Source organism: Cohnella fermenti (assembly GCF_004801405.1).
Classification (GTDB): domain Bacteria; phylum Bacillota; class Bacilli; order Paenibacillales; family Paenibacillaceae; genus Cohnella; species Cohnella fermenti.
On sequence record NZ_SSOB01000065.1, the window covers coordinates 1 to 42810 of the forward strand.

The window sequence follows — 42810 nt, forward strand, 5'->3', positions numbered from 1 at the left end:
TCCCAAGCCCGAGATGCCCCAGGCTTGCGTATCCGGTCTTAGCATTCGTTTCCGAATGTTATCCCGGTCTTGAGGGCAGGTTGCCTACGTGTTACTCACCCGTCCGCCGCTAAGCCATCCCCGAAGGGACAACTCCGCTCGACTTGCATGTATTAGGCACGCCGCCAGCGTTCGTCCTGAGCCAGGATCAAACTCTCCATAAAGGTCAAACCTTTAGAAGAACCTTGAAGGCTCGTTCTGTACTGCTGGTTTGTCTCGCAGAACCGAAGTTCCGCTCGACGATTTCATTACGCTCGATGTTCAGTTTTCAAGGAACAAGTCATTGCTTTGGATCTTGTTGTTTCGTCAATCTTTGCCATCCGCTTTTCAGCGGCGACCTTTATAAGATACCACAGTTCGTTAGGCGTTTGCAACAGGTAATTTCTTCCTTGTCGCTTCGCCATATTGGCGAACTGTTTCTCGTTTGCCATCCGCGCCCTGCTCTTGCGGCGGCGAGAATTAATTTAACACAGATACAATAGCCCCGTCAACGCTGTCCGCTAAAGAAGTAATTTTCAGTTTTCTTCCTTTTAGTTTTCAGTTTTTTTCCTTTTGGTTTTCAGCTTTCTCCGTTTCAGCTTTCTCCGATCTCCCGCCCCAATTCGATCGTCTGGACTCCTTCGCTTAAGGTAGCCGCGTATAAGTTGGGACCTTGCACCGCGACATCCGTGACCGGCGAGCCGAGACTGACCGAGACGACAAGCCACTGGCGGCGAAGCTCGTTTAACCGATACAATCCCCGATCCGTGCACAAATATACGCTCTTCTGCGCTTGAATGATTTTGAAAATAAACATGCCGTCGAACCGGATCTTCTCAAATCCGCCTCTGCCGTTCCCTGCGATCAGTTCGCCGTTCTCCGTCACCCCAAGCAAACGCCCATTGGCAGAACCCAGACTGACGATCCGGGAACGAAGGGCGAACTGCTCCCACGAGCACGTCAGCCGATCATACATCGCGATTCCCCAATCCATGGCCAGATAAACGTAGCTCGGCGTATAGAGGAAGTCGTAGATCGCATTCCCGGAGAACGCCGTGTTCTTCCACCCCCGGGACGTTCGGCACCACAGGCCGTGCTCGGTAGCGGCGAACGCAAGACCTCCCGTCTCTTTATATTGATAGCAGTTGATCGGCATCTCCTCCAGAATCCAACCTTGGTCGTCCGATAAGCGGTAGAGCCCGCGATCCGTGCAGGCGAACAAGAAGTCGGAATACCGTTGCAGCCGATTGACATGCACATTCTTGGGAAGCCCCTCCGCGCAGTTGTCCCATCCGCCGTTCCCGTTAGCCCTCCATACGTTGCGCCCTGCCGGAGCCGTAATAATCGTATCGTCGTTCAGAACCGCGATGGAAGAATAGTGGAAGAGCACCCGTCCCCCTTGCGGCATCGGTCCTTTGGCCATGCTTGTCGTCATCTCCTCGAAAATATCGTGAATCCCTCGCGCAACAAACGTGATAATGAGAATCGTTATCATGATTATACGTTCTTCCTGTTCATCTTTCAATCCTTCGCCGCAAAGACAAAGAACCCGCGAGCCGTATGCTCGCAGGTTGTCTTCCTGGCTTTATGGTTGCAGCTTGGCTCGACGCCGCGCCGATGTCTTCGACTTCGTCCTTTATTCTCCGTGCGCGGGAGCGTAGCGGATCTCCATGGCGCCAAGCCCGGCTTCCCGCTGCGATCTCGTCGATTCGCGAAGAAGCCCCTTCATGACGAGCTTCTGGAGCACAAGCGACAGATCGACCTGGAGGCCGTCCAGCTCCGGATGGCGCTGAAGCTCCGGCACGCTCCACGGCTCCGGCCTGCTGGAGACGATCCGCAGAAGCAGCGCGCAGCACGATCTGAGCTTCGTCAGCACCGAGAATTCGCAAGCGAGCAGAACGAGCTGAATTCGTTGCTCGAGCGTCTCGGAGCTCGTCGTCAGCTCCTCGTACAGCTTATAGATCCCCGGATTGACCCGCCTCATCTGAACCCAGACGGTCAGCTCCGGATGCATCCCTTCTTCGATCAACGAGATGTCGGCCCAATGATGAAGAGCGGACAGAATGTTGCTGTAGGCGTCCAGAAGCTGCCCGTTCTTCAAATCTTCCTTGGCCTGCAGATAAGTTCTCGTCAGCTTCGTGAATTCGCACAGAATCTTGCGTTCCTTCAATTCAGCCGGCCACTCGGCAAGCCTTCGGCGAAGATCCGACAGATAGCCGTTGCGATCCAGAAGGACGTCGCCTTCCAGAATCCACTGCACGACTCCCTTATGCTCGCCGCTGGTGATCCACTTCTCGACCCCGTCCATCGTGATCCGGTTCACCTGGATTCGCGTCTCTCCCCACATCCAATGCTCCACGTCGCGCAGGGGCGGCTTGTTGAATACGGCGACGACAAGACGGTCCATCCCGTCGTTTAATCCGCCGTACGAATAGGGATCGATGACGAGAAGAAGGCTCTCCAGTCCGTCCTCCCGACCAAACAGATCCATATAGAACAATCCGCTGGTATCCAACCTGCTCACGAGTGTCGCCTCCCCGCCCGCTTGTTTCCTTTTCCCCGCGATATCCCGCGATATAGAGGAGAAAGTGGTCTGTTCGTCCTTTGTAGGATATAATGGAGTTTGCTAAATGAGTTATTCTACAGAGCGACTCCGGTTTCCTGCCGGATGCCCAATTATGAAGACGGGAGCCATCACGATATGAAGTTCAAAGCGAGCAAAATATCAACAATGCGGACATGGGGACTGTTGCTCGTGTTCGGCGGCATGGGGCTTATGGTGTTCGGCACAAGCGGAATCCTGCTGTTCGGCGAGATCGGCAAGATCATCGCAGGAATCTTTATGGTGTTCGGCTTGATCTCCTGCGCGGCGAGCATGGTCATCTATTTCTGGGTAGGCATGCTCTCCACAAGCGCTCCGGTCATCGATTGTCCGGAATGCGGCAAGCGGACGAAGATGCTCGGCAAGACGGACCGGTGCATGTATTGCCACACGATTCTGACCTGGGACCCGGCCGCAGCGACGACCGGAGCTCCTTCCGAAGAACAGACGCTGTCGCATTCCTGAGTGCACGTCCAACTCGTGAAAGGGGGTCGGTAGGGGATGGCAAATCACTTTGCCGGGACTGGCAACGACTCGTGCGAAGCCTGATAAGGGCGATTCGACGCACGGGGCGGACGATCCTGAAGCAATAGAACGAATCGCCCGAGCATTAGGCTTTGCACCTTATTTGTCCGCTTCAGTCCAATACAAATAAGAGAGGTAAAGCCATGAACCAGCCTTTTATTCTTAATCACCAATATAACCTGATCCGGAAGCAGATTCGCCAGTTGAAGACAGCCTGCCAGACGGCCTCCGATCCCAAAGTGGTCAAGTCGGTCCGCGAAGGAACCCAGCTCGCGATCGCCGAGGCGTTCCCGGACGCTTCGCCCGAGCAGTCGGCCCTTCTGGAGAGCTTCCTCCCTTGCGAATCGGAGGAGCAGTTCAGCCGTTATCTTCTCGCGCTTGAGCCTTATCGCGCCGCGTTCCCCGGGACGACGGACGGGCAGCTCAGGAAGCTGTTCCCGAAGATCAAGAAGCTGAAGCTGCCCGAGCTGAGCGGCGTCGACCTCCGCAGCGTCACGTATCTGGGCTGGCTCGACATCGCGGCGAACAAGCAGTTTCTCGTTTATCCGCTTCGCGGCAAGCTCATCGGCGTAGAAGGGCGATTCAATCCCGCTCCGAAGAAGGGCATCTGCTTCGTCTGCAAGAAGCAGGGAGACGTCTCGCTGTTCACCGCAATCGCGAAGTCGAAGCCGGCGAATGCGTCGCCCGACTATTACAAGGCGATCGGCAACTACCTGTGTGCAGACAGCGATGCCTGCAACCGCAATCTGACCGAGCTCGACGCGCTGGAGACGTTCCTCTCCGGCATTATCGGCTAGAACAAAAAGGCGACGCCGGGGAGAAGCCCCCTGCGTCGCCTTTTTCCTCATCCGGGCATATGCCCTACGGCCGAGACTGCAGCGCCTGGTCGAGCGCCGCCCATATATCCGTGCTCTCGAAGCCTCTCCGCCAAGTGGCCGCCCCCGCCAGATCGTACTTCTTGACAAGCTCCGCCCTCTTCGCAATGGACGTGGCGTCTTCGATCCAGATTTTCTTCGTGGCGCCGTCTTCCTTGAATTCCACATAGTTCTGTCCGGTATCCGACAACTGCGGAACAAGCTTCTTCGAGGCAAGCAACTCCTGGACCGAATTCATGCTCATGGTCTTCGAGGTTACCTTCGTCGCCCCGTTCTCCGTCGTCTCCGTCCACATTCTCGTGTAGAGCGGCATGCCGAGAATGAGCTTGCTCGCCGGAACGCCGTCCTCCTTCAGCAAGCGAACGATCGACTGCTCCGTCCACGAGAGGGAGGCGACGGAACCCGCGACGGGACTGGACGCCCAATGCTCGTCATAAGCCATGAGAATCAAGTAATCCGCCGCTTCCGCCAGCCGCGGCCGATCGAGGAAGAGCGACCAGTATTCGCTGCTTGACTTCGGCGTCACATCGACGGACAACGCCAGGTTCTGCTCGTGCGCAAGCGGCGCCAGCTCCCGAACAAACTGGACGAAGTTGTCCTTGTCCGACGTCTCGACGTTCTCGAAGTCCAGGTTGATGCCGTTCAGCTTGAACGTCTTCGCGTAGGCGAGAAGCTGCTGAATCATGTTGATGCGCCGCTCGTAGGTGGCGAGCGCTTCCGTCGTCGGCTCCGGCTCGAAGTTGTTGCTGAAGAGCCCCCATACCTGGATTCCCTTCTTCCTGGCCCATTCCGAATAGCCGGCGTCCGCCTTGCTGATAATCTGGCCCGAGCCGTCCTTGAGTGCGAACCAGGTCGGGCTGACGACGTTGACGCCGGTCAGCTCCCCGATCTTGCTCGTGTCGGGATTCGCCGAGTAGACCGGCTCCCAGGTCAGATTGATCCGCTCTCCCGTCACCTTCCACGCCACGAACGGCTCCTCGCCCTCGGCACCCGCGGCCGGCGTTCGCTCGATCTCTCCGAGCACGACGTCGGACTTGGCCGCATAGCCCAGATAGCCTTCCGCGGATTGAAGCTTGTACCAGCCTTCTTCTTCTCCCCATATCGTCACGTCCGTGCCGGGCGCAAGATCCTCGACGATCGGGAAGCTCTTGTTCGGCCCGCTGCGCAGCTTGACGGCCTTCTTCGCGCTTGCCGGAACCTTGGCCGTCTGGATCGATTGGTCCGGCAGGCGAAGGGATACGATTCCGGAGGAGGCCCCCGTCACCGCTTGAATGCCGAACAACTGCTCCAGCGGGGCGAAGGGCAGGTACAGCTTCCCGTCCTGCTCCTTCGCCGCGAAGCTGAGCGTGAACGGCTTGCGGTTCATCGTTGCGTCGAGTTCTCCCGTCTTGAAGTGAAGCACGGCCTTCTCGGTCGTCAGAATAATCGACTGCGAATCTTCCTCGTACCTCACTCCGTCGCCGAGCAGCGTCTTCGCGATCTCCAGCGGGACGAGAAGCCCTTCCCCTTCGCCAAGCGCCCCTTCCCCGCTCCATTCGCCGTCCACCATGACGGGATGGGCAAGAACTCGATACTCCGGCGTCTCGCGGGCGGTGTTCGGAAGCTCCGTGAGACGCCAGTATAGAACGGCCGCCGCAACAGCGGCAAGTACAACAAGAATTGTCAGAATCGGGCCGAGCCGTCTGCGCGGACGGCGTCTGCCGGTCATCGCCATCGTGTTCAACCGTACACTCTCCTTCTCTCTTGACTCATAAGAATAACGAATGCGAGACTCGCAAAGTTACAAATAAAAACGCGAGAAGGCTTCAAACCTCTCTCGCGTCTATTCCGAATGTATCCGATTGAACCTCTGATGGAATGAAGCCGTTTAGGCCTGCAACGAAGCGCAGGTCGGGCAGAGCCCGTAAACCTCCATCCGATGGCCATGCACAACGAACCCGGTCAACTGCCGGGCGGCTTCCTCCACTTCCCGCACGGGCTCGTGCTCGAAGTCGACCATCGCTCCGCACCTGGTGCAGATCGCATGATAATGATCGGACAGGTCCGCGTCGAAGCGGCTCGAGTTGTCCCCATACGTCAATTCCCTTACAAGACCGGCATCTACGAACAGCTTCAGGTTGTTGTAGACGGTCGCCACGCTCAAGCTCGGATATTGGGGGGACAGCGCCCGATAAATGTCATCCGCCTTCGGATGAGCTTGAGATTCCATCAGAAATTGCAGTATGGCATACCTCTGCGGCGTCATCCGGACCCCTCCGGATTTGAGCTGGTCCACGGCATGATGAACCCTGGAATCCATGCTCTTCACAGCCTTTCCTACTTGTTTAGACTAATTTTAATTGTTTATTTTCAGAATTGTCAATGGAAGAGAGTCGCCAACGCGCCAAATTTGTTGCGAAACAGCCGAATTCGTGCCGTTACTCCTTCTTCTGCGACTGTCCCCGGCGATCCCAGAGCCATACGAGAACGCCGATTCCGATCAACAGAACTGCCCCCGGCAACGAACCGAACAGATGCGGCACGCGGTGGCCCCAATCGGAACGGGAGAGGACGAACAGGAACAGCGCCGCGAACAGAAGCACGATGATGCCCCCTACGGGCACTTGGCGAATCTCTCCGTCCCAGCGGCCCGCTCCGTCCTGCGACGGCCCGGTTCCCGAAGCTCCGAGCGGGTCCGCAGGCGGACGCAAGCCCGCAGCCCGCCGGTCATTGACCAATTCCGCGCATTGCAGAACGCTGAACAGGTTGTAGAAGTATTGGATCGGAACCATCAGGCTGAGAAGAACGATCAACAGCACTTTATTATCGTATTCATTCTCGATGCCGAAATAGACGATTCCGACAATATTCAAGGCCAGCATCAGCATGATGAGAATGCCTCTGGACATGAGCCCCAAGTACATATGCCCCGTTCCCGGAAAAAAAGCAGCGAGCATGGCGGCCAGCCATTTTTTCTTCGGTGGATAAGATACTGGATAATAGCCCTCGTTCTGCTCCGGACCGTTCATGTCGGAAGCCTCCCATTCCTATTCGTTGATGCCGGCTATTCGACGGATACGCTCGTCACGCCGGCCATTCGCCTCAATTCCTCCGCAATCGGAAGAGCCAGCTCGGTTCGCGGCAATCTGGCGCTGAATCTTATTCGAATGCTGGCGACCGAATGAATTCCGTCGACCAGCTCGTCGAAGTGGATGCGAAGCAGCTTCGCTTCCCTCTGCCGGAAGATCGTCTCGATCTGCTCCGTCGACAGCAGGTCCGAATCGACGGTTAATGTGAATTGATGCTCCTTCATCTGGTTCAAGAATCGTTTCTCTATGATGTTAAGCCCCCAGAGCACAAGCAGCACCAGGAGAACCGAGATTCCGGAGGGGAAGTAGAAGCCTGCTCCGACGGCGAGCCCGATCGCCATGACGACCCAGAGCGATGCGGCCGTCGTCAGTCCCGTGATCGACTTGCCGGTGAACATGATCGTTCCCGCACCCAGGAAGCCGATGCCCGTAATCGCTTGGGCGGCAAGCCGCGCCGGATCGCGATTCACGTTCGGCTGGCCGATAAAATCCGTAAAACCATATATGGACAAAACCATGATCAGACAAGAACCGAGGCAGACCAGAATGTGTGTCCTGAGGCCGGCCGCATGATTCTTGCGTTCCCGCTCGAAGCCGATCAATCCTCCGAGCACGACGGACAGGATCAACCGAAGTGCGATGTGCCAATTGTCGATCTGCCAGGGATCAACCATTTCCCGCTTCAACTCCAGTATGAATTTTATCACGCAATTGGACCAGGCAACAATGGCTCAGCGGCGGGGAGGCGACCTGGACGGAAGGCCAGGCCGTTCTTCCCGGCGCATGAGCTGCATGGTAATGTCTTCGCGGGGCTGGAACGTATAGTCCGCCCGGAAGCCCGCCTTCTCGTACAAGGCGATCGCCGGCTTGTTGCGAACCTCCGCCGTTACGAGCCACGCCTTCCCTACAGGATACGCGGCAAGTGCGTGATTCAGCAGCGCCGATCCGATTCCTCTCCGGAAGAACGCCGGATGGACCATCAGCTTGGCGATCGTCAGCTCCCGCGCACCCTCTTCGATCTCGATCGCGCCGGCGAGCTCGCCATCCTCATCCCTGGCTCCCCAGACGATTCCTCTTGAGACTCCTATCGTCTCGATCGTATCGCGAAGAGGCGGCAGGTCCGCCACTCCGATAAGCGCGGCTTCGACCCGGTAGGCGGCGTGCTGCAGGCTCCACAGCTCCTCCGCCGCGAAGCGGTCTTCCGTTCGAAGAAGCTCGATCCTCATTGCGCATCCTTCTCTCTTGCGAATATAGACGGAAGCGGCCTCCCCTATGCGGGGCTGCCGCTTCCTGGCGAATCAGGATCTCAGGCGATCCATCAGCATCTTGTTGACGAGTCCCGGGTTCGCTTTGCCCTTGGTCTCCTTCATGATCTGGCCGACCAGGAATCCGATCGCCTTGTCCTTGCCTCCGCGGAAGTCCTCGACCGATTGCGGGTTGGCGGCAATGACCTTGTCGACAATCGCGAGAATCGCCCCTTCGTCGCTGATCTGCACAAGGCCTTGCTCCTCGACGATCGCTTGCGGCGCCTTGCCCGTCTCGATCATCGTCTTGAACACCGCCTTGGCGATCTTCGAGCTGATCGTGCCCTTCTCGATCAGGCCGATCATCTCGCCGAGCCCTTGGCCGGTTACCTTCGCCTGATCCAGCTCCAGGCCGTTCGCGTTCAGGTAGCCGAGCAGATCGCCCATGATCCAGTTCGCGGAAGCTTTCGCGTCGCTCGTATACTTAAGGCTCTCTTCGAAGAAATCCGCGAGCTTCATCGAGGAAGTCAGAACGCCGGCGTCGTAGGACGGCAGGCCGTACTGCTCGGCGTAGCGGGCCTGGCGGGCATCCGGCAGCTCCGGGATGGTGGCGCGGACCCGTTCCTGCCACTCCTTGTCGATGTGCAGGCGAACGAGGTCCGGGTCCGGGAAGTAGCGGTAGTCATGCGCCTCTTCCTTGCCGCGCATGCTGAACGTCTTCGCCTGGGCTTCGTCCCATCGTCTCGTCTCCTGAACGACTTCTCCGCCGCCGTCAAGAATCTCCGCTTGGCGGATCTGCTCGTATTCCAGGCCGCGCTGAACGCCGCGGAACGAGTTCATGTTCTTCAGCTCGGCGCGGATGCCGAACTTCTCCTGCCCGTGCGGGCGCAAGCTGATGTTCGCGTCGCAGCGCATCGAGCCCTCTTCCATCTTCACGTCGGAGACGTCGCAGTAGAGCATGATGGCCCGCAGCTTCTCGAGGTAAGCCTTCGCCTCCTCGGGAGAGCGGATATCCGGCTCGGAGACGATCTCGACAAGCGGCGTGCCGACGCGGTTGAAGTCGACCAGGGAGCCGAGGCCGCCGCCCGTATGGGTCAGCTTGCCGGCATCCTCCTCCAGGTGAAGCCGCGTGATGCCGATGCGCTTCGTCTTGCCGTTCACTTCGATATCGATCCAGCCGTTGCTTCCGATCGGCTGGTCGTATTGCGAGATCTGGTACGCCTTCGGCGAGTCCGGATAGAAGTAGTTCTTGCGGTCGAACTTGCACCATTCGGCGATCTCGCAGTTGATGGCCATCGCGGCCTTCATCGCGTATTCGACCGCTTGGCGGTTCAGCACCGGCAGGACGCCGGGATGTCCCAGACAGACGGGACAGGTATGGGTATTCGGCGGCGCTCCGAAGGACGTCGAGCAGCCGCAGAAGATCTTCGACTTCGTGTGCAGCTCGACGTGAACCTCCAGACCGACTACCGTTTCATATGGGGCCAGGATGGACATGCGTACTCCTCCTCGATTGTATTGCAGTATTGCAGCGCGTGTTGCGTAACGCGAATTGCTCAAGGCATATTGCTCAGTGCGATTCCCTTCGCGGTTACAGCTCGGCGCGAGCCTTGTGATGCTCGGTCGATCCTTCGTAGGCGTGGGCCGCTCTCAGCACGGTCGCCTCGTCGAACGGCTTGCCGATAATCTGCAGGCCGACCGGCATTCCGTCCGCGAATCCGCACGGCACGCTGATCGCCGGCACGCCGGCCAGGCTGACCGGAATGGTGCAGATATCGTTCAGGTACATCGTCAGCGGATCGCCGACCTGCTCGCCGATCGGGAACGCCGTCGTCGGAGCCGTCGGACCGACGAGGATGTCATACTTCTCGAACGCCTGGTCGAAGTCCTGCTTGATAAGCGTGCGGACCTGCTGCGCCTTCTTGTAGTAGGCGTCGTAATAACCGGAGCTCAGCGCATACGTGCCGAGCATGATCCGGCGCTTCACCTCCGCCCCGAAGCCTTCGCTGCGGGAGCGGCGATACAGATCGATCAGGTTGTCCGGATCGCTCGCGCGAACGCCGTAGCGAACGCCGTCGAAGCGTGCCAGATTGGACGATGCTTCCGAAGACGCGAGCAAATAATACGTCGCGATGGCGTAGTCCGTGTGCGGAAGGGATACTTCCTCCCAGACGGCGCCGAGCGCTTCGAATTGCTTCAGCGCCTCCATGACGCGGCTCTTCACTTCGGGATCGATGCCTGCCCCGAGGTATTCCTTCGGAACGCCGATCCGCAATCCCTTCACGTCGCCGGTCAGTGCGGACGCGTAATCCGGAATGTCGACGTTCGCGGACGTCGAATCGCGCGAGTCGTGCCCGGCGATCGCCTGCAGCGCGAACGCCGCATCCTCGACGTTCTTCGTGATCGGGCCGATCTGGTCGAGCGAGGACGCGAAGGCGACCAGGCCGAACCGGGAGACAAGCCCGTAGGTCGGCTTAAGGCCGACGACGCCGCAATAGGCGGCCGGCTGGCGAATCGAGCCGCCCGTATCGGAGCCGAGCGCGTAATACACCTGGCCTGCCGCGACAGCCGCCGCGGAGCCGCCGCTCGAGCCGCCGGGAACGCGCGTCAGGTCCCACGGATTGCGCGTTACCTTAAACGCGGAGTTCTCGTTCGAGCCGCCCATCGCGAATTCGTCCATGTTCAGCTTGCCGATGATGACCGACTCGGCTTCGCGCAGCTTCGCAACCGCCGTTCCGTCGTAGATCGGGTTGTAGTTGGCCAGGAACTTGCTGGCGCATGTCGTCCGCAGCCCTTCCGTCACCATGTTGTCCTTGACGCCGACGGGAAGCCCGTGGAGCAGACCGCGCTCGGCGGAGCCGCTCTCGTCGAGCTTGCGCGCTTCCGCGCGAGCCGCTTCCTCATTCAAGGTCAGGAACGCCCCGATCCGATCGTCCGTCCCCTCGATCCGGCGGAACGAGGCGTCGACCAGCTCCGACACGGACAAGTCTTTATGTTGAAGGCGGTTATGGACTTCCGATAACCGCAGATCGAACAACGACAAAATAATTCCTCCTTCTTATGTAGGCCTGCATTCGAATCAGACCTGTCAGCGTGCATGGCTATCTGCAATGGCTATCTGCACGGCTATGCGCTCCGGCGCCTTGAACTCGGCGTTATTCCAGAACGGCCGGCACCTTGATCTGCCCGTCCTCTTCGTCCGGCGCGTTCAGCAGCACCTTCTCGATCGACAGCGATTCGGCCACCTTGTCTTCGCGCATGACGTTCACCATCGGACGCACGTGGCTCGTCGGCTCGATGCCGTCCGTATTCAGCTCGTTAAGCTTGTCCGCGTATTTAAGAATCGCGTTCAATTGGCCCGTGAATTGTTCCTTCTCGGCTTCCGTAAGGGCGAGTCGGGCCAGATTCGCAACGTGTTCCACGTCCTTGACCGTAATGCTCATGCTAAGTACTTCCTCCCCGTCTTCATGTGTCCAATCATTCTAATTATTATATCGGACAAGCGGATTTAACTCAATGAGGGCCGGTTGCCGCTCTCATCTCCCCCCTTGTTCAAGCCCATCGCCGCAACGAATATGATTTTTCACATTCATTTCGGCTGCGAGCGCCGGTTTTTGCGATTTCATATCATTTTTCACATATATCCGCCGCTAAACGGAGGTCCCCCCCTCTACGAATGCGATTTTTAGCATAAAATCGCGATTTCGCCGCCGTTCAATAAGATTTTATGTGAAATTTCGCATTGATGTTCGTTCAGGATAGGGATGAGCAGGGAACATAACACCCAGCGGCGGTCGGAGTACGGTGTGGTCGAGGGTCGGCGTTGAGTTAATCGGTCGGCGTTGGTCGGGACGGCTTCTGCGCTGCGTGCAGGGTCAACAGGCCGAGCGGAGGCCGGAGAGCAATCGCGGTACACGAAGAGGGATGGCAGGGGAGGGCTGAAGTTCGCCTAGCCGGCTTCCAGGTGCCCGCTCCGTCGACCCGCGCCGCCAAGCAGCATGAGGTTCCTGAGCCCGAGGCGACCCCTTCCTGATTCATTCTCGCCGCTGCGGGGAATAATACAGATACTGCCTTGCGCGTCTGTGCTTTGTTGTGCGTCAGTCCTTACATCCAAGGAGGAGATCGCCATGCCCCGTTACCACGTATGCAACCGACACCTGCCGCTGCGAGACGAAGGGCTGCTCGAGCTGGCTTCCGACGACTTCGGCGCGCAAGCGCTGCTGGACGAGCTGGTCGGCCCTTCATCGTCCGCGCGAGACGGCGAGCATCCGGTCTGGTCCGTCCCCTTCGCGCGGAACGAAGAGTTCCTGCGCCTCGTTAATGAGCTCGGACGGCGGACGGGCGACGCGGCGCGCGGCGCGCTGAGGTGCCGGATCACCTACGAGGAGGATGCGTCGCCGATCGCCGCCGCGCACACAGCCGAAGCGCCCGCTTACCCGGAAGCCGCCGAGACGGAAGAAGCCGAGCACGACGGCTGGCTGCCGATCGGCTTCCTGCTGGCCAGCGTCGGCAGCCATTCGGTCGTCGATCTGATCGTCAATCGCAGGTTCGCCAGCCATATGCAGCCCATCGTCCAGCCGAACGGCTCGCCCATCGGCTACGAATTCCTGCTGCGCCCGCTGCCCGAGCAGTCGCCGTTCCGGCCCGCAGAGCTGTTCGATGCCGCGCGCGAGGCCGGGCTGCACTCGTATCTGGACCGGGAAGCCCGGCTGTCCGCCATTCGACTCGCCGCAAGCCACCTGCCGGAGGGAGTCAAGAAGTTCATCAACTTTCTTCCCTCGTCGCTGTACCGGCCGTCCGCTTGTCTGGAGGATACGTTCCGGGCGATCAAGGACAGCGGGATGGACCCCGCCGACTTCGTCTTCGAAGTCGTGGAGACGGAGCGGCTGGACAACAAGCGGCATCTGCTGGACGTCTTCGATGCCTACCGCAGCGAAGGGGTCCGGCTCGCGATGGACGACGTCGGGGAGCAGTTCGCCACCGTGGACGCGATGGAGGTGCTGCAGCCCGATTACGTCAAGCTCGACCGCAAGTGGATCGCAGACTGTCACCGCACCCCGGACAAAATGAGGCATATCGACGATATCCTCGACCGGGTCTCCCGCTTCCACGGCGTTGTCTTGGCCGAAGGAGTCGAGAACGAGGGGGAGTGGCACTACTTGCGCCGGGCGGGGGTCCCGCTTCTGCAAGGGTATCTGTTCGGCCGTCCATCTCCGGTTCCCGTGCCAAGCGCTGCCGGGGTGGGAGTCCACTAATCGCCGCATGACCGCAAACAGCCAAAATAAAACACCCGTCAGGTCCGCATGGCCGCGCCCTTCTCGGGTGTTTTATTTTCCCCAACGTTGCCTTAGATCCACGCCTTCAGGTTAACCTGCCGGATAAAATCCTCGCGGGACTGCACGTCCTTCTCGCTCTCCGGGGTCGCCTCTTCGCCGCCGTTCATGATTCGCCGGAACAGCTCCTCGTTGTGCGTCGCCAGAGCGAAGTCGATCAGCGCCTCTCGCTCGATTCGGTCGGCCTCCAGGCTCAGCAGCGTCTCCTCGAGCTCGATGTCCTCGGCGGACACGTAGAACTGGCGATTCGCCTTGGGGATTCGCACGATATATTCAAATACGCTGTCCGCATTGCGATCGTACGCGATCACATACCCGTAGTCGCCGACGGGAAGATTCTGTTCGTAGCGGTCGCCGACAACGACGATCTTCTCTCCCAGCTTAAACATGGGGATTCACCTTCCCTTGGTAGCCGTGTGCTTCGATTGTACTATGCTTCTACTGTTGCTAATGCTTCGATTCTACTAATGCTTCGATTCTACTAGAGAATGGGATGGATTTCAAATAGGGAGAATAGAATCGATAGAAGGACCGCAAGAAGCAGGGGGCGTCAAGCGGTGAAGTGGCTGGCGTAAGAGATTTCCTTCTCCTGCTGCAGTCGATGGAACCGATCGATCTCCTCCCGGCGCTGGCGCTCGAACTCCTGCAGCCGCTCGGCCGGCACCGGCTCGCCCAGGTCGAGACGAAGCAGCAGCTCGGCCAGCACGTCCGCGTCCTTCAGCGCACAATTGATGCCGAACGCTCCGGTCGGACTCATCGTGTGGGCGGCGTCGCCCATAATGACGATGCCGTCCCGCGCCCACGTCTCGCTGTAGCTGCTGTACACCTTAAGCAGAATAAAATCGTCCCACGAGACGATATGCTGCCGCACGGCCGCTTCCAGATCGGGGTATTCGTCGATCAGTCTGCGAAGGAACGACTCGATCGGCCCCTTCCGCAGCGAAGAATACGAGTCCTCCGGAATGTTCCATCCAATCTGGATGTGCCCGCCCGCTTGCGTGAACAGGGAGATCGGCTGGTCCCCTGACAGAGCGTTGCGGATGACCGGCTCCCAAGCGTTTGGCTGCGGGATTTTGGCCCAGAGGAGGTCGAAGCCGTGCTTCGAGGCAACCGTGGGGATGCCGGCCCACTTGCGGATGAGCGAATGACGGCCGTCGGCCCCCACAACGACGGAGCTCTCAATCGCGATCTCTTCCCCGTTCTTAAGCGCTGCGATTCCGTTCGTCCGGCCTGCCGAATCGCGCCGAAGTCCCTTCGCCGCCGTGCCCATCAGAAGGCGGAACGAAGGGAGCCGCTTCGCCTGCTGCATAATCGCGCCAAGCAGGCTGCGCTGCGGAACGTGAATGCTCATATGAGCTTCCCCGGCCTCCTGATTCGGCAGCAGCACCTCCTTCGCCGCCCCCTTCTGCCAATACTCCACCCGCTTCATCGGGAGCAAGCCTTCCCGAACGACCTGGTCGAACAGCCCGTGCCGGACCAGAATGTCCTCTCCGTCCGCCGTCAGGTGCTCGCCCCGGAACTCCTTGTCGATGCGGACATGGCGTTCGACCAGTACGACGGAGACGTTCCGCTTGGCCAGCAGATAGCCGAGCAGCGCTCCGCCCGGGCCGCCCCCGACGATGCAGACGTCCGCCCGAATCAGCATTCGATTCTCCTGCCTTTCTTGTACGCTAAGGATGATTGGGTGATTGGATGATTGGGTGATTGGATTCCATGTGCAGGCTTTACGCCATCGCCCGCGATTCCTGCGGAATGTGCCCCGACTTCGCCACCTTCGTCGCCAAGTAGAAGCGGTTGTAGTCCGAGATGTCTCCCCACAGCGGAAGATGCCCGGCCGCGGCGAGCCCGCTTTGCCTCAAGGAGGCCAGCTTGCGCGGATTGTTCGTGATCAGCGTCACCGGACGGGAGCGGAGCGACTTCAGCACGCGAATCGGCTGCTCGTAGGAGCGGATATCGTCCTGGAAGCCGAGCGCCTCGTTCGCCTCAACCGTATCCAGCCCTTCCTGCTGCAGGATGTACGCCAGCGACTTGGAGAACAGCCCGATGCCGCGGCCCTCGTGATGAGCAAGGTAGAAAAGCGCGCCGCTGCCGTGCTCGACGATCATTCGCAGCGACTGGCGGAGCTGATACCCGCAATCGCAGCGTTTGCTGCCGAAGATGTCGCCGGTGTGGCAGATGCTATGCATCCGGACAAGCGCCTCGCGGGAGTTCGCGAAGTCCCCGTAGACGAGAACGGACGACTGCTGCAGGTCCGCCAGGTTCATCGCGGGAAGCGAGTCCAGGACGGATTCCTTCGTCGCATCGCCGTCCTTCAGCTCCAGCCACGTGTACCACTGGAATTCCGCCACCCGGTCCTCCATCTGAATCGGAAGCTTGACCGGGCCGACCAGAACGAGCTTGCGGTGGCCGGGATTGTCGAGCAGCGTCATTTTGTCCAGAAGGAGTTGCTTAATATCGTTAGAGATCATGCTGGATCACCTGCGTTCATTGGTCTGGAAGTTCATGCGAAGCTCTTGCGCCTTCATTCGGACGCAGCCTGGGACAATTGAGGACGATTATCACTTACATAATGTAAGTTAGTGTATATTAATTATGAACCACTGTCAAGCACCGGGGAAAATACACCAGAGAAGCTCGCGCGAACCAGAGAGGAGTGTGGATGGGGGAGGAGAAGCCCGGCCGGCTAGCGGGCCGGGCTTCTTGGGAGGCTTGGCGAGCCGCCGCAGCAAGAGGGCTTGGCGTCAGGGGCGCCCGCCCGCCTCACTTGCCTCGCATTCGTACACGCGCTCCGGGCTGACCGTCAGCGTCTCGAAGCCGTCCGCCGTAATGAGGTACGTGTTCTCGATGCCGACCACCCCGACTCCGGGCCAAGTAAACTTCGGCTCAATCGCCAGCACCATCCCCGCTTCCAGCGGCTCCGCGAAGCCTCGGGCCAGCACCGGCCATTCGTCGATCTCGAGGCCGATGCCGTGCCCGAGGAACTTCACCTGGTCGGCCCCGAAGCCCATGAAGTGCCCGGCGAGGCCGGCGGCCCGCGCTTCCTCGAGCGCGGCGAGGTACAACTGCTCCGGAATCTCCCCGGGGCGCAGCATGCCCTCGATCTTCCGCAGCATCGCCTCGGCCGTGTCGTACGCCCGGCGCTGCTCCTCCGGCAGCCGACCGATGACGGCCGTCCGGGTCTGGTCGATCGTGTAGCCGTCCACGCAGCAGCCGATGTCCAGCAGAATCGGCTCTCCCCGCCCGATCGGCCGCGTCGACGAGCTCTGCGGAGCCGCCGGTCCGAGCCCGAGTCCTCCCGCCGGCCCGTCGAAGTACGTCGGCGTCGCAGCCGCCTCGCCCGCCGCGACGACCCCGGTCATGATCTCCTGATTGTAGCCTCTCATCCGCATCAGCCCGATGTGCCCTTTGCGGCGCATGACGCCCTCGATGATCGCCATCAGCTCCAGCTCGGTCATCCCTTCGCGCAGCCTCGCGAGCCCCTCGGCCAGCGCTTCGGCGGCGACACCTGCGGCGCGGCGGATGGCGGCGACCTCCGCCTCCGACTTCACGCTGCGCGTCTTGCGCATGATGGCGGAAGCATCCGCCCACTTCGCGCGCGGAATCGCCTCCTGCAGCCGCAGATACAACTGCGCGGGCAGAACGTCCAGGTCCGCGCCGATCGCGGCCGGGGTCTCCCCTGCGAACGTCTCCGGGTAGTCCGCGGCCAGCTTGTCGCCGAACTGCCGGAAGCTGCCCAGTTCCACTGTTCTCACTTCGGCTTCGTTCTGCGCTCGGGCCAGGCTTTTCCTGACATAGTATGTGGCCTCTCCGCTCCGCGGAATGAACAAATAGCCGCTTTGCATCGAGCCCGTCCAGTAGAACAGGCCCACGTTCTGCGTCACAAGGCAGCCATCCAGCCGCTCGCGCTCCATGTACCGCTGCAGGCGGATGCGGCGATCCGTCAACTCGGATCGGTCAGCCGGGCGGACGGGAGCCGGGGCTGTCAGGTCGGATCGGTCAGCCGGGCGGACGGGAGCCGGGGCTGTCAGGTCGGATCGATCAGCCGGGCGGACGGGAGCCGGGGCTGTTAGGTCGGATCGGCCAGCCTGGCGGACGGGAGCCGGGGCTGTCAGGTCGGATCGGTCAGCCTGGCGGACGGGAGCCGAGGCTGTCAGGTCGGATCGGTCAGCCTGGTCGAAGGACTCTGCCGGTTCGGACTGGCCCGTAAGTTCGCTTGGCTGCTGCATATGCTTCTTGTCCATGCTTGGTTCCATCTCCCTCGTCTGCCAGAACTCTGTCCCTTGATTACAGCAGAGTTGGGAGGGGGAGTCAACTGGGGCAGAGGTAGCGGGGAGGAGGATGTTGGGAGGAGGATGTTGGGAGGAGGATGTTGGGAAAGACAGGCATGTTGCCGGAGGAACGGAGGTTCGGTGGGGGTGGAGCGGCTGGCGAAGGAGGAGCTGACTTAGCAAAAAAACAAGAAAAAAAACACGCATGTTTTATGCGTGTTAAAACTTCCGTATTGATTCCTTTCTCAGGACCGCTCACCGCACGCTTTTTATGTGAATTTTCACATTCATTCCGCCCCAGAACCGCCCTACGCACGTTTTTATGTGATTTTTCACATTTATCCCGCCTCAGGACCGCTCACCGCGCGTTTTTTATGTGATTTTTCACATTCATCCCGCTCCAGGGCCGTCCTACGCATGTTTTTATGTGATTTTTCACATTCATTTCGTCATCAGTACACCAACTCCGCCGCCCCCTTCAGCTCCCATTCGATCGGAGGCAGTGCGGCGAACACACGCGGATAGACGATATGGGCGATCAGCACGACGCCGGGACGGCGGAACGTGACCTCGTAATCGTATTCGTCGTTCCGGTACCGATAAGGGAACGCCTGCGTCTCGTCGACGATGTCGAGCACCTTCACCTCGACCGGCTCCCGGAGATATCCATCCTCGCTCGGCGACAGATCGGCCTCCAGCCGCAGGTTCTCCTTGAGGTACAACGCCGCGGAGGCGATCGCCTTGTCGCGGTCGATCGCCGGCACGCCAGCCTCCAGCTTCGCTTCGTCGATCTGCTGCGCGGCGGCATGGGCGGCCCGGTCGACCGCCCGCTTGCCTTCGTGCACAACGGACAAAGCCAGTTCTTCGTCCACCTGGATCGCGTGCAGCGTCCACCAGACAATCAGCATCAGAACGACAAATACGAGCTTGTGCACAGTCCCGCCCCCTTCCAACGACTACACAACGAGACGTCTCTCCCGATAACCTCCGCTCACGGAGCGACCTCCCCGGCAACCGACTACGCGCACTCTCAGAACTGCCTCACCGATAACCGACTGCTCGCACCGCAGAACTGCCTCACCGATAACCGACCGGCAGCAGCCCCTCCCCATCAGAGGAGGGATGAGGAGAGAAGGAGCTACGGCACGTATTCGCTCATCTTCATTCCGCCGGCCGACAGCATCGCTCCCGCTTCCGGCTCCAACCCGATCAGCCGGTCGATGTTCAGCAGTCCGTCGTACGGATACCGGATGGTCAGCTTAAGCCCCTCTCCCCGGGCAAGGGGAGCCGAGGCGTCCCCGGCTTCCGCCCCGCTGCTCGCCCCTACGGCATACACCAGCTTCTCCGGCTCGAAGCCGCTCTCGGCGAGCCTGGTCTTGGACGCCTCGATCAACGTCTCGTCGATATATCCGTAGCGTCCGCTCGCTCCGACCTCCAGCAGATAGTCGGCTTCTTGTTGAAGCAGCGCCTGCCGGAGGACGAGAACGTGCTTGTACACGGGGGAGAACATCAGCCAACAGAACATTCCGGCGAACAACAGGAAGACGAGGAGCTGCTTCACGGGCTGATCCGGGAGATCGCGCCGGCCGTTCTCTCCGCGGAGCCGCTTAGCCGGGCTTCCGCCCCCTCGTCTCCCGAGTTGAAGCCGAGATAGATCGTCACGACCGTCGCGATCAGCAGAACGGTCATCAAAATTTGCCTCACGTCAGACGCCTCCTTTAAGGCTCCAGGTTGCCCAGCGTCGTATTCGTCGTCGTCCCTTGGGTCGTAATTCGCGCGCTCGTGCCGGTGCCGTCCTGTGCGATAATGTTGGTGAACAGCAGCGCGACGACGATCAGCATCATAACTGTGATCAGAATGTTCCTCATGCTCCCTCACCTCCCTTCAAACGCCCTCATTTTATCCCAGCTTGTCGAACAGCTTCTGGGACTCCTGCACCCACGGATAGATAAAAATCTGAAAGCTGTACAAAATCGGGATGCCCGCAAGCACGAACAGGACGTACGAAGCCGTCTCCTTGCGTCCGGCTTTGGACAGCTCGATCTTCGCCTTGTACTCGCGGATGGTGTCGCGGAGCATCTCGTAGATCGCCCCTTCTTCGTTCATGCGAAGCGCCCGCAGCGTCTCGGCGAATCCGTATGCCTCGCCGGTTCCGGCCCTTGCCTTGAACCGATTCAGCGCCAGGTCCGCATCGTGATACCATTCGTTAAGCAGAAGCTGAAGCTCGTCTCGCAGCACCCGCGTATACGGCAGGCAGCGCAGCAGCTTCCCGTGGAGATGGAGCCGCGAACCCTCGTAATACAGAAGCTGGCTGCCGACGACGACCAGTTCCTTGCGAATGCGATCGGTCCGGTGGCGCGTGTAGGATTCCAGGGCGGCGCGGTCGAACAGGACGAACGTCCACAAGCCGGAAGCGGCAAGGAACGCGTACCAGCTATAGGCGCCCGGAAGCAGCGTGTCGCCGCGCCACTGGACAAGCAGAGCGAACGGCGGGAGCAGCCCAAGCAGGCTCCGTCTAACCGCAAGATAGAGCGCCGGGTCGACACGAATTCCGCAGCCGGAGAGCAGCGTCCGCCTGTCCGCCAGCGCGGCGCTCTCTTCCAGCACCCCCGTCAGCCGAAGCCACCACCTCGGCGCTTCTCTCGAGCGCATATCCCGCCAGGACGTTCTCCATCGCGGCCGCCGTCCGAACGCCAGCTTCAAAACCAATCCGATGCCGAATGTCCCTACCGCGAATTGCACCATCCGGCCGATCAAGCCGAACATTCCAAGGTCATATGCAGCCAACGGGCATTCCCCCTTCCCTCCCTATATCTCCTTATCTCTCTATCCTTCTTATTTCTCTATCTCCTTATCTCCCTATCTCCTTATCTCCCTATCTCTCTACGACCTCACCTACGACCTCCCTACAACCGCCGCCTGGACAAGTAGATTCCGACGAGCAGAGAGGCGAACAGCATGACGACCGCGTTCAACAGCATTCCCCGACCGTCTGCGCTGGCTAAATAATATCGGTAGCTGGCTTCCGGATTCATGCGGATGTTGATGCCGATGAAGAGAGCGAAGAACAGCGCCGGCGAGAAGTTCGCGATGCGAATCTCAAGCAGCCGATGGCGTTCCTTCTGGTCCTCCAGCCGCGAATTTCTCATGTCCCCGATCAGCTCCTGCAGGTTATCCGCAATATCGTTGCCTTCCGTCAGCGCGACCCGCAGCATGTTGCAGAAGTAATCCGCCCAGACGCTGCCGATTGCGAGCGCGAACCTGCGCAAGGTCGCCTCGTCGTCCTCGTGAACGCAGAGCTGAAGGTACAGTTGCTCGAACACGAGCTGAGCTTCCCCCGTCAGCCGCCTCTCCTCGACGGCCCGCTGCAGCGCGATTCTGGCGTGCCTCCTTCCCGTCACGAGGTAGCATTGATAGAACAGCTCAAGCGCCGGCAGAAAATCAAGCCGAACAGCCAACTGACGCTTGATCAGCCTCATCCGGAGCAGGCAGTAGGGAACGAGCGCGAGCATCGCGGCCAGCATCGCCGTCCCCCGAGCCGAGTGGAGCAGCAGCGTCCCCGACGCCGACCCGGCAAGGCCGAGCCCGACGGACAGCAGAGCGAAGCTCTCGGCGCGGAGCTTCCAGCCGGAAGCCGCCAGCAGATCGGCCAGATGCTCCTGGAGCCTGCCGAATCGGGAGAGAAAGCTTACCGCGTAACGGCTCCATGTCGGCTCCCGGTTCCAATGCAGCCTGCGGTGCCTGGCCGCACGGTCCGAGAAGCCCGCCAGCCCGGCGCGCAGCGCGAGGAACAGCAGAAGGAACAGGACGAACAGGACCGCCGCCAGCTTCGGGTCCGGCAGCCCCGCATCCTTCAGCCGTTGCAAGCTCGTGAGTCGGACTGTCGACAGATCACTCGTCATGCTCCCCGTCAGCCCCATTGTCATCCTCCTCCCTTCTCCGCCTCGCAAGCTCCCGCCAACACCCGCTCCCACTCGTCCGGGGCGAATCGGCCTAGCCGCTCCAGCGCCTTCCGCGAGCAATCGAGCGGCAAGCTCCAATCTCCCGCCTGCTCGTCGTAGCGCACCCAGTCGCGGACGGCAGCCTCGCCGCCGCGCCACTCGAACTCCCCGATCCGGACCAACTTGCGCGTCTGGCCGACCATTCGCATCTCGAAGCCGATCTGCGTCACGTATTCGGTAATCCGCTTCGTCAGCCGCACCGGGTTCATCCCGCGCCCATCGAGCATACACATATCGGTCAGCGCCTCCGGCACGTCCTCCAGCGCGCTGGCGTGGACCGAAGTGACGCTCCCTTCATGGCCGCGCGTGCATGCCCTCACATAGATGTTGGCGTCCTCGTCCCGGATCTCGGCATGGCAGATCCGCTGCGGCGACTGCCGAAGGGCCAGCTTAAACGCCTGTTTCGCTCCGTGCGCCGGGTCCTCCTCGTCCGCTTCGTATTCGATGACGTTTTTCTCCGGAAAATCCCGCAGAAGAGCAAGCTCGTACCGGCCCTCGATCGTCACCAGCCGTTCCTCGTCCGGCATGGCCGCGATGAGCGCCTTGATCAGATGCGTCTTGCCGGTGTTCGTCGCGCCGATGACGACCATGTTGAAGCGCGACCGGACAATCGCCCGAAGCAGGTCGCGCATGGGTTCGCTGATCGTCCGGTATTCGGGGCGGCACAGCGTGTCCAGCTCGAAGCGGCGGACCGTGTAGAAGCGGATCGTCAGCGTCGGCCGGGAGGTGAAGCCGAAGCCGGTCATCGTCACCCGGGAGCCGTCGAGCAGTTGAACCTCCGCCCATCGCTTCCGCGGGTTGATGCGGTCGTTATTGAATAGCACCAGGTTCTGCTGAATTCGTTCGACCAGCTCCGCGCTCTCGAACCGGTACGCGGACGGCACCGCCCGCCCGTCCCTCACCTCGAAGATGCGCGTGCCGACGACCTGAACCTCCTCCAGCCCGCTCCGGTTCCGCAGCACCAGCTCAAGAACGTTCAGCCCGATCACCTCGGCGAACAGCGCTTCCGCAAGCGTTCCGTACGGCATCGTGCCGGCCTTCAGATGCTGCAGCCGCTTCTTGATGATCCAGTCGGACAGAATCGCAAGCAGCTCCGCCCGCTCCTGCGGGAAGCCGATGACAGCGCGATTGAGCTTCTCGGCGTAGCGCCGCTGCTCCTCCTCGTTCCAGCCCCGCGGCGCCGCGAGCATGTGTCTCGCCTCTTCGGTCAGCGCCTTCAGATCGACCCCGGCACCGCCGAGGCCGCGTCCCGACTCGCCCTCCGCAGTCGCAGCCGTCCCCGCCGTCACGCCCGCATTCTCCGCCTGCAGACGAGCCGCATAAGCGGTCGGCGAGAACCTTCGCCTCTCCTCCGGCCCGCTCGCTCCCTGTCCGCACTCCTCTCCCGGCCGCCTCGGTTCCTCCGCCCGAGCCGCTGCCCCGGCCCTCATAGCTCCCTCCGGCTCCGATGCATCAGCAGCCTGCGGCGCCAAGGCCGATCCGTCTTCTGCAGCCTCTCCGCCCAATTCAGCGTGCGCAGCAGCGGATCGGCGACGGCATCGAAGGCGGCCGCATTGCGCTCGTCGGCGGCCAGCCATTCGTCCAATCTTCCGCTGTCCAATTGCAGGTGCAAGCTCTCCTTCAGCCGAAGCTCGGACAGCGAGACGGCCCCCGTCTCCTTCCGAATCTCATTCATGCCGAATCCCCCTCCCCAGTACGGATACTTTCCGTTCAGAAGCACGAGCTGATAATGCTGCCTCTCCACCCCGAACTGGGCCCCGACCTGCCCGGTCCAGCGGTGGACGTCCTCCTGGAAGTGGGAGAGGCTCCCCGTCGTCACCAGGCAGCGATGATCGGCTTCCCTCATCGCGCACACCGTTGCGGCATTGTCCCAATAAGCGCTCACATCTGCCACCGTCAGCGCAAAAGCCTCCCGAGCCGCCCGGAGCAAGCCGGTAATCTGCTCCGGCTCGTAATATTCCGCCTGATCGCGGGCCATGTTGCCGAACAGCACGTGCAGGCCGCCGAGCCGCGACGGCGCGAATGCGTACTGCCGCAGCTTCTCGCCGCTAAGCGTCCCCGCCTTGAGCTCCGGGCGGAGACCGTCCAGCGTCACCTCCGGCTTGTCGATGCCAAGGTACAGGTGCGTCTTCGCGCTCTTCAGGTTAAGGCACAAGAACCCTACCTTCTTCCCCGTCGTGGACGCGATTCGATAGGCCGTTCCGAACGCCGCTAGCGACGTCCCGATGTTCGGCGTGGAGCCTCCGAAGGTGACCAGCTTGCCAAGCGCCGCGCTCATGAACCTCCCTCCTTCTCCTTGTTCTCCTCGTCGATTGCCGAAGCCTCATAGGCGATGACGACCTTCGCGCCTCCGTCCTTGCACGCCGCATCCAGCTCCAGCCATTGCTCCTCCGTCAGATTCAGGTTGATCGAATCGATGCTTCCGTTCGCGTCTCTTCGCGATGCATACAGCTTCTCCTTATCCCCGCTCGTCAGAGAGCGAAGGCTGTCGCTCTCGGGGCTCTCGATCTCGACGTTGGCCGACGTCTTCACGGCCGCGACGACAACCGCCTCCGCGAACAGCCGCCGGGATGCGAGCCGCTCCGAGGACAGGTACACGCCGACCCGGTCGCCCGCCCGGATGCCGTTCGACACCGACTTCACATATTCGCGCGGAATCTGGAACGTCGCTTCCCCCGGGCGGGGAAGCAGCGGGAAGCGCTCCACCTTCCAGTCCAGCAGCGGCTCCCCCGTTCCGAGCGGAGCCAGCGCCTGCAGACCCGAAGCCTCGCTCGGCCGAAGCAGCATTCCGTCCCGCAGCGCCGACTTCGGAATCGGCAGCTCGGCCAGCATCCCTTCCTCCAGAATGGCGCCTTCCGGGATAAACTGCTTCGGAACGACCACGCGAACCATCTCGTCCTCCCGAAGCTGCCGAAGCTGCAGCCAGTACATGCCGTAGACGAGCACACCGGACAGCAGTGCCGCCGCCAGGCCGATCGTCATCTGTCGCCTGCGATTCACCGTCGTTCTCCCTCCTGTCTCCCATATCCCCCACGGCTCAGAAACACGACCGCAAAAAAACAAAAAAAGAACGCAGGCAAAAGAGGTTAAACCTCTAACGCCTGCGTTCTTCGCAGCCGATCCCAATATGAACCTTAGTAACGCCAATATATCAGATGCTCGGCTCGTAGTCAAGGACGAACGTATGGATTCGCCTGCTTCTCCTCGCCGATCGTCGTCTCCGGACCGTGCCCGGGCAGCACAAGCGTCTCGTCCGGGAGAACGTACAGCTTCTCGCGAATCGCCTTCTCCAGCGCGGCCGGATTGCCGCCCGGAAGGTCCGTCCGGCCGACGGAGCGGCGGAAAAGCGCGTCTCCCGCGAACAGCAGGTCGCCGCAGAGCAGGCTGACGCTTCCCGGCGAATGCCCCGGCGTATGGAGCACCCGGAACGTCTCTCCGAGCCACGCGAGCTCCTGGCCGTCCGCAAGCGCGAACTCGGCAGGCTCCGTCGTTACCGGGGCCGTGACGTCGGTCCAGCGCAGAGAGCCGTTCTTCGCCGGATCGACGAGCCAGTCCTTCTCCGCCGCGTGAAGATAGACGGGAGCGCCGAACCGCTTGCGCAGCTCGTCCACGCCGCCGATATGGTCGAAGTGGGCGTGCGTGAGGACAATCGCCTCCACCTGCAGCCCTTCGAGCTTGCGAATAAGCGCCGCGTCCGGCGTCCCCGGATCGATGACGATCGCGCGCTTGCGGTCATCTCCCGTCACCACGTAAGCGTTCGTCTGCAGCGCCCCGAGCGTATACCGTTGAAAAGAAAGCATCTTACTCTTCCCTTCCTTCCGCTTAGACGCCGGACAGCAGATCGCCGATCTCGCGGAGGATAACCGGAGCGTAGTCCGACTGCTCGCCGTAGCGGCGGCCGATCTCCTCGCGCGCCACCTTCAGGTTGTCCTGATAATCGGGCGCCTCGCGATCCGGATTGGCCGCCTTGAAGTCGATCATGGCCTGCTGCACGTGGGCCGGGCGAGGGCCCCACTTGCCGAGCTGGTAGCCGCCGGTGTCGGAGAACAGCACGATCGGGATCGAGCGTCCGCCGAGCACGAGATGCTGGTCGATGAAGTCGTAGTTCTGCTCGATGATGAACACTTCCGTCGGAATGCCGGCCGTCTCCATCGCGCGGAAAACAATCGGAACGCTGCGGAGAGCATCGCCGCACCAATCCGCGCTGATGATGAGGCAGCGCAGATCGTCGCGATTGTTCAGCGATTCGTAGAATTCCTTCGTCTCTTCGTCCGGCCATGCGAAGCTCTCGTAGTTCGCGGCGAACGCTTCCTTGTTCTTCGTCATCCCTTCCATGAATTGTTGCGGGGAGATGCCTTGGTTCAGCTTGTCGGCGAGCGATTTGCTCATGAGAATCCCTCTTTCCTTTTATTTGGTGTTGTTTGCCTTGTTCCGCTTGCGCAAGAACTGGAACAGGAAGTACACGATCAGCAACGCAATGGCGATAAGGATGGTTGGCTGCACGTAGGGTGCCGCTTTCTCGTCGATATTTTCCCATTGGTCCCCGAGCTTCCAGCCCAGCCATATAAACAGAATCGACCACGGCAACGACGCGATCAGCGTCAGAAGGGAGAACTTGGTCAGGTTCATCTTCGACATGCCGGCGGGCAGCGAGACGACCTGCCTCATGACCGGCACGAACCGCCCCGTGAACACGATGATCGGCCCGTACTTCTCGAACCATCGCTCGGCCAGCTCGATATGCTTCTCCTTGATATGCAGGTACTTGCCGAACTTGTAGACGACGGGACGGCCGCCGAATCGGCCGATGGCGTACAGAATCCATTGCTGCAGCAGCGCTCCGACCGTTCCGCACAGCACCGCAACCCAGAAGACGATATCCCCCTTCGAGACGAGGTAACCGCCATAGGCGAGAACGATCTCGCTGGGAATAACCTCCAGGGCAAGTCCGATAATGATGCCGAAGTAGCCGAGGCTCTCGATCCAGACCAACAGTTGATCCAGCCACCCATGAATCGTATCCATCATGTAGCGCGCTCCACTCTCCCTTGCGAGAATCAATCTTCTCTATCATAGGGCATGGCTTTCTCTTACGCAAACGACCGCGGACTCAAATAGCTTGTCATGCAAGGACGGGCCCGCGCATACACTCAGGATAGAAGTGGGACAAAGATGAAGAGGAGCGAACGGCGATGAACAAGGTCGTTTTTATCAGCAAAAAAAAGGTGCAGTGGTATCTTATCCTCGCAGTGGTCGTCGTTGTGGCAGGTGTTTACTTCGGTTGGCAGCAGAACAAGCCTGCGACGGCTACGCTAACGGACTCGAGCACACAGGTGTTTAGCCTCGTCACCGGGGAATTCACGTCCACCACTTCCGACAATAAGCAGTTGGAAGCTTACGTCTGGGCGCCGAGCACGATCATCGTGAAGAAGGGCGTTCCCGTCGAGCTCCGCATCACCGGCGTGAGCGGCCAATCCCACCCCTTCGTCATCGAAGGCTTGGGCAGCGACGGACAAGGCATCAAGGGCAACGTCCAGAAGGGGAAAACAACGGTTGTCAGCTTTACGCCGACGGAAGCGGGCACCTACCCTATCGTGTGCACCACGCACAGCGATCCGGCAACGAGCATTCCGATGGTCGGCTATCTGATTGTCCAGTAACGCGATTGTCCTGATGCGATTGTTCAATGACGGAACGATCGAACAGCTCGAACGCGAACGCAGGCCGCCCCCTCCTTCCAGGAGCAGGGCGGCCTGCGCCTGTGTCCGAACCTCCTCCCTGCGCATAGGTTAATGTCGGGAGAGGATGACCGATGAACATGAATCATCAGCCGAAGCACGCAGCCCCGCTGCCCTCCGCCAGGACGATTCGCCGGGCGTGCGGCAACGAGCTGTACCGGACGGTCAAGCGGCTGCGCCTCTACGTTCCGGACGAGAAGCTTCGGCAAGCCGAAGAGCTGTATGTGAAGCGGGTGATCGGCAACCTGATCTGGATTCACGAGAACCGCAGCGACCGGCGCAAGCTGGCGGACTGGTGGAACGCCGAGGTGAGCGAATCCGTCGCCGAGCTGTGGGACGTGGAGCCGGAACGTCTCCGGCGCGCTTTCCGCGACGCATTCGGGGGCTGACGGCGCAGGCCGCTCCTGCCCCTGCGTTCCCCGGAACGCAGGGGCGGCCAACGCGCCTGTCGCCGCTTCGGTTGAGTCGTGGTTACTCAACTGCACCCAACATGCCTGCGACAAAAGAACGTCCCGAGCCGCTCACCGCGCGGTTGGGACGTTCTTCCGTGCATTCTCCGAGCGCCTACTCGCCCGTCATTCGGTTAGCCGATGACGGCATAGGCTTGTACGCCGGCCGGAATGCTTCTCGTACGGTAGAGGATACCGTCGCTGTCGAACGTGCGAAGCGTGTACGCGCGACTGGTCAGAACGCGCACGTTGCTGAACCGGGCGACTCCGTTCTCATCGAACGCGGCTGTGGCGACGACGGAATTGTTCCGGGTCAACGTGGCGATGAAGCCGGTCGTATCGTACGGAACTCCATTCTGCTGCACCCACACGATCGAGAGCCGCGTGAATGTCGTCTCGCGCTTGGCAGAGGCGTCTTTCTTCGCGTACTTGATGATTTTGAACTTCTTCGAATCGACGCGGCCGGGTTTAGGACGTTTGTTAGCCATTGGATCACACCTCCTCTATGAGTCTGATCCAATCTATGAAGCTATCGCTATCACGCACCCGGCGTCTCTCCCAATCGATCGTCCATTTCTCGAAAAAGCCGCTGCAGTCGGAAGAACACGAGTCTCGCCGGGCGAAGCTCGTCCGTCAAGCGCCAGGCGGCATTCGGCGGAGGAGCGGCACAGCGTGCGAGGGCGAAGCTATTCCGCGGATGCCGCGGTCAGGACAGGGAAGCCAGCTTCTCCTTCGCCAGCCGGCTCCATTCCTCGGACTGCTCCTCCGCCACCTCCCGGAGGAGCGCCGCCGCCTCTTCCTGCCGGCCGAGCAGCAGCATGGCCGTCGCCCCGTTGAACTTGGCCGCGGCGAACAGCGCAAGCTCCTTGTCGTCCCACGGATTGGCCTTGCCCGCGTACGTCGCGCGATACAGCTCGCGGTACGCCTCGAACATGGCCGCGGCGGCCTCTGCGGCGGCCTGGGCCCGATCGTCCCGGCCGGCGGCGGCATAGCGCTCGGCCATGGACGTCATCGTCGCGATGGCGGCGTTCTGCGCCTCGCGGTCGAAGCGGTCGAGCCGCAGCGCCTCGCGCAAGTGCGCGGCCGCGGGCTCGGGCTGCGCCATCTCGGCGTAGGCCATGCCGAGCTGGAACTCGAGCGCCGGGTATTGCGGGTCATACCGCAATCCCTGCGCGAGCAGCTCTGCCCTCTCTTGCGGCTGCAAGAGAGGGGCGAGCTCGAGCCGAACCCGGCTCCACGCCGGGTTCGCAGCCAGCGCCGCGCGCAGCCCTTCCGCGCGCGCGGAAGGCGCCGCCGCGAGCGCAGCCTCGCGCTCGCTCGCGGCGACAGAGCTGCGCCACGCCGCAGGCAGCGTCGCGGCGGCGAAGCCGATCAGGAGCGCGGCAACGAGCGCCGCAGCGCTCCTTCCCTGCCGCCCCCTCGCGTTCGCCTGCTCCGCTTCGCCCTCGCGAAGCTGCAGCGCCAGCCAGAACAGGAGCAGCAGCCAGACATAGCCGTACGACCAATCGAAGTCGATGGCGGCATGAGCAAGCAGCAGCGCGGCCGGGGGCCAGGCGACGGCTGCCCTGCTGCGCAGCTTGCCGAGCGGGACAAGCAGCAGCGCGGCGAGCAGGACGATGCCGAGCAGACCCGTATCGATCAGAATCTCAAGGTAGCCGCTATGCACCTCGTTCCCGATATACGGAACGGTTTTGTACTCCCCCATCAGCATGCGCCAGCTCTCCCCGCCCGCCCCAAGCCAAGGCCGGTCGTGGAACATCCGCAGCGCGTCCGCGTAGTAGAGTCCCCTCGCCGCCGCCGTCTCGTAATGGCCGTCCAGCCGGGCTCCTCCCGAGTCTCCTCCGGCCAGAAGCGCATAAGCGACCGCGCACCCGCACAGGAACAAGACGACTCCCCCGCCGGGAGAGACAAAGGAGAAGCGCCTCCCCCTCGCTATGCCCCGGACCACTCTGAACGCACGCTTGCCCTCCCGTTCGCTCTTCCGTTCGCTCTCCCATTCGCCCTTCCGCCCGCTCTTCAGTCCGTCCTCTTGCTCGTCCTCCCATTCACCCTCCCGCTCGCTCTCCCATTCGTCCTCCCATTCGCCCTTCCGCCCGCGCTTCCGTCCGTCCTGCTGTTCACCCTGCCGTTCGTCCTTCCGCGCATACCTCTCCGCCTCGCGCCGAAGCGCAAGCAGCAGGAGCGCTCCGACGATCGTCGCTGCGGCGAGCGCCCAGGCGCCGCTTGCCGGCTGTCCGCTCTTCATCGCCCCGAAGGCCGCATTCGCCGCCGCCGAAGCGCAGGCCAGCGCGACTCCCGCCGTCGCCAGCGAATACCCCCAGCGGTTCCTGCCGCCTAGGACAAGCGACAGCGCGCCCGCCCCGGCAAGAGCCAGCGCGGCTCCCCGCGACTCCGCAAGCATAAGCGCCCCGAGCGCCGGCACCGCCATAAGCGCCGCGCACCCGAACGCCGGCCGGCTCTTCGACGCGAGCAGCCGCCACTCGATCAGCACGAAGAACGCCGCCGCCGCCCCGAAAGCGTTCGGATACTGCAGCAGGCCCGCCAGCCGGGCGCCCGTCGCCGCAAGCTCCGCTTGCCCGGACCGGTAAACGATCGCCTCCGGACCGATCCACCCGAACCAGCCGCACCAGGAGGCTAGAATGAGGACCATCGCAGCCAACTGCAGCGCGGCCCAGCCTGCCTTGCGATTCGCCGCCGGTCCGGCCAGATAGGCCGAGGCGAGAACGAACCAGCAGCCGTAGGCCGTCCAGCGCAGGAACGAATCCATGGTCCCCTTGAGACTCGCCGGCTCCAGCAGCAAGTGAAGCCCGTACGCGGTCGCAAGCCCGAACGGGAGCAGCGCCCAGCCCGGCAGCGGGATGGGCGCCGCCTTCCCGCGTCGGCGGCCAATGGCCGCCATCGCCCCGACGACCGCTGCCAGGGCAATCACGAAGATCTCGAACGGATACAAGTCGATATCGAAGAACAGCCCCTCGCGCCAGCCTCCCCAGGCCAGCGCGAACGCGATGCCGGCCGCCCCGGTCCACGTTGTCGCAGTTGTCCACACTTTTGCTCTCATCGTCGCCTCACTATTCTCCGCCAAGTGTCGTTCCTGTTCCTTCCATTACAACTAGCTTAGAAGGATCGCAGCCAAGAAGCAAGCGACCGGCGCCGCCAACAAAAAAACAGGTTCCTCTTCAATGCGAAGAGAACACCTGTCGCGCGAATTCGATGGAATAGCCCGAGTGGAACAGCACGGTCGCCGCAGCAGCCCTCGCCGCTTCAGCGAAGCTGGCGCTTGCGGGACTCCTCCGAACGGGATTGAATGTTCTGCTCGACCTGATGCCTGAGCACGAATGCCCGAAGCGGCCGCAGCATCTCCGTATCCAGCACCTTCATGCGGAAGCCGTAATGCATCTCGTCCAGCCGGCGCTCCCGGTGCACGGCCTCAAGCTCGCATGCGAACGCGAAGCCTACCTGGACGATGGCGCCGATGCGGGACACCTGGGACAGCTCCTCGTGAGGAGGCATAATCAGCCCAACCCCGCCGATGCTGATGTCGCGCAGACGGGCTTCGAGCGGATCGCTCAGCAGCTTGATCTCGCCGTTCTCCTTGACGAGCCGGATGATCTGGACCGAACCGGTCGCCTCCACCCGATAGAACTCCCGCTTCTCCTGGAATCTCTGATTGACGATCGGAGGCTGAATAATCGCGATGGCTCCGTCGTACTTGGCGAAGACGATCGACTGGAACGATTGAATGCCGACAGGGGAATAGATCGTCAGCTTGACCGTCTCGCCGAGCTCGAACAGCTCGAATTCGCTCAACTCGATCTCGAACAGCTCGCCTTCCGCCCGGGTCATGATCCCCGTAGAGACGAAGTTGGCCTTCTCGACGACCGTCCGACAGTGAACCAACGACTTAAGCGAGATGATCTCCTTATCCGATCCTCCCATTGTCTTCCGATAAGCAGCGCCTTCTTGGCTCATTCCGACCTCCACCTTTCCTCCGTCAACCCGACAACCCTTCGACCTGCCGCCAACACCACAAAAAAAGCCGCATCCATAAAGGACGCTGCCCTGGAACCGACCCTATAGCTTCGATCCGAACATCTTGCGATGCGAATAACACTCGAAGCGACATCTCCGGCGGCCAGGCTGTCATTGTTCTCGCGAACGGCAGACCCTGTGGCTTTGCGTCCTTGTCTTTCGACAAGTTTGCCTTAACGACTTGCTCTAACTATATCATCGAATGGACAAGCACGATAGCGGGTTGGTGAAAATAGTGCACTCGACCTAAGGCATTTATCCTTCTGTTTATCCCGGGCCGAGCGCAGCTTCTTGTCGTGCTGTCATACAGTCGAGCATCGCATTCGGAACGAAGCGGAATTCAGGAGGCGACGACAACGCAATTGCGCCCCTGCTTCTTGGCCTGATAGAGAGCGGAGTCGATCTGGGCGAACCGCTCGCGCAAATATTCCTTCACGTCGCCGATCGGCGCAAGGAAGTCCTCCTCCGTCATCGTTCCCATGCTGACGGTGACGCCGACCTTCTCCTTGCCGACGGCGATGACGTTCTCCTCGACCGCCCGAATCACCCGTTCGGCCAGCTTATCCGCCTGCTCCCGGTTCGTATGCGGAAGGTAGATCGTGAATTCCTCGCCGCCGTAGCGGGCCAGAATATCCGTTCTGCGCAAGGCGCCGCGAACCGCCTCCGCGGTTCGGCAGAGCACTTCGTCCCCGACGAGATGGCCGTAGCGGTCGTTGAACACCTTGAAGTGATCGATGTCGAACAGGAAGATCGAGAACGGCGTCCCGTAGCGATAGTTGAGCAGCACCTCATGCTCCAACTGCTGCATCAGGTACCTTCGGTTGAAGCAGCCGGTCAGCCCGTCCGTGACCGCCATCTGCTCCAGCTTCTGATTAAGCTGGAACAGCTCCTCCTGGATAAGAATCAGCTCCAGGTTCCTCTCGTGCAGCGCTTCGTTCTTGCGGTTCATCTCTTCCACGTGATTGCGCTGCTCGGTGACGTCCTGGAACGTAATCACCTTCGCGAGCACATTGTTCGCATCGTCCAGCACGGGCGACATCTGAATCGACAAGTATCGGCCGTCGCGCCAGCAGATCTCCGTCTGCTGCCTCGATTGCGGGTAATTCCGGTAGCGGTACAGGAACTCCCGGACCTCCTCCTGCTGCTCGACCGGGGAGAGGAACTTGTCCATCTCGAAGATGTCGTCCTTGGATACAAGAATGAACGGCTCGGTGCCGCGATTCACTTCGATGACCGCATTGCTGTCGTCCACGACGATGATGCCCATGCTCATGTGGTCCATGATGTCCCGCTGCGCCATGCTCAGCACGTCGAACATGCCGTACCTGGAGATCGCGACGACGAAGCAGAGATCGGAGAGCAGAATTCCGACGGACAGGAGGCCCGGAACGATCGGCAGATAGTCGCGCAGCATGACGTTGACGAACAGATCCAGCACGGCGAAGCCGGTGAGCACGAACATGCCGGTCAGCGTGATCGTAATCTGCTTCCTCCGCTGCGGCGAGCTGTCGTTCTTCATCGCGTAGTACATGCTTATGAGCGTCACGAACAGATAACCGAATTGCGTGAGCGACAGCAGCCAGAACATCGGTCCGTACAGCCGATCGGTCAGATGGTCCGTCACCGCGCGGAAGAACAAGCCGTTCGGGTTCCAGATCGCGGCAACGACGCCGATCAGCGAAGGCGACACAATCGCCGCGACCTTCGAGAGCTTCACGTTGCGCCGGGTCAAGAACTGAACGAAGAGCAGCCAACCGGGGCCGATGAGCCCGATCGACACGAAGCTGATCTTCAGGAACAACACTTGAATATCCGGCCGGACCGCGATGGACACGGCATACTGCCCGAGCGGCCATCCCATCATGATGCAGTGAAAAGCCAAATACACTTTATGAGTTCGAGTGATTTGGCTTATGGACACGACAATGATGAGCAGAACGAACAGTCCAAGAAGGATAACCAAATCTGGCCGGAGTAGTCCCAAGGCATTCACCTTTCCACATATCTTTTCCCGGAAATTTATGGGACTTAATTCCCTTTATATTATCATGATGTCGATATTCTAGCATAGAGTCGATTTTTCTGACAATATTCATTTCTCCTTGGACCGCCCCGGGAGAGGCGTTTGATGTGGTTCTGCGCATTCATCGGCTTGACTCGGAGGGAATTGCGAGGGGTTATATCATTTATACTCAGGGTTGATGAACCTTCCGGTAATCGCCCGGCGTCACGCCGACCATCTTCTTGAACGTGCGGATAAACGACATCGGGTGCTGGTAGCCGACCCGGCCCGCAATCTCGTTGATCGGCAGGCTGCCGTTGCGGAGCATGTCCTTGGCGTGCTCCATTCTCACCTGACAGAGATATGCGACGAATTTCTCTCCGAATTCTTCCTTGAACAGCGTGCTGAGGCTTGACGTGTTCATCTGGAACTTCTCGCCGAGCAGCGTCAAGGAGAGATCGGGATTGTGAAAATTCCGTTCGATGTACTCCCTCACCCTGCGGACGGCGGCATGGTTGCCCCGCTCTTCCCGCAGGCTCTTCATCCGGGAGAAGCACGCGGTCAGCCGATCCGAATAGAAGGCTTCCAGTTCGTCCAGCGTCTCGAGAGAATCCATGCGCTCCTCCCACCTCTCGCGGAATTCGCGGTTCCAGATCTCCTGATATTCCGGCGGAAGCTCCGTCATCTCCCGGAGGAAGAAGTAGTTCATGTAGATCAGCACGCCGTCGATCTCTTCCCTCGGCAGCAGCAGCGACCGGAGTCCGGCGAACAGCAGCCCGAGCTGCTCCTTCCAGTCCTCGCTGCCGACGCGGAACGCCTGGGCGATCGTCCGCACGTATTGCAAGTAGACGAACAAATCTCCGCTGGCCAGATCCTCGATCTCCCAATGCCCGATCACCCGGTTGCTGCCGAGCGCCGACTTGTAGTCCAGCGCCCGAACGGCGGATTCGCAGGATTTGGAGATGTCGCCGACCTCGGTTACGGACGAGCCGATGCCCCATGTGATCGTCAGCTTCAGATGGTTCTGCAGCCATTCCCGGACCTCCTCGGCGTGAGCGAGAATGCGTCGGCTCGCCTGCACCCGCTCCTCCTCGGATTCGCTTAGCACGATAACGCACAGCCGGTGGTTCGTCGCCCATTCCTGCCAGATCCGCAAGGAATGCGTCCTCGCCGTCTCCTCCACGACCTTGGTCAGAATGTACTTGAACAACCCCTGATCCTCATGCGAATAGCCGCCGATAAAAGCCGAATATTGGTCGATCTCGATCAGGCTGACCGCAGCGCCAGCGAACGTCCCGCCGCCCCCGAGCCCGCTCATCGCCTCGGACCATTCCGCTTCTCCGACCGTCCCGCCGCCCTCCAGCAGCTCCCGGAACAGCCGCAAGCGGCGAAGCCTCGCGTGCTCGCGGTCCCGATGCTCGTAGTCCTGCGTCGCTTCGATCATATTGGACAGCGTGTAGTCGATGTAGCGAAGCTCGTCGCCGATCGGCTCGCGCAGGAAGGAGTTCCGGTGCTGCTCGTTGTAGGTTTGAATCCGCGACAGAATGGATTCGATCGGCTTGTAATTGCGGCGCGAGATATAGACGACCCACCAGATGCCGATCAGCAGCCCGAGCAAGCCGAACATCACCCAACCGCTCGTAATATATTCGTATAGGTTGCCGGAGACGGACGTCTTCAGCTCGCTTCGGTAGGTGAGTCCCGAATAGGCCGAAGTCAGCGAGACGGGAGCCTTCCCGGTCAGCGCCGCGGATTGGCCGAACACGGCTTCCCCGTTGCGGTCCGCGACCGACAACTCGCTTACCCCCGACTGGCCGAAGCTGTCGAAGTAATCGCGAATCCCGCCCATGCTCACGTTGACGACGAGAATCGCGATGCCGCGGCTGCCGAGCGGAATGCTCTGGGTCATCGAGACGACCGTCTCCTTGCGCTCTCCGCCTGCGAAGACGCGGAACGTCCGCGGGTCGCTCCACACGGACGATTGGGCGTTCAGGCCGGCTTCGGCATACGCGCGGTCGGCGAATTGATCGACGCTCAGCTTCGTCTGATCGCTGACAATCGTCCCATCGCCCGCCCGGTACACGTAGATCGAATCGATCAAGGAGTTCGTGCTGACCATCGACTGCAGCAATTGGGACAGGTCGATAATGAATTCGGGCGAGCTCTCCATGCCGGCGAACGAGGTCAGCGTCGAGTTGCGGGTGATCGTCCCGATCATCATCATCTCGATCGAACGCAGCGACATATCGAGATTGTTCTGCAGATTCTCGGCGAAGGCGCGGCTGGATTTGACCGCGTCCTGCCGGGACAGCGAGTTCAATTGAATAATGCCGATGAACATGAACAGGCATACGAACAGGATGAACACCGGCAGGTAGGACAGGAGCAGTCGATGAAGCCAGATTTTCCGCATAGGGCTCTCCTTCGCACACAAAAGTTAGGACTATCTTATCACGCCGGAATCTCATGCCGGAATCGAGCCTCGCCCGTTCGCCGCTGCCGCGAATGAAAACGCCAAGGACAAGACGGGCCCCGCCCGTCTTGTCCCTTCGCTGCTGCTTCCTTCCGCCGCCAACTACTTCTTCGCGTCGGGGTACATATCCTCGGTGTAGATCACGTTCGCTTCGTTCTCCTTGTAGGCTTGCGCCAGGAACGCGTCGACCTTGTCGCCGCCGGCTTTGGTCCAGGCGGCCTTCGCGTCGGCAATCGCCTGCTCCGCACTGTATTTGGCGCCGCTGACGATCGCCTTCGTATACAGGTTCGCGATCGTATTGATCGCCGTGCTGTTGGTGACCGACAGATCGTCGGGCAGTCCGACCGGCAGCAGAATCGCCGGCGTGGTCGGACGCTCGGCCGTGATGTAGGCGGCTCTGCCTTGATCGATCAAGTCGATATAGGCTTTATCAAGCGGCTTGCTGGCGTCGAGCTGCTTCGAGAACAGCCCGCAATCCCCCATCTTGCCGGTCTGGGCGAGCATCTGGAAGTCCGCGTTCCAATTAAGCTCCTTGTTGTTCTTGTCCGCATCGATCGGCGCCGGACAGCCGCTGGCAGCGTCTATCTGATAATGCTCCCCTTCGAAGCCGTACTTTAACGTCGCCGCGACATCGTCGGTCATCATCCAATCGACGAACTGCATGATCGCCTCCACGTTCTTGGCCGAGGCGTTGATCGCCGCGGTGATCTGGATGTTCGGCACGCCGCCGGCCGGCGAGAATTGACCGAATTCGGACGCCGGAAGCGGCAGAATCTCCACCTCGGCATCGGGGTTGTTCTGGACGAACGAGGCATACGTATTGTAGGCGCCCGCGCTCTCGAGCCCGCCGCCGACGAAGATGCCGAGCTTGCCGTTGATCCAGTCCTGCTGCGCCTTCGAGCCGTCCTTGTCGGCGAAGATGTCCGGATCGACCGTCCCCGCGTCGTACAGGTCCTTCTTGAACTGGATGGCCGCCTGCGGCTGATCCCAACTGCGCAGATACTGGTCGTCGGCCGTCAGGAAGTAGGAGGTGACCGAGATGTTCTTCTCCGCGATGTTGGTCGATTGGCCGAGGCCGAAGAAGTAATCGACGTCGGTGAACGTCGTGCCGAACGTGTCCTTCTTGCCGTTCCCGTCGGGGTCCTGCTCCGCGAACGCCTTGGCCACCTGCAGATACTCCTCCGTCGTCGTCGGCATCGACAGTTGCAGCTTATCCAGCCAATCCTTGCGAATCAGCAGGTAGTGGTTCGTCGTGTAGCCGATGTTCCGCCCGATGAAGTACGTCTTGCCGTTGAAGTTGGTCAGCTTCTGCAGGTTCGGATCGCCGGCCAGAATGTCCTTGTACGTCGTCGAATACTTGGCGATGGCGTCGTCGAGCGGCAGCAATTGGCCTTGGCTTGCCAGCGTTTTCATATATGGATTCGAATATTCCATGATCAGATCGGGCGCTTGCCCGGAAGCGAACAGCACGTTGAACTTGTCCTGGGACGTGCTGCGCGGAACCGGGACGAACTTGACCTTGACCGGCGCATTGTCGTTGATCCACTTCGTCCAGCGGTTGTCGGTAATCGTTCCTTCGCCGTCCGGCACGTTGTTGCGGTCGTACACCGAGACGGTAATCTCCGGCCGGTCTTCCTTCGCTTTGGCGCTTCCGCTTGCGCTTGTACTTGTGCTTGCGCTCGCATCGGAATCGGCCCCGCCGGACGCCGCCGGCTCGTTGTTGTTGCCGCCGGAGCAGGCCGTCAGCAGCGCGCTTGCCGCCAGCAGCGTCGCCATCGCGACGGCAGCCGTCTTCTTCTTGTTCTTGTTCGCTTGCATGTTGCGTCACCCCTTATCGTTATAATAGATTACCTCGTTCCGGAATGCCCGACTTTCCTTGCGCTCGGCCCCACCTCCTCTCCTGTCGGCGCAGCGCTGCGATTACCCCTTCACGGCGCCGATCATGACTCCCTTGACGAAGAATCGCTGGAGGAACGGATAAACGATGAGCATCGGAAGCGTCATGACGACGACTCCGGCCGCCTTCACGCCTTCCGGCGTCAATATGACCGCCAGATCCGGCCGCGTATTGGCCATCTCGTCGAAGAACTCGCGGTTCTGGAACAACTGCTGCACGAGCACGGACAGGTTCCACTTCGCCGAGCTGTTCATGTAGAGCAGCACGTTCATGAACGAGTTCCATTGCCCGACCCCGTAGAAGAGCGACAGCGCGGCCAGCACCGGCAGCGACAGCGGCAGCACAATGCGGGCGAGCAGCCGCCATTCCGAGCAGCCGTCGATTCTCGCGGCTTCCTCCAGCTCCTCCGGCAGGCTCTCGAAGAAGCTGCGGAGCACCATCAGATTCCAGACGCTGACAAGCCCCGGCAGCCAGAGCGCCCCGTACGTGTCGATGAGCCCCAGGCTCTTGACCAGCAAGTAATTCGGAATCATGCCCGCGCCGAACAGCATCGTGAAGATCACCCCGAACGAATACACTTTTCTGCCGAGAAAATACCGTTTGGACAGCGGATACGCAGCCATAATCGTAAACAGCATGTTGAGCGTTGTCCCGACCAGCGTAATGACGACGCTGTTGCGGAACGATTGGAGCATCGGCATCTCCAGGAACAGTCCCCGATACGCCGCCGTGTCGAAGTCCCGGGGCCAGAAGCCGACCGAGCCTGCCGCCAGCGCGAACTTGCCGCTGAGCGACAGCGCGGCAATATGCACAAGCGGAAGCACGCAGCTAAGCCCGACAAGCGTCAGAATGAGGCCGTTCGCCCGATAAAACCATTTCTCGCCCTTCGTTCCGGTCATTGTTCCGCCTCCTTCGTTACCATAAGCCTTGACCGAATCGGCGCGCGAGGCGGTTCGCCCCGACGACCAGCACGAGGCCGACCAGCGATTCGAACAGGCCGATGGCCGTCGCGAGGCTGAATTGGGCCTGCTGGATGCCGATCTTGTACATGAACGTGCTGATGACCTCCGAGATGTCGGCCACCGCCTGATTCTGAAGCACGTAAATCTGGTCGAAGCCGACCTCCATGAGATGGCCGATCTTCAGAACAAGCATGATAATGACGGTCGGCATGATGCCCGGCAGCGTGATCCTCCGGATCTGTTGCCACTTGCTCGCCCCGTCGATGCTCGCCGCCTCGTACAAGCTTTGATCGATGGAGGTCAGCGCGGCCAGGTAGATGATCATCCCCCATCCGGCTTCCTTCCACACCGTTGCGCCCAGGTAGATCGCCAGCCACGACCAAGGCTGGTACAGGAACGGGAAGGTCGTTCCGAACCATGCGTCCAGCAGATGATTGATCGCTCCGGTGCTCTGTGAGAAGACGGTCAGAACGATCCCGCCGACGATTACCCAATTCAGGAAGTGCGGCAGGAAGACCATCGTCTGCACCGCGCGCTTGAAGCTGCTCCTGCGAACCTCGTTGACGAGAATGGCCAGCAGGATCGGCATCGGGAAGCCGACGACAATGCTCAGGCCGCTCAGCTTCAACGTGTTCCAGATGATGCCCGAGATCTGGTCGTTGCCGAAGATAAGCCGGAAGTTGTCCAGGCCGTTCCAAGAGCTGCCCCAGATGCCGTCGATAAACCGATAGTTCTTGAAGGCGATAATCAGCCCCGTCATCGGATAGTATTTAAAGATGATGAAGTAAGCCATGATCGGGATAAACATCGCGTACAGAGGAATGTTCTGCCGCAGCAGCCGCTTGGATATTTTGCGCTTCGTGCGGACGGCCGAGGCGGACGTCGGCAGCGGCGAGCCTGTATGTTCCATGTTGTCACTTCCTTGCGTTGTAGGAATGCGCCCATCATAGGCCGATCGGGCGCGGCGGTTCAATATACATGTTTTTGCGCGGTTAACCGTTCCCGGTTCGACGGCCGCCGCTGCCGCTCCACGGCCCCCATAACCCAGGATTGCCCTTGCACTTGGCCAGCGCCTCCATGTAATAGTAGTCGCCGTAAATGAGCGGCCGGTCCACGTTCTGGTTCATCGGCCAATTGCCGGTGCCGTGCAAGAGAATCGCCTCCTCCGTCTCGTCCGCGCGATAGCGCTCGCTCAGGCTGCGAAGGATGGACAGCGCGTGCTGCCGGTACAGCTCGCCCGCCTCGCCTTCGACCGCGTCGGCCAGGTCCAGCAGCCCGCCGGCCGCGATTGCGGCCGCGCTCGAATCCCGCGGCGCGCCTGCGCAATCGGGCAGGCGGAAGTCCCAGTACGGCACCTTGTCCTCGGGCAGGTGCGCCAGGAAGAAGTCCGCCGTCCGCCGGGCCGCCTCGCGGAATTCGGCCGCGCCCGTATGCCGGAAGGCGAGCGTCCAGCCGTAGATGCCCCACGCCGCTCCGCGCGCCCATGCGGAATGCTCGGAATACCCCTGCCCGCCCAATGCGCCGACCCGTCGGCCCGTCTCCGGATCGAAGCAGACAACATGCCGCACCGAGCCGTCTTCGCGCAGGAAGTGCTCGACCGCCGTCCGCGAATGGGCCTGCGCAATGTGCCGGAAGCGCGGATCGTTCGTCTGCTCCGACGCCCAATACAGCAGCGGCATGTTCATCAAGCAGTCGATGATCGCCCATCCCGTCCGCTCCGGCTGGTTCCAGGCCCGGATGAACCGGCCGACCGGATTATACCGCCCCGCCAGGTGACTGGCCGCGATCAGCCCTCTTCGCCGCGACGCTTCCTGTCCGGTAAGCCGGTCGTTCGCGAGCGAGCTTAATGTCCACATGAAGCCGACGTCATGGCTTAAGCAAGCGTAGTCCATAAGCAGCGGATCAAGCTGCGTCTCGCACTGCTCGGCAATGCTCCGCAGCTCCTCCTCGGCTCCGTCCCGATACACCAGCCACAGCAGGCCGGTCCAGAATCCGGCCGTCCAGTAGGACGGCGGCATCAACTCGTAATGGCCGTCGTGCGACCCGTGCGGGAATCGGGCGCCGATTCTCCGGCTCGCGCGGCGGACCTTATCCGCTCCGAGCTCCCATGCTTCTTCGATCCATCCTCTCGTCTCCATCGCAACTCCGCTCCCTTTGTCTTGCTTGCGTGATTCGGCTGTCTTGTTTGCGTGATCTTGCCTGCGTCCGGGCCGTTCGCCCCGCTTCCCCGGCAGCGTCCCGTTCCGGAGCACGCCAAGCTTACAACGCCGGATTCCCGCCGCTCAATATACATGTTTTCGCCGGATAAACACTGCGGACAAAAGCAAGGATCGGCCCGGGCTCCTCCAGCCCGTGAGGATGATGGCCGACGCCCGGCTTCACAATTGTCTCGATCCTTCCTCCAAGACCCCGGTAGCGCTCCTCCAGAATCGCCCCGTTCTCCGAATAAGGAACGACGCTGTCCGCATCTCCGGCGATCATAAGAATGGGAATTCGCGCATTCGCGATCGGCCCGATTCGATCCAACGGGGAGACGCCTGCCGTCTCGCTCGCTTCTTCCGTCAATCCGTAAGCGGCCAGGCACTCCTGCCACTCGCGCGCCGCCCCGATGCCTGTGCCCTTGCCTCCCGGCCAGCTTCGGATATCAAGCACGGGAGCGTCGAGGTATAGCAGCGCCACACGCTCCGGGCACGCCGCCGCGAACTGGCAGGCATAGAGACCGCCGCGGCTCAGCCCGACAAGGGCCGCCTTCCCGGCAAGCCCGAACACGCGGGTGACGAATTCGTGGAACCTCCTCATCCCTTCCACCGCTTCGGGACAGCCGTACAGATCGCTCTGCCGATAGTAGGCGCGGCAATAGCCTGCTTCCAGCAGCGCCGTATCCGCATTGTCGTAATGATCGAAGAACTCCGTCCGCCACACCCAGGGCCTCCCCTCGGCGAACCGCTGCGGCAACACGACAAAACCTTCCTTGCCATCGAGCATAAACCCCACCTTGTCATACCCCATCCATTCCGTTATTCGCACAGAACCGTCTCCTTTCTCCCACCAAACTTACGGCCTGCGCTTGCGCGCTTCAATATACATTCCTTCGCGGAATAAACAGGCAAGGGCTGCCCGCTGCCGGACAGCCCTCTTGCTTTTCCCGCTCATCTCCTCCTCCAACCGCCACGGAGGGCATCCACAGGACGATTTGTGCATAAGAAAAACCGTCAGGGATGAGTTCATTCCCTGACGGTCCTTTGTTTTGCGTTCCATGAGACTATTCTGCAGTTGTGCTACGGACATCCTCAATCCTGTATTCATTACCGTGTACCCCTTTGTAA

Annotated in this window: 42 protein-coding genes, 1 rRNA gene and 1 riboswitch; of the genes, 5 read left to right on the forward strand and 38 right to left on the reverse strand. The window is 60.9% G+C overall.

Annotation, left to right across the window (positions count from 1 at the left end):
- The 3 genes from E6C55_RS30970 to E6C55_RS30980 form a co-directional block, all read right to left on the reverse strand.
- Positions 1-203: ribosomal RNA gene (locus tag E6C55_RS30970) — 16S ribosomal RNA — on the reverse strand; the annotation flags it as partial.
- A gap of 410 nt (positions 204-613) precedes the next feature.
- Positions 614-1513 carry a hypothetical protein gene (locus E6C55_RS30975; RefSeq protein WP_136373715.1) on the reverse strand — a complete coding sequence of 300 codons (900 nt, stop codon included), beginning with the start codon at positions 1511-1513 and terminating at the stop codon, positions 614-616.
- A gap of 141 nt (positions 1514-1654) precedes the next feature.
- On the reverse strand, positions 1655-2542 hold the full coding sequence (locus tag E6C55_RS30980) for a nucleotidyltransferase-like protein (RefSeq protein WP_136373716.1): 888 nt from the start codon (positions 2540-2542) through the stop codon (positions 1655-1657).
- A 177-nt stretch (positions 2543-2719) separates the two neighbouring features.
- Here E6C55_RS30980 and E6C55_RS30985 point away from each other — a divergent pair, with 177 nt between their 5' ends.
- Together E6C55_RS30985 and E6C55_RS30990 are read left to right on the forward strand one after the other, a co-directional pair.
- The gene (locus E6C55_RS30985; RefSeq protein ID WP_136373717.1) at positions 2720-3085 is read left to right on the forward strand and encodes a DUF2614 family zinc ribbon-containing protein; all 366 of its coding nucleotides are present in this window, start codon (positions 2720-2722) and stop codon (positions 3083-3085) included.
- A 203-nt stretch (positions 3086-3288) separates the two neighbouring features.
- Positions 3289-3942, forward strand: a complete 654-nt coding sequence (locus E6C55_RS30990) for a FusB/FusC family EF-G-binding protein (protein WP_136373718.1) — start codon at positions 3289-3291, stop codon at positions 3940-3942.
- A 64-nt stretch (positions 3943-4006) separates the two neighbouring features.
- Here the strand turns inward: E6C55_RS30990 and E6C55_RS30995 are convergent, their stop codons facing one another.
- The 8 genes from E6C55_RS30995 to gatC all read right to left on the reverse strand — a co-directional run bounded on the left by E6C55_RS30995 (position 4007) and on the right by gatC (position 11775).
- Entirely contained in the window at positions 4007-5734 is a 1728-nt protein-coding gene (locus E6C55_RS30995; protein WP_136373751.1) for a glycosyl hydrolase family 18 protein, read from the reverse strand.
- A gap of 153 nt (positions 5735-5887) precedes the next feature.
- Positions 5888-6319, reverse strand: a complete 432-nt coding sequence (locus tag E6C55_RS31000; protein ID WP_136373719.1) for a Fur family transcriptional regulator — start codon at positions 6317-6319, stop codon at positions 5888-5890.
- Positions 6320-6437: 118 nt separating this feature from the next.
- The gene (locus E6C55_RS31005) at positions 6438-7028 is read right to left on the reverse strand and encodes a hypothetical protein (protein ID WP_136373720.1); all 591 of its coding nucleotides are present in this window, start codon (positions 7026-7028) and stop codon (positions 6438-6440) included.
- A 35-nt stretch (positions 7029-7063) separates the two neighbouring features.
- Entirely contained in the window at positions 7064-7762 is a 699-nt protein-coding gene (locus E6C55_RS31010) for an MgtC/SapB family protein (protein WP_136373721.1), read from the reverse strand.
- Positions 7763-7819: 57 nt separating this feature from the next.
- Complete coding sequence (locus E6C55_RS31015; protein ID WP_136373722.1) at positions 7820-8314, reverse strand: GNAT family N-acetyltransferase; 495 nt, start codon at positions 8312-8314, stop codon at positions 7820-7822.
- 72 nt (positions 8315-8386) lie between these two features.
- Complete coding sequence (gene gatB / locus E6C55_RS31020) at positions 8387-9829, reverse strand: Asp-tRNA(Asn)/Glu-tRNA(Gln) amidotransferase subunit GatB (protein ID WP_136373723.1); 1443 nt, start codon at positions 9827-9829, stop codon at positions 8387-8389.
- A 94-nt stretch (positions 9830-9923) separates the two neighbouring features.
- Positions 9924-11375, reverse strand: a complete 1452-nt coding sequence (gene gatA, locus E6C55_RS31025; protein WP_136373724.1) for an Asp-tRNA(Asn)/Glu-tRNA(Gln) amidotransferase subunit GatA — start codon at positions 11373-11375, stop codon at positions 9924-9926.
- A 112-nt stretch (positions 11376-11487) separates the two neighbouring features.
- Positions 11488-11775 carry an Asp-tRNA(Asn)/Glu-tRNA(Gln) amidotransferase subunit GatC gene (gene gatC, locus E6C55_RS31030; RefSeq protein WP_136373725.1) on the reverse strand — a complete coding sequence of 96 codons (288 nt, stop codon included), beginning with the start codon at positions 11773-11775 and terminating at the stop codon, positions 11488-11490.
- A 684-nt stretch (positions 11776-12459) separates the two neighbouring features.
- Between gatC and E6C55_RS31035 the strand changes: the two genes are divergently transcribed.
- The gene (locus E6C55_RS31035) at positions 12460-13587 is read left to right on the forward strand and encodes an EAL domain-containing protein (RefSeq protein ID WP_168735972.1); all 1128 of its coding nucleotides are present in this window, start codon (positions 12460-12462) and stop codon (positions 13585-13587) included.
- 92 nt (positions 13588-13679) lie between these two features.
- Here the strand turns inward: E6C55_RS31035 and E6C55_RS31040 are convergent, their stop codons facing one another.
- From E6C55_RS31040 to E6C55_RS31110, 16 genes are all read right to left on the reverse strand, one after another.
- Complete coding sequence (locus E6C55_RS31040) at positions 13680-14054, reverse strand: ATPase (protein ID WP_136373727.1); 375 nt, start codon at positions 14052-14054, stop codon at positions 13680-13682.
- Between the two features lie 161 nt (positions 14055-14215).
- The gene (locus E6C55_RS31045) at positions 14216-15310 is read right to left on the reverse strand and encodes an FAD-dependent monooxygenase (RefSeq protein ID WP_136373728.1); all 1095 of its coding nucleotides are present in this window, start codon (positions 15308-15310) and stop codon (positions 14216-14218) included.
- A 79-nt stretch (positions 15311-15389) separates the two neighbouring features.
- Complete coding sequence (locus tag E6C55_RS31050) at positions 15390-16133, reverse strand: GTP cyclohydrolase II (protein WP_136373729.1); 744 nt, start codon at positions 16131-16133, stop codon at positions 15390-15392.
- 273 nt (positions 16134-16406) lie between these two features.
- Positions 16407-17906, reverse strand: coding sequence for a M24 family metallopeptidase (locus E6C55_RS31055; RefSeq protein WP_269145570.1), 1500 nt, complete (start codon positions 17904-17906; stop codon positions 16407-16409).
- A gap of 479 nt (positions 17907-18385) precedes the next feature.
- Positions 18386-18868 (reverse strand): hypothetical protein, encoded by a 483-nt coding sequence (locus E6C55_RS31065; RefSeq protein WP_136373731.1) that lies wholly within the window; start codon positions 18866-18868, stop codon positions 18386-18388.
- 203 nt (positions 18869-19071) lie between these two features.
- Positions 19072-19494 carry a hypothetical protein gene (locus E6C55_RS31070; RefSeq protein WP_136373732.1) on the reverse strand — a complete coding sequence of 141 codons (423 nt, stop codon included), beginning with the start codon at positions 19492-19494 and terminating at the stop codon, positions 19072-19074.
- Positions 19491-19637 carry a hypothetical protein gene (locus E6C55_RS34000; RefSeq protein WP_168735973.1) on the reverse strand — a complete coding sequence of 49 codons (147 nt, stop codon included), beginning with the start codon at positions 19635-19637 and terminating at the stop codon, positions 19491-19493. Before E6C55_RS34000 ends, E6C55_RS31070 begins: the two co-directional genes overlap by 4 nt.
- A gap of 14 nt (positions 19638-19651) precedes the next feature.
- Positions 19652-19801: a hypothetical protein gene (locus E6C55_RS34005; RefSeq protein WP_168735974.1), complete on the reverse strand. Its 150-nt coding sequence runs from the start codon at positions 19799-19801 to the stop codon at positions 19652-19654.
- A gap of 31 nt (positions 19802-19832) precedes the next feature.
- A complete protein-coding gene (locus E6C55_RS31075) occupies positions 19833-20720 on the reverse strand; it encodes a hypothetical protein (RefSeq protein ID WP_136373733.1) in 888 nt (295 codons plus the stop codon).
- Positions 20721-20839: 119 nt separating this feature from the next.
- On the reverse strand, positions 20840-21859 hold the full coding sequence (locus tag E6C55_RS31080; RefSeq protein WP_230986935.1) for a hypothetical protein: 1020 nt from the start codon (positions 21857-21859) through the stop codon (positions 20840-20842).
- Positions 21856-23364 carry an ATPase, T2SS/T4P/T4SS family gene (locus E6C55_RS31085; RefSeq protein ID WP_230986936.1) on the reverse strand — a complete coding sequence of 503 codons (1509 nt, stop codon included), beginning with the start codon at positions 23362-23364 and terminating at the stop codon, positions 21856-21858. Before E6C55_RS31085 ends, E6C55_RS31080 begins: the two co-directional genes overlap by 4 nt.
- Complete coding sequence (locus E6C55_RS31090) at positions 23361-24212, reverse strand: P-loop NTPase family protein (RefSeq protein ID WP_136373734.1); 852 nt, start codon at positions 24210-24212, stop codon at positions 23361-23363. The genes E6C55_RS31085 and E6C55_RS31090 overlap by 4 nt, the downstream gene beginning before the upstream one ends.
- Positions 24209-24934, reverse strand: a complete 726-nt coding sequence (locus tag E6C55_RS31095) for a CpaB family protein (protein WP_136373735.1) — start codon at positions 24932-24934, stop codon at positions 24209-24211. The genes E6C55_RS31090 and E6C55_RS31095 overlap by 4 nt, the downstream gene beginning before the upstream one ends.
- 170 nt (positions 24935-25104) lie before the next feature.
- Positions 25105-25734 (reverse strand): MBL fold metallo-hydrolase, encoded by a 630-nt coding sequence (locus tag E6C55_RS31100; protein ID WP_136373736.1) that lies wholly within the window; start codon positions 25732-25734, stop codon positions 25105-25107.
- Between the two features lie 22 nt (positions 25735-25756).
- Entirely contained in the window at positions 25757-26323 is a 567-nt protein-coding gene (locus E6C55_RS31105) for a thioredoxin family protein (RefSeq protein ID WP_136373737.1), read from the reverse strand.
- 18 nt (positions 26324-26341) lie between these two features.
- Positions 26342-26959: a DedA family protein gene (locus E6C55_RS31110; RefSeq protein WP_168735976.1), complete on the reverse strand. Its 618-nt coding sequence runs from the start codon at positions 26957-26959 to the stop codon at positions 26342-26344.
- 167 nt (positions 26960-27126) lie between these two features.
- On the opposite strand from E6C55_RS31110, the gene E6C55_RS31115 reads away from it, so the two are divergent.
- Positions 27127-27594: a cupredoxin domain-containing protein gene (locus E6C55_RS31115; protein ID WP_136373739.1), complete on the forward strand. Its 468-nt coding sequence runs from the start codon at positions 27127-27129 to the stop codon at positions 27592-27594.
- A 152-nt stretch (positions 27595-27746) separates the two neighbouring features.
- The gene (locus E6C55_RS31120) at positions 27747-28061 is read left to right on the forward strand and encodes a dehydrogenase (RefSeq protein ID WP_136373740.1); all 315 of its coding nucleotides are present in this window, start codon (positions 27747-27749) and stop codon (positions 28059-28061) included.
- 194 nt (positions 28062-28255) lie between these two features.
- Here the strand turns inward: E6C55_RS31120 and E6C55_RS31125 are convergent, their stop codons facing one another.
- The 11 genes from E6C55_RS31125 to E6C55_RS34345 all read right to left on the reverse strand — a co-directional run.
- Entirely contained in the window at positions 28256-28609 is a 354-nt protein-coding gene (locus tag E6C55_RS31125) for a hypothetical protein (RefSeq protein WP_136373741.1), read from the reverse strand.
- Positions 28610-28827: 218 nt separating this feature from the next.
- Complete coding sequence (locus E6C55_RS31130; protein ID WP_136373742.1) at positions 28828-31179, reverse strand: O-antigen ligase family protein; 2352 nt, start codon at positions 31177-31179, stop codon at positions 28828-28830.
- A gap of 203 nt (positions 31180-31382) precedes the next feature.
- A complete protein-coding gene (locus E6C55_RS31135) occupies positions 31383-32090 on the reverse strand; it encodes a PilZ domain-containing protein (protein ID WP_136373743.1) in 708 nt (235 codons plus the stop codon).
- Between the two features lie 155 nt (positions 32091-32245).
- A riboswitch (cyclic di-GMP riboswitch) is annotated at positions 32246-32333 on the reverse strand.
- A 157-nt stretch (positions 32334-32490) separates the two neighbouring features.
- Positions 32491-34143, reverse strand: coding sequence for a histidine kinase N-terminal 7TM domain-containing diguanylate cyclase (locus tag E6C55_RS31140; RefSeq protein WP_269145571.1), 1653 nt, complete (start codon positions 34141-34143; stop codon positions 32491-32493).
- A 199-nt stretch (positions 34144-34342) separates the two neighbouring features.
- On the reverse strand, positions 34343-36565 hold the full coding sequence (locus E6C55_RS31145) for a helix-turn-helix domain-containing protein (protein ID WP_136373745.1): 2223 nt from the start codon (positions 36563-36565) through the stop codon (positions 34343-34345).
- A gap of 162 nt (positions 36566-36727) precedes the next feature.
- On the reverse strand, positions 36728-38443 hold the full coding sequence (locus E6C55_RS31150; protein WP_136373746.1) for an extracellular solute-binding protein: 1716 nt from the start codon (positions 38441-38443) through the stop codon (positions 36728-36730).
- Between the two features lie 102 nt (positions 38444-38545).
- Complete coding sequence (locus tag E6C55_RS31155; RefSeq protein ID WP_136373747.1) at positions 38546-39421, reverse strand: carbohydrate ABC transporter permease; 876 nt, start codon at positions 39419-39421, stop codon at positions 38546-38548.
- Between the two features lie 16 nt (positions 39422-39437).
- Positions 39438-40394, reverse strand: coding sequence for an ABC transporter permease (locus tag E6C55_RS31160; RefSeq protein ID WP_136373748.1), 957 nt, complete (start codon positions 40392-40394; stop codon positions 39438-39440).
- Between the two features lie 82 nt (positions 40395-40476).
- Positions 40477-41622: a glycoside hydrolase family 88 protein gene (locus E6C55_RS31165; protein ID WP_136373749.1), complete on the reverse strand. Its 1146-nt coding sequence runs from the start codon at positions 41620-41622 to the stop codon at positions 40477-40479.
- 121 nt (positions 41623-41743) lie between these two features.
- Positions 41744-42511, reverse strand: coding sequence for an alpha/beta fold hydrolase (locus tag E6C55_RS31170; RefSeq protein ID WP_136373750.1), 768 nt, complete (start codon positions 42509-42511; stop codon positions 41744-41746).
- A gap of 27 nt (positions 42512-42538) precedes the next feature.
- Positions 42539-42810: hypothetical protein (locus tag E6C55_RS34345; protein WP_211093683.1), on the reverse strand; the 272-nt coding region annotated here is incomplete at its 5' end.

Bases quoted from the DNA above. Each gene is read 5' to 3' on its own strand.
- E6C55_RS31005 (WP_136373720.1), bottom strand. From the start codon at position 7,028: ATGAACGGTCCGGAGCAGAACGAGGGCTATTATCCAGTATCTTATCCA.
- E6C55_RS31050 (WP_136373729.1), bottom strand. From the start codon at position 16,133: ATGATCTCTAACGATATTAAGCAACTCCTTCTGGACAAAATGACGCTG.
- E6C55_RS31045 (WP_136373728.1), bottom strand. From the start codon at position 15,310: ATGCTGATTCGGGCGGACGTCTGCATCGTCGGGGGCGGCCCGGGCGGA.
- E6C55_RS30975 (WP_136373715.1), bottom strand. From the start codon at position 1,513: ATGATAACGATTCTCATTATCACGTTTGTTGCGCGAGGGATTCACGAT.
- E6C55_RS30995 (WP_136373751.1), bottom strand. From the start codon at position 5,734: ATGGCGATGACCGGCAGACGCCGTCCGCGCAGACGGCTCGGCCCGATT.
- E6C55_RS31015 (WP_136373722.1), bottom strand. From the start codon at position 8,314: ATGAGGATCGAGCTTCTTCGAACGGAAGACCGCTTCGCGGCGGAGGAG.
- E6C55_RS31035 (WP_168735972.1), top strand. From the start codon at position 12,460: ATGCCCCGTTACCACGTATGCAACCGACACCTGCCGCTGCGAGACGAA.
- E6C55_RS31105 (WP_136373737.1), bottom strand. From the start codon at position 26,323: ATGAGCAAATCGCTCGCCGACAAGCTGAACCAAGGCATCTCCCCGCAA.
- E6C55_RS31085 (WP_230986936.1), bottom strand. From the start codon at position 23,364: ATGAGGGCCGGGGCAGCGGCTCGGGCGGAGGAACCGAGGCGGCCGGGA.
- E6C55_RS31090 (WP_136373734.1), bottom strand. From the start codon at position 24,212: ATGAGCGCGGCGCTTGGCAAGCTGGTCACCTTCGGAGGCTCCACGCCG.
- E6C55_RS31130 (WP_136373742.1), bottom strand. From the start codon at position 31,179: ATGAGAGCAAAAGTGTGGACAACTGCGACAACGTGGACCGGGGCGGCC.
- E6C55_RS31110 (WP_168735976.1), bottom strand. From the start codon at position 26,959: ATGGATACGATTCATGGGTGGCTGGATCAACTGTTGGTCTGGATCGAG.
- E6C55_RS31100 (WP_136373736.1), bottom strand. From the start codon at position 25,734: ATGCTTTCTTTTCAACGGTATACGCTCGGGGCGCTGCAGACGAACGCT.
- E6C55_RS30990 (WP_136373718.1), top strand. From the start codon at position 3,289: ATGAACCAGCCTTTTATTCTTAATCACCAATATAACCTGATCCGGAAG.
- E6C55_RS31155 (WP_136373747.1), bottom strand. From the start codon at position 39,421: ATGACCGGAACGAAGGGCGAGAAATGGTTTTATCGGGCGAACGGCCTC.
- E6C55_RS31055 (WP_269145570.1), bottom strand. From the start codon at position 17,906: ATGGACAAGAAGCATATGCAGCAGCCAAGCGAACTTACGGGCCAGTCC.
- E6C55_RS31120 (WP_136373740.1), top strand. From the start codon at position 27,747: ATGAACATGAATCATCAGCCGAAGCACGCAGCCCCGCTGCCCTCCGCC.
- E6C55_RS31000 (WP_136373719.1), bottom strand. From the start codon at position 6,319: ATGGATTCCAGGGTTCATCATGCCGTGGACCAGCTCAAATCCGGAGGG.
- E6C55_RS31115 (WP_136373739.1), top strand. From the start codon at position 27,127: ATGAACAAGGTCGTTTTTATCAGCAAAAAAAAGGTGCAGTGGTATCTT.
- E6C55_RS30985 (WP_136373717.1), top strand. From the start codon at position 2,720: ATGAAGTTCAAAGCGAGCAAAATATCAACAATGCGGACATGGGGACTG.
- E6C55_RS31160 (WP_136373748.1), bottom strand. From the start codon at position 40,394: ATGGAACATACAGGCTCGCCGCTGCCGACGTCCGCCTCGGCCGTCCGC.
- gatC (WP_136373725.1), bottom strand. From the start codon at position 11,775: ATGAGCATTACGGTCAAGGACGTGGAACACGTTGCGAATCTGGCCCGA.
- E6C55_RS31080 (WP_230986935.1), bottom strand. From the start codon at position 21,859: ATGACAATGGGGCTGACGGGGAGCATGACGAGTGATCTGTCGACAGTC.
- E6C55_RS31165 (WP_136373749.1), bottom strand. From the start codon at position 41,622: ATGGAGACGAGAGGATGGATCGAAGAAGCATGGGAGCTCGGAGCGGAT.
- E6C55_RS31040 (WP_136373727.1), bottom strand. From the start codon at position 14,054: ATGTTTAAGCTGGGAGAGAAGATCGTCGTTGTCGGCGACCGCTACGAA.
- E6C55_RS31135 (WP_136373743.1), bottom strand. From the start codon at position 32,090: ATGAGCCAAGAAGGCGCTGCTTATCGGAAGACAATGGGAGGATCGGAT.
- E6C55_RS31125 (WP_136373741.1), bottom strand. From the start codon at position 28,609: ATGGCTAACAAACGTCCTAAACCCGGCCGCGTCGATTCGAAGAAGTTC.
- E6C55_RS31010 (WP_136373721.1), bottom strand. From the start codon at position 7,762: ATGGTTGATCCCTGGCAGATCGACAATTGGCACATCGCACTTCGGTTG.
- E6C55_RS31145 (WP_136373745.1), bottom strand. From the start codon at position 36,565: ATGCGGAAAATCTGGCTTCATCGACTGCTCCTGTCCTACCTGCCGGTG.
- gatB (WP_136373723.1), bottom strand. From the start codon at position 9,829: ATGTCCATCCTGGCCCCATATGAAACGGTAGTCGGTCTGGAGGTTCAC.
- E6C55_RS34005 (WP_168735974.1), bottom strand. From the start codon at position 19,801: ATGAGGAACATTCTGATCACAGTTATGATGCTGATCGTCGTCGCGCTG.
- E6C55_RS31150 (WP_136373746.1), bottom strand. From the start codon at position 38,443: ATGCAAGCGAACAAGAACAAGAAGAAGACGGCTGCCGTCGCGATGGCG.